The following is a 56,133-nucleotide window of genomic DNA, read 5'->3' on the forward strand; positions in this document are numbered from 1 at the left end:
GGCAGCCATTCCAGTGGCAGCCTGACCCAAACACAATAGCCTCCGCGATACCCGGGGCGGTTCATGGTGAGTTTCCTTGTGTTCAGTGGTAGTAGCCGGGGCCGCGCAGGTTGGCGTGGTCGTCCGGCAGCAGGGGCAGGTGCTGCTGGGCCAGCGGCAGGTTTTCCAGCCCCTGGCGCAGGATCGATTCGAGGCTCTTGTAACTGCACGCACCGAGGCTGATGGCGCGACGGCAGGCCAACTCCAAGCGCACTTCGCCATGGGTCTTGCCCAGGCGCAGGATGCCCAGGCAGGCCCGGTAGCCCTGCTGCGGATGGATGCGCCGTTCGAGGATGTGCCGGATCACGCCGGCGGTGTTCGGCCCGGTCTGCTCGGCCCAGCGGATCAGCCGTTGCGGCGTCCACTCGGCATGCTCGCGATGGCTCTTGGGCATGTGCTCGGCCTGCGTGCTGTGCCTGCCCTTGTGCATTGAGCGCAGGTGGCTGGCCACTCGCTGGTTGGCGTGGAAAAACTCGACGGTGCGCGCCGTCAGGCGCACCTCCAGCTGCTTCTTCACCAGTTGATACGGCACCGAGTAGTAATGCCCATCGACCTCGACGTGGTAGTCGATGTGCACCCGCGCCTTCTTCCACTCGGCGTAGACGTAGGGTTGCTCCGGCAGGGGGCGCAGCGCCGGACGATCCAGGCTGTCGAAGGCCGACTGCCGGGAGCCCGGCAGCTTCTTGAACGGGCGTTGGTTGAGCCGCTCCAGCAGCCCGGCGATGGCCGTGTTGAGTTCGTCCAAGGAGAAGAACTGCCGATTCCTCAGTGCGGCGAGGATCCAACGCTCGACCACCTGCACGCCGACTTCGGCCTTGGCCTTGTCGCGCGGTTTGCGTGCCCGCGCCGGCACCACCGCCACGCCATAGTGCTCGGCCAGATCGCGGTAGCTGGGGTTGATGTCCGGCTCGTAGCGGTGACTCTTGCTCACCGCGCTGCGCAGGTTGTCCGGCACCACGATCTCCGGCACGCCGCCGAGGAAGGCGAAGCAGCGGGCATGGGAGCCTAGCCAGTCCGGCAGCTGCTGCGACCAGGTGGCTTCGGCGAAGGTGTAGCTGGACGCGCCGAGCACCGCGACGAACACCTGCGCCTGGCGGATCTCGCCGCTGTGGCGATCGATAACCGGCACCGTCTGGCCGGCATAGTCGACGAACAGCTTCTCGCCGACGCGGTGCTCCTGACGCATCACCACGTCCAACTTGCCCTGCCAGGCTCGGTAGTGCTCACAGAACCAGCTGTACTGAAAGCCCTGAGGCTGGCTCAGGCGGTACTCCTGCCAGAGCAGCGCCAGGGTCACCCCGGGGCGGCGCAGTTCGGCATGCACCCATGCCCAATCGGGTAAAGGCCGCTTCTCACTGGCAACCGCCGGGGCCGGCGGGAACAGTTGCTGCTCCAACTCGGCATCGGACAACGAACAGGGCCAGGTGAGGCCGCTGGCGGCAAAACGGCAGAGGTAATCACCGGCACTGCTGTGGCCAATGCCCAGGCTGCGGGCGATCTTGCGCACGGACAGGCCGCAGTCGAACTTGAGGCGTAACACCTCTCGGATTTTACGCATGGATAAACGCTCCACAACGACCTCTCTGCTTCGAAAAAGAGATCGATGGTAGTGAATAAATCCTGCGTGGCTGCCTGCCTGGAAAGTGTCCGGATGACCGCGGAATCGGTGTCCGGATGCTCGTGGAATGAGTGTCCGGATCAGCGTGGAATCACTGTCCGGATGTGCGTGGAATGGGTGTCCGAGTCAGCGTGGAATCCGCAAGTAAGATGATTGCGGCGCCAGAACGTAAAGTATCCGATGCCAATGGCATTATCCTGACTCCAATCGATCTGGCTAAGGAAGATCCGGCACTGTTTGGGCATTTCCAGCTCCACGAGCAGGCCAGGGACGCAGAAGTCCAAGCCGTGAGTAGTTGGTATCGTAGCGGTTCCGGGCCAGCCCCAACTCAGGGGGGAGTATGGGTAGGTGGGAGCATTCTCGTGCCCCTGGCTGGGCAAAACCCGCCGGCCAACGCCATCATGAACAGCATCGATTACACATGGGATAACACCAACCTGCGCGGCTGGGACAGCCAGGTTAGTGTACGTCTGATCATCCAGGCTGGGTCGAATGCCTGGGAGGCGAATGTGACTGCGGCCAACGTCGGCTCAATCAGTGCAGCTGGGGCCAATATTCCTGCAAACGCGCAGCTACAGTTCCAGATGAGGGTTGGTACGCTGCAGGTGAGCCTGTTCAACCCACCCTATATTTCAACGAACTCGGTGCGGGTCCATTACACGTATTGATCCTCACACCATCACCAGCATCGAAAGATGCCGGTGATGGAATCTGGTTATCCCAGTCGTTTGAGAAAATCACTTACGGCTGATTGAGAAATCACCGGACTGCGTTCAGCCAGTCCAGCAATGTTCTTCTCTTTGTTGCCCTCCAAGTATTCTCGTGTCACCGCACCTTGCAAATGCCCATCAGCCCGATCCAATGCGATGAACAGGGCTGCCTGTTGAGCGGCAGGGTTATTGGTCGCAGGCCACCCCACCAGATTTTTGTCCTCAGGCGTCAGCACTTGGTTGAGGTCAATTCTTTTCCATTCATGACCATCTGGGCCGGTTGCATGGGCAATGCCTGCTGATGATGTTGTCCAGTTCCAGCCATCGTCACTGGTCGTGCTGCTGGCAGTTGATCGTTCCTGCTCATTCTGTGCGGCTAGTAGCGCTTCAGCAGACAGGGAAACGGTGTAGCTGCCGCTGCTTGCGGGACTCGGGTTCGCTGAGTCGCCATTGCTAACTGCCTGGGTCGTTCTACTCGAAGGCGTCGAATAGTTCGAGGGCAGGCCGGATGAGTAAAAACTACTGATTTGCATGTCTCAAATCCTTGTCAGAAAGGGAGTCAGTTCCCGCTTTCAAGCAGGTGGATGAAACGGGTTAATGGCACTGCATGCCTCATCCGGCGAGTCGTTCCAGTAACTCATCGACAACCCTGGAAGTGATGCCACCTTCCCCTTGGCTTCTTTCAGCCAAACCGACCATATTCAGTTCAGGATTGCCTACCAAGTAGTCTCTGGTGATCGGCCCCTGCAGGCTGCCATCTTTGCGATCTAGGGCAATGTAAATGGCAGCCCAGTTTGGCTGGGCATCTGGCCATCCGGTCAGGCGCTTATCTTCATCAGTGAGTAGATTTTCCAGATCAATCTTCTCAAGCGCGATAGCCGAGTTTCCGCTGGTCGCTGTAACAGCGCCTGTTGCATTAACGGCTTTGGTGGCGATGTTATCTGTCCCCATCTGGGCAGCCATCAGTGCGGCGAAAGACGAAGTCTGTGAGTCAAGATTCGGCGATGTGCCCTGTGCCGCAGCGCTTGAGTTATCAGTCGTCTGAGTATTCTTGTTCAAGGCGGAGTAAAGCCCAGAATAGGAGTTGTCGATTTGCATGTGTCATGTCCTCGTAGACGGCATGTTCCCGGCAGTGTCCGTCAAGTCGGTGAAATTCCCTGTATTTAAAGCAAGTTTCACTCCAAGTTGTTCTGATGAAAGAAACTGGACTTAACTCGTTGGGTTTTAACGGTTTTTTAATCGATGCTGCGATGCGGGAGGCAAAAATCGAGTTACCAGGCGGCAAAGAATTGCCGGAAGATAGGTAGGCAGTTCCAACGCAAATTATAGGGCGTTCCCCGGGCAGGCCGGGGCGCGCTGTCGTGCATGGCATCGAGCCGCTACGCGTCTCGCCCCTTCGGGCTTCCATCGCTAACGCCTACGGCCCGGCTTCCAGCTTCGGGCCTGCGCGCTTCGCTTGCGTGCGGTCGGCACATGCCTGGTGGTTGTTGCCTGTCCAGCCATCTTTCCTGACCTCATCACCTTGTCCGCGACTGTAGCCCGTGGCCGCGTGCCGTCAAGGCGCGCCAGGCCGTGTCCTCGGCTGCGCCTGCGGGCCGCACCAACCTGGCGCTTCCTCCTTGACGGCCCACGTCCGTGGGCTCCTGACCGTCGCGGGCGATGAACTCAGGAAAGACGGTGGCAACAAGACCAACCGGGTTCTTCGTGCCAACCGCACCGAACAGCCGAAAGGTTGGGCTCCGAATCTAGGAATCCGGTGTGCGGTTTGAACAGCAAACCTTTTTTGTCAGGAGAAAGACCATGCTTGCATCCCGTTTCGCTTCCCGTTCCCCGGTGCTTCGCAGCGACTTCCCGCTGTCCGATGACCAGATCAGAGCCGTGGTGCCGTCCATCTATGCCGACACACCACACCAGAGCCGTTCAGAACGCTACAGCTATATCCCCACAGCTGCCGTGCTGACGGAACTGCGGAAAGAGGGATTTCAGCCCTTCATGGTGACGCAAACCCGCGTCCGTAACGAGGACCGCCGCGACTTCACCAAGCACATGATCCGCCTGCGCCATGCCAATCAAGTCAATGACAGCATCGCCAACGAAATTATTTTGCTGAACTCGCACGATGGCACCAGCAGCTATCAGATGCTGGCGGGAGCGTTCAGGTTTGTCTGCGCTAATGGTCTGGTATGCGGCGACACCGTGGCCGATGTGCGCATTCCGCATAAAGGTGATGTTACCGGGCAGGTCATTGAAGGCGCTTACGAGGTGTTGAGCGGCTTTGAACGGGCGCAGGAGTCCCGCGAAGCCATGCAGGCCATCACCTTGGATGCAGGCGAAGCAGAAATATTCGCACGCGCCGCGTTGGCCTTGAAGTACGACGACCCGGACAAGCCCGCGCCCATCACGGAAAGTCAGATTCTGATGCCGCGCCGGTATGACGATCGCCGCCCCGATCTGTGGATGGCCTTCAACCGCATACAGGAAAACCTGATCAAAGGCGGTTTGCGTGGCCGCAGCGCCAACGGTCGCCGCCAAAGCACCCGAGCGGTACAAGGCATTGACTCCGACATTCGCCTGAATCGCGCCCTGTGGCTGCTGGCTGAGGGTATGCGCCAGTTGAAAGCCTGACCCCTGCGCGGCAAGGGGCAGGCAGCACCCCTTGCCGCTTCTTTCACTGCTGCATTCCAGAACCGAAAGGAGTTTTCATCATGCACGCCATTACTCAAACCGAATCCAAAACCATCACCACACACGAAACTACAGCCCCAGCACAAAGCCTGATTCTGGTGCCGTTGTCACAGCTGCGCCGCTCGCGCCGTAACGTGCGCAAAACCGCAGGCCAGTCCATTGAGGCGCTGGCGTCGAGCATTGAGCGTGTTGGCTTGCTGCAAAATCTGACCGTGATTCTTGCTGTCGATGGCAAGCATTACGAAGTAGTAGCCGGTGGCCGCAGGCTCGCCGCATTGAAGCTGCTGGCAAAAAAACGTCGTTTGCCCAAGGATTGGGAGGTGCCTTGCCTAATCGTGGCCGATGGCAGCGCCCGCACAGCCAGCCTCACCGAGAACGTGCAGCGCGAAGCCATGCATCCGGCAGACCAGTTTGAAGCCTTCGCGGCGCTGGTGGTCGAAGGCCGCCCCGTTGAGGATATTGCGGCTGACTTCTCCGTTACGCCGCTTGTGGTGCAGCGCCGCTTGAAGCTGGCGAACGTCTCGCCGCGCCTGATGGCCGACTATCGGGCCGATGCCGTCACGCTCGATCAGTTGATGGCGCTTGCCATCACCGACGATCACACGGCACAGGAAGCCGCGTTCTACGATGCGCCAACGTGGCAGCGCAGTCCGCACAGCCTGCGCGAACGCCTGACCGAGCGCGAAATCGACGCTTATCGCCATCCGCTGGTGCGCTTCGTCGGGCTGGACAACTACGAAGCCGCAGGCGGCGGCATCCGCCGCGACTTGTTCGCGGAAGGCGATGCGGGCGTGTATCTGACCGATGCTGCGCTGCTGGAAAGGCTGGCGCAAGACAAACTGACAGATATTGCCGCCGCTGTCCGCGCCGAGGGTTGGGCGTGGGTGGATGCCACGCCGGGTGTGACCCATGCCGACCTGCACGCTTTCCAACGCGCCCCGAGGGAGCGCCGCGAACCGAACAAGCGCGAAGTCGCACGCATCGAGAAGTTGCAAGCCAAGATGCACGAACTGGCCGAGGCCGTGGATGGCGCGCTGGACGCTGACGACGAGGAAAAGGCCGATGCCTTGCAAGAGGAAGGCAAAGCCGTGGGCGAGCAGTTGCAGGCGCTGCAAGATGGCTTGCAGGGCTACAGCCCGAATGTGAAGGCCGCAGCCGGTGCCATCGTCACTATCGACCGCAACGGCGAGGCCGTTATTCATCGCGGCCTGATGCGCGAAGCTGAGGCCAAGGCGCTGCGCACGCCGGAACGGCTGCGACAGGGGCTCAGCGGTGAGGATGCCGAGAACGACGAAGGCGAGAGCGCAGACGAGACGCAAGCCCCCGCCATGTCTGACCGACTGGCGCAACGCTTGAGCGTGCATCGTACCGCCGCGCTGCAAATCGAAGTAGCCCGGCATCCGCAAGCTGCGCTGGCCGCCGTGGTGCATGGCATGGCGCAAACCATTTTGCAGCAACGTCAATACAGTCACGATCTGCCGCTGGGCGTACGCCTGACCGTGCAAGACCGGCTGGAGGGCATGGCCCCTGACTGGCCCGAGTCGCCCGCCGCCGTGGCCCTGCGCAAGTTGCAGCAGGTCGCGGGCGAAGTGCTGCCGCAGGACAGCGCCGAACTGTTCGCCGCGCTGCTGGCGATGGAGCAAGGCGAGCTGGTACGGCTACTGGCAGTTTGCGTGGCGGCTACTGTGGACGTGGTGACACCACGCGCTACGGCGCAGCAGCCGGGCGCGGAGCTGGCGCAGGCAGTGAGTCTCGACATGGCCGTATGGTGGCAGCCGACCGCAGAAGGTTACTTCATGCACGTTCCGAAGGCCGCGATCCTGCAAGCTGTGGGCGAGTATGCGCCGGAGCACGTCAACCGGCTGGCGAAATTGAAGAAGGCCGACATCGCGCGCGAGGCCGAGCGGCTGGCCGATGGCACCGGCTGGATGCCTGCCGTCTTCAAGGCCGAAGGTCCGCAGGAGGACATACAGGAAGAAGGCCCGGAGCAGGGTGCCCCGGACGGTACCGAATGCGTGGCGGATGAACCCGGCGAGGCGCTGGTCGCCTGAACCGCACCAAAGGTAAGCGCCCCGGCTACCGGGGCGCTTCGCTTGGAAGGAGAAGTTCCATGCCCCGCCCCCTATTCGGAACGCCCATGCAGGGCCAGCGCCATGAAGTAGTCGGGCGGTACGCCCGGCAGTTGCAGGCCCGCATGGGCCTGAAAGCCAAAGCGCCCGTAGTACGCGGGATCTCCCAACAGCACGCAACCTGCGGCCCGCATGGTCCGCAGTTCGGACAGCGCCTGTTCCATCAGGCGTGAACCGATGCCTTGCCCCTGCCGTTGCGGCAGGACGGAGATCGGCCCCAGTCCATACCAGCCCTCGGCCTGCTGGTGGTGGCCATCGGTGATTGTGACGGGGGACAGCGCAACGTGGCCGACGATCTGTCCGTGTTCTTCGGCCACGATGGAAAGCGTCAGTTCGTTGGCTGCGCGCAAGGCACGCACGATGAATTGCTCGGTATGGCTGGTGTGCGGTGCATCGGCGAAAGCCGCAACCGTGACGGCTTCGATGGCGGCAATGTCGTCCGGGGTTTCGTGTCGGAGCTGGAGGGTCATGGGCTTGTCTTCAATGGCTTCCTGAAAATATAGAACGGCCTGGGCGTGTCGGCGCATAGCGCCGCCGGGCTTTCGGGCTGCGCCCCGTGCCGACTTCGCTGTCACGGCCATTCGGCTTCAATCCCTCACGCCTTCGCGCCTGCGGCGCTGCGCGCTGCGTTTGCCTCCAGGGGAAAGCCCTGCGGCTATCCCCGCCGCGCACAGCTTGGCGCCCCTGAATGCTGCCGAACCGGCTACGCCGGATCGGCCCGAGCGACGCCCCGTCGCGATGGGCGGGGCGCGGGGCTACGCCCCGGCTTGCTGCGGCAGGTTGCACGCTCGCGTGCCGTCCTCGACGCTGGCGGTTCTTGCCCATCACGTCACGAAGGACAGTTCATCGCATAGGATTTGCGCAAGCCTCTTTCTTCGCAACGGCTACCGGCAATTATCCTGCCGTCAGACGGCAAACTTTTGCCGCATCGCTCGCTGTAATTCGGCCAAACCTAATCCCTGGATCGCCCAAAGCGCGATCGAGGCTCATAAAAAGCAGGCAAGGCAACTTGGCATGATATGTGCTTTAGCTCATATGTGTCATAGGATCGACGTGCGCTCTTGCCTGATTCAGATCAGGCCGTATCCACTTACGGAGCTTTGTTCATCCGGGCCTGAGGTTAGTAAGGATGAACACCCAAGATGGAGTTGTTGAAATGAAAAAACTGAACTGGAAGCAGAGCATCGCAGTGGTAGCACTTTGTGCTGCAGGCACCGTCGCACAGGCAGCGGGCGCTTATGTAAGTAATGCAGTTGGAGCGAATATAACCACTCCAAATACCTGGTTCCGTACGAACTTCCCGATTGTCGGTTCTCCACCTCCTGCCGGGTCAACCGTTAGCGCGGTAAGCTGGAATTACGGTATAGGGACTATTCCTTCGGGTGGTACTTTTGCCGCTCGGCTCTGCCACGGCACTACATTAAGCTGTATTGACGTTACTAATGTGAAAAGCGGGTCCTCCTCTGTCTTTGCTGGGCGCCCGGCAACATCAGCTTTTTTCTTGGAGTACAGGATTAATCGGACCACAGCGTTCCCGCAGGTATATGGGCAGTCTGCTCAGCTTATCGTGAACTGGAACTGAGCTAGCTAAGAGATTCTATCGAGTAGGAGGATTTAGAATTTCCTGCTCGATAGAATTTATCTTATACATGAGGCATATATGAACATATCTTCTATTCAGGGCTTTCTCAATCTGGCTTCTTATAATCAGGCCAATTCAGCGGCTAATGGTCGATCATTTTCCGAGCCAGGGACCTCGTTGAGCGCGGCTAGGGGGGCAGAGAAGCCCGGCATTCAGGTGACGCTTTCGGAGGGTGCCCGGCGGTCTGCCTCGGGAGAGCTGCCCGGCTGGGTCAAGGAGAAATCCGAGGACCTGCGCAATAACCCTGACCAAGCTGAAGCAATGAATTTTGTACAGTCCATGGCTACGATTCCGGGAGGGGCGTTACTATCCTACGGCCCTAATTCGGACGGCTTCAGCGATGTGTATTATGCTGCCACAGGCTTGCCTGTGACGCCGGAAAACAAAGCCCGGCATGAGGCACTGAGCCAGTCCATTACGGCCAACACCACCGCCATATTTGAGGCGGAGAGAGCGAAAGGGGCTTCAGCTGCAGATATTTTTGAAAAAATGCATGCGTATATGGCGACACAGCCAAGTGATTACCTGGAAGCCATTGAGTGGTATCGCTCCAGTTACGCACGCGGGTAGTTGATCGGGCGAGGCAATTATGAACATATCTTCTGTCCCAAGCTTGCTCAAGCTGGCTGCTTATAATCAAGTCAATTCAGCGGCTAATGGTCGATCTGTCTCCGAGCCTGGTACCTCGATGGGGGCGGGTTGGGGGGCGGAGAAACCCGGCATTCAGGTGACGCTTTCGGAGGGTGCCCGGCGGGCTGTCTCGGGAGAGCTACCCGGCTGGGTCAAGGAGAAAGCCGAAGACCTGCGCAATAACCCTGACCAAACCGAGGCGATGAATTTCGTTGAGTCCATGGCTACGATTGCAGGGGGACCGCTGATTTCAAACGGCCCTAATTCGGATGGCATAAATGATGTTTATTATGCTGCCACAGGGCTGCCTGTGACGCCGGCAAGCAAAGCCCGATATGAAGCGTTGAGCCAGTCCATTACGGCCAACACCACCGCCATATTTGAGGCGGAGCGGGCGAAAGGGGCATCAGCCGCAGATATTTTTGAAAAAATGCATGCATATATGGCGACCCAGCCAACTGACTATCTGGAAGCCGCAGAATGGTATCGCTCCAGTTACGCACGTGGTTAGCTGATTGATCAAAAGGGCGCCTAGGGCGTGCGTAGTTCTTGTCTTCCCTATGCCTTGTTGATCTGGTCAATATTTTACTGCTCGTTGTAACGTATTGATATCTCTCAATAGGGTGGCCAAATATTCATCCCGATTACTCATTGTTGAGTATGGGCATGCAGGGAGCGGCAGCGATGGATCGCATCGAACAACCTATCCAGGTAGGCCTGGCACGCAAGGTATGCCTGTCGCCGTTACAGCCCCGTCGTCACCCCACTGAAATTTCCCAAATACTCCCAGCCGCCTCGCGCGCCGGCGACTCACTGCGTGTCGCGCACGCCGTATTCCTTTCTTCTCGCAGCATCGGCTCGGCCCGTTTAGGGCCGACCGTGCGCCCCATGCAACACCCACCGAGACACACCCGTGTCGGAATGCAATGCCTGCATCCATCATTCATATGGAGATGTACAACATGAAAACACGCAAGTCACTGCTCGCTCTGCTCGCCGCCGCAGCTCTGTCCAGCGCAGGAGCGGCCTATGCCGGCCCGCCGGTAGCGATTACCTTCAAGCATGTTGGTGCTACTGGTACACCTGATGCGGTCTATACCATGCCGGCCGCGAAAACTGAGTGCAACACCTGACCTTTCCGGTACGGTGCTGCCCCTATGTCCTATTCCGAACTCAGCGCTGAAGAGCGCGCCATCATTCAACTCAGTCAAGCTCAAGGCTTTAGCCTGCGCGGCATTGCTCGCCTGATTGACAGGTCGCCCTCGACCATCAGCCGAGAGCTGAAGCGCAATCGAGGCAGCAGTGGTGCTTACTCGGCCCGCTGCGCCCAGCAACAGATGATCATTCGGCGCCAGGTTTGTCGCCCCAAGCGCAAGCTTGTGCCGGGCAGTGAGCGCTTCGAGCTGGTGGCCCACATGCTGCGTAAGCGTTTGTCTCCCGAGCAGATTGCCGGCAAGCTGCGCAGCATGACCATACCCAACCTCAGAGATGCCTACGTCTGTCGCGAGACGATCTATAACGCGATCTATGCCTTGCCGGTCGGCGAGTTGCGCAAGGAGCTGATCGTCTGCCTGCGCCAAGGCAAGACAACGCGCCGGCCGCGCTCTGGTGGCGTGGATCGGCGCGGCCAGATCCCTGAGATGGTCAGCATTCATGTGCGCCCGCCAGAGATCGAAGACCGACTGATGCCGGGGCATTGGGAAGGTGACTTGATCAAGGGTAAGGCTAACGCCTCGTCTGTAGGCACGTTGGTAGAGCGCACCAGTGGTTACCTGATGCTGGTGAAGATGAATGACGCGACGGCAACCTCGGCGATGGAGGGCTTCAGTGCAGCGCTCAATGGCATGCCGCTGGCGGTGCGCAAGAGCATGACCTACGACCAGGGCCGAGAAATGGCGCGACATGCGGAAATCACCCAGCAGACCGGGGTGGCCATTTACTTTTGCGACCCGCACAGCCCTTGGCAGCGCGGCAGCAACGAAAACATCAACGGCCTGATCCGCCAGTACCTGCCCAAGGGGACTGACTTGTCGGTACACAGCCAAGAGCAATTGAATGCCATCGCCTTGGAACTGAATATGCGCCCCCGCAAACGCTTCGATTTCAAGTGCCCGATCGAAGTCATGGGCGAGGTGATGCACGAAGCCATGGCTATGCGGCATGATGCTCCAGCTTCAATTCAATAACCGTGTTGCACTCAGCGTCTGCAACCGCCCATTATCACGGCCAACGAAACGAGCACTTATGCCAATGCTTCACCGAAGCCAGCCACTCCGATACAAGCGGGAACAAGTAACAGTTATCAAGTTCAGAGCTTGATATCTCCCGATGCGAACTTCGCCAACGTCCGTTACAAGATTGGCAGCAAGGAGTGTGTCTTTACCACCACCTACGTCAATATGTTGGTCGGTGGCGGAGTCAAGGTGCCTTCGTGGAACAAGACAGCCACGCCCAGTGGGGGTGCCGTTTGTACAGCGAATATTACCTCCACCAATATCGCTACCCATGCTTGGTCGGTTGAATTCACAATGAGATAACCAGCAAAGCCGCGAGCGTGTCCCGGTGATGCTTCGCATCACTGGGAACCTCTGCAGCATCGATAACTTTGGCAAAAACAAGGAAGACTCATGAAAAAGCTACTTGCACTCTTTCTCATTCTGGCCTCGTCGTACAGCTACGCAATCGATGCGACTATCACTAAGACGGTCAAGCCCGACAACATCATCGTGGTCAACAACGGCACCGGCCTGGCCCAGTTTGGCCTGCTCAGTACCGACTTCCCCAGTGGCACGGGGAGTTTGACCAAGACACTGCAGGGTATCGATTGGAGCACGACCAACTATCCAAACAATACGGGCGAAACCGTCGAGCTGTGCTACTACCGCCCCTATAACAGCACGCCTGTGAGTTGTACGGCTATATTGCCAAACTCCTCCGGCACGCTGACCACCTACAATGGCCAGAGTTTCGGCAATGGTGCCAAGGTTATAATCCGGCACCGGGTACAAGGTGGCCAGCAGCCGGGCTATCCTGCCGGAAACGACACAGTGACCTTCCGCTACAGTTACTGACAACAGGCTCGGGGCGCCTAAGGGTTTATTGCCCGTGCGGCGCCCATCTACCTCACGGGAAATATGATTTTTCTTGTGCTTAGAACTTTGCGCAGCATGCGGTGGCTAAAGCTTTTCGCTATGCAGCCGTTAACTTTGTAGAATATGAGTCTGAATGGAGCCAAGCCGCAGCTGCATGCGCGTGGAGAAACAGTCATGGTCGGTATCACTACCTACACATCCCTCCCCAGTAGCCGCCTGGCTGGCAGTGCCACTGGTGCTGCGGGCCAAACCCAGGATGTTTCCGCCGACGGCAAGACCAGTACCACGCCCCCCGCAGGCAGCACCAGCACGGTCTCCAACCTGGCTCGCCAATTGGGTGAGGCGGCTGCGCATGCTGAGGCTCGTGATGCCAGCCTCAGCCGTAAGGAGCTGGGCCAGAAGGCTACGGCACAGCTTGATCAGATCACTGGCTACGATTACTACCTGAATCAGGAGCGGCACGATGCTGAGGTGCCCAATACCGACGACCCTGAGCTGCTGGCCCGTGCCAAACAAGCTACCAGCTTCGTCAACGGTTCAGGTAGCAATCCCTTCAAGGGGATGTCCCGCGATCAATTGGCACTGATTGCCTATGATGACAGCGGCAGCTTCACTGTTAACGAGCGGCGGGCCGCATGGTCAGAGGCATACAGCCAAGAGGAAGCATGGCGTCAGAAGGTTGTAGCCCAGGCGATGGACGAGTACAACCGAACCGGCAAGATGACCAATTTCTTCAAAGAAGTGCTTGCCTACTACAATGAGCTGCCCGCCATCGAGCAGGCGCAGTACCCGGACGACTATGCTTCTCGTCTGCAAGAGCTGATCGACCTCGACTTCAACTACATGACTCATCGGGCCGAGGGCAAGGGCAGTAGTCCTGCCAATCTGATCGACCAGTTGTTCGCGTCAGCGCCTCACGCTGGCAAAGAGGAGGTTAGCGCCTCTTCATCCACGGCATCGCAATCCATCTCCGCTGCGCAGTCCGCCAGCGCGGCCAACACCACGGCATCGACAGCCGGCCCCGCCAGTAATGGCTACGATCTCATGGTTTCCCGCCTGTTCGGCGGGAAAGAGCCTGCGGTAGCCAACGGCGCCCAAGGCATGAGTGCCAACAACATCGGTCGCAGCGCTTACGACTTCCTCACCTACGAAGATCGTGCCTTGCTGTCGGACATGTACGCTTATGCGCAGGACGAAGGCGCCGATCTGACCTATGTGGATCGCCTGGCCGAAGAGCTTGGCGACTACCGTCAGCACGACAATGGGCGGTTGCGCTCGAACTTCAATAACGGTCACAACTACGACGCCCAAGGGCACCAACTCACGGTCAGCTTCAACGATAAGGACACTGCCACCGCTTCAAGCATCCTGAATGGATCGGCGATCGGCAGTACTCGTATTGATCAGGGCTTCTTGCGCCATATCCTCGATCCAGGCTATGGCGCGTTGAGCAATACCAGCGACCTGGGTTTCCTCGAACAGATGGTGACGAAGTTTTCCGCCGAAGGCGCGACACACTCTTCGCTCGGTAGCCAATACGCTACCTATACCCCGGTCATCAGCATCAAGGACAACATCGTCCTGAACGCCTCCGAGGACGTGAAGCTCAAGCCCTTCGAGCCGGATATTACCAATGTCAACGGCGTCTGGACGGTAACCGAGAAGGGGGCTGCGGCGGGTATCACACTGGACGACGTGATCGGCAAGTCTGGGCGCATGGCTACTGCTTCAACTGGCCAGGAGCAGAATCGCTACGTCCTGGATGCTTTTTTCAAGAAAGATAATGTAAGTGGGACGGCAATACTGCTTTCTCGCCTTTTTAATTCGGATGGCTCTGTGGAGCCAAGAGTTGAAACCACGACGACCACAAGCAACACTTCAGCCAGTGTCTATAGCTTTCTTACGAAAAGCGATAGAGAAATGTTGGCAACCGTTTATGAATATGCAAGTGCTAACGGACTAGATCCGCTCAAGGTCGATGGCTTAGCTTTTGACTTGGGGGTCTACCGAAGGGCTGGCCCTGGAGGGCCGCTGGACAATGTGGGAAAGGCATATGATCTTCAGGGCAACCCCTTCATTGCTGAGTTCAATGCAGAGGATGAGGCCGTTGCGCAGAGAGTACTGACCAGCAAGGCAATGGGCGATACCTTGATTGACCGTGGCTTTTTGGAAGCTGTATTCACGCCAACCCGGATGTCTGTACACGCATCGGATTTCTCGTTTCTGGAAGACGTCGTCTACGCCTTCTCGGCATCAGGCTCTGATGGCGCTACGAACCCTGATGCCAAACCGGTAGTCCGATACAGAGCAGAGGATTTTCCACCTCTCAACCTGGATGATCAGACTGTAGACTCAGGCAGCAAGATAATGCTGTCCCGGCTATTGGAGAAAGACCTTGCAGGCACTATTGATGCTCTGGGCATGTTATCCGGCAATGAGCATATAACCAGGCTTCTGGACTTGCTAAGCGATAATGATAAAGACATGCTTAGTAAATTTTATGCGAGCGCGCAGATTAGGAATGAAGATCTCTCGAAGATCGATGATATGGCGATTATGCTTGGAAGCTATCGAATTATTGGTCAGCGTATATAAGCACGATGAGGCAAAGGCATAGGGCCTCGTGTTGGCGGGCGGATTTGGCATCGCGCAAGAAACCTGTACCGGTTGCAGCCGCGTGGTCGCCAAGGCAGGAAGCAGGCCAAAAAAAAACAGGCGCTCCGCTCTTATTGTCGTGGGTTATTCGCTGCGAGTGGCATCGTCCGATAATGGCGAGAGATAAGGGTTGTTCGGAGGCATTTCCGAAAACAACAGGCGAGCGTCATCGAGAAGGTAGCCATGCAGGCGTCGCGATTTGCGCGGCCCGGTGACTTCGCAGGTCCAGATGTTCAGACCGCTGGCCTGCTTGCGATGCAGTTGCAGCTTCTCGAAGCGCTTCTGTATCCACTGCCAGTCCTGCACCTTGTCCTGCTTGGCGAGCGCCGAGATACCGGGGTATTCCTGGGCGTAGCGCTGGAACAAACCAGGGCTGACCAGATAAACCGTGTCCGCCACGGTATGCACGAGCGCCTTGGCATCGTTGATGATGAGGCGACGGGACTGGATGCCGTCGCGAAGCCAGGCGATGAAATGCTCGCTGGACGGTTCCGCACAGTCAGGGATTTCGGCTACCTTCTTCAGCGAGCTGACGGCGGCATTCATGGGTGGCTCGGTGAAAGACGTCGATCCGCCGCTGCCGTCCTGAACAGGCTGCTCTCGCTCCCCACTGCTTTCCTGCGCAGTCTCCTCGAACAGGGACAGCAGCTCGTCCATCGCATTTGCGGTGGTTTCTCCCGTGGGCTGGTGTAAAGCACTGTCGGTTGATACGAGCTTGGACGGTAGCTGTCCGGCGACATCGGAAGCGTTGCCGGCGTTAGTTGTAATGCTGTCTGCGACTTCATCCGTGCTGGTTGCTGGCTGTTCCGTGGCGTCGGTCTCGGAGGCCATCTCCACCGTCACAGTTCCGGCGAAGGGCTCGGGGCGCTCGTCCGGCTGCCAGATCAGTGCAGGCGACATCCGCAGCAGCGTAAAGCTGTGCGACCAGCCGCCCTCACTGCTGACCGTTGCGCGCCAGATGGCCTTGCCGTCCGGCGTCGGCTGCAGCATGCCGTGATCCTGCAACACGTTGAAGACGGCCGTGTTGTTCGAGGGGATGCCGTCGATACCCTGCGACAGAAGGTGTGCGCGCAGCTTGTCCGAGACGGTCTTGCTCACCAGCCACAAGGCATCCTGTGTCAGCCAGCCATCCGATGCCTGGGGCTGGTTCAGCTTCAACTCTTCCTTCAGAAGATAGCGAAGGCCATTGATGAGCTTGCGTTGCAGAGCATGCTTGGGCGCAGCCATGGCGCGGCTAGGATCGCCCCCCAGCTCCTGGGCCACCGATGCGCGGTCGGCCTGGACGACGAGTTCGCCCAGCACGCCGGCGTGCTCGTACTGGCCAGCCAGTACATAGAGCAGTGCTGCCCAAAGCGCGGGGTAGCCACTGAGCCAGTCGAGGATGCCGGCATCGAGCAACCGATGGTAGAGCAAGCCGGTGGCTGCGCCATGCAGGCGATACTCGCGATCATCGCGGTAGCGGAAGCGATAGGGATGCCTCAGCGGGCCGTGCCAGGGGTGCCAGACGCTGCCATCCTCATGCTCGACATGCAGGTCGACGGCGATCTTGCCAATGTCATGCAGCAATGCGGCATAGGCCGTCGCGGCCGTCCAGGCCTCTGCCTGCGCGGCCTGGTCTTCCGGTGTTGCGCCGGCCGGCAGCAGATGCGACTGCCGCAATTTGAGCGCGAAGGCGACGATCTCCAGCCCATGGTCGAGCATGCCACCGAGGTAAGCGTGGTGGTGGCTTTCCGATGCCGGGAACTGCTGTACCAGCTCGGCATAACGCTCCAGCGGCGCGCGGTACAACGCCGCGAACTGCTTGCGCGAGAGTGAGGTGCGCTGCCAGATGTGTTCCAGTAGTTTCTGCCGACGGGGCGTGGCAAGCAAGGACGCGGCCGGTTCCGGCCGCGTCAGCCCTTTGGAAAGACCGGCAGATACTGGTGACGGCGCAGCAGGAACCAAGATCCGTTTTCGCTGGAATAAAGAAAGCATGCGAGTGTCCTGGTGATGAGATGGTCAGGGCCTTTTCGCCTTTTCAGGTAGGGCCTTTCCCCTTGCACCCCATTCCCTTCCCGCCTTTCAGCCCTTCGGCCTTTAACAGCCTTTTGGTATAGAGCGGCGGATATTGATCGTCCATCGTCAATGCGGGGTGTGGCGAAGCCGGTTTGATACGAGAAGGCTGGCTGTTCTCGCTCTACGATGGGCCACCATTGGATTCGGAGGGACACCATGAACCCTTACATTGACAACGTAAGGATAATTCCTTACAATGACGGCATCTCTATTGGGAGAGTTGCCATGCCTGCCATACATGAAGTCGCCACACTAACCTCCAAAGGCCAGATCACGCTGCCTAAGTCCATCCGGCAAGCCCTCGGCGTGGACACCGGCGGCAAGGTTGCGTTTGACCTGCGTGATGGCGAAGTCGTCGTGACCCGCGCCGACGCCGAACACGAAGACCCAGCCATTGCAGCGTTCTTGAGCCTGCTGGCCCGCGATATTGAAGCTGGCCGGAATGTTCGTGGGCTGCCGGAGGATCTGGCTCGCACGATGCTGGAGCATGCGGGCCACAACGTGGTCTTGGGCGATGATTTCGATGAAGACGTGGAAATCTGATGCAACAGCATGGCTGGACGCTGCTGTTTCATGACAACCTGATCGAACAGTTGATGAAGCTGCGAGCGGCTGTACTGCGCGCGCAAGAGAACGACCCGGAGGGTTTCGCGTCCAATGCCAACGTCAAGTTCTTCCGGGCTTTGATTCATTTGATGCAAGACGTGGTGCCGGGTGATCCAGCGCGCGACGAGTACCGTCAGGGCAACACCATGGGGCCGGCTTATCGTCACTGGCGGCGGGCCAAGATCGGAAGACGGTATCGGCTGTTCTTCCGGTACGACTCGAAGGCAAAAGTCATCGTGTATGCCTGGGTCAACGACGGCCAGACCTTACGGTCATCGGGAAGCAAGTCAGACCCGTACGCCGTATTTGAGAAGATGCTCGGACGCGGAAACCCGCCAGACGAATGGAACGCATTGGTAAGGGCAAGCAAGCCGGATTGGAGCAAACGGGAATAGCCATCTCACATGCAGCAGGTGACGACCATGAACACGACAACCCGTAGCAGTACCGCAGAACGCCTTGGCCGCTGGCTTGGCCGTGGATGGCGGGGCTACGTGCGTCGTGAGCGGCGGGTGGCCGCGTGGCTGGTGTCGGCTGGTGCGCCGAACGGTGTTGCGACCGCGCTGGTGTGGATCGTCAAGCTCGCTGTGCTGGGAGTGCTGCTCTATACCGCCTTCTGGTTGGCGCTGCTGCTGGTGTGCCTGCTGCTCGTGGCTCGTAGTTTTGGCAAGGGTAGCGACGACCTCTCGCAACCGAGCACGGAGTTGCGCCACGGCGAGGCGGGGTTCGGCCTGTATTCGTCGGATGGGCACCGTCTCGATCCGCACGACCCCAACAATCCATACGACGATTAAACCTGTCAGACACTGGCAGCGCCGGATCAGCGCGTCGCCCTGTTCACGCCTGATGCGGTGCTGTCCTTCGCGTCCTTGGAACCCGTCGCGAGATTCTGCGCGACCACACCGGCCTTCACGCCGGCCCACCCCAACGCGGCGACCCAGAACGTCGGCAGCACCAGAAACATGGTGCCCATGACGAGCATCAGCAGCATGTCGCCAAAGGTATTGTTCAATCCGATCAACGGATCGAAATTGCTGTGTGGCCGATTCCAGCCCCAGCCCCACCCGTAGAGCGCGTCAAGGATCGTGCTGTCGATCCAGCGGGCCAGTTGAAACCAGAAGTCCACAAAGAACAACGCGAACTGGACCGTGCTGATGGTGATGACGGTCTTCAGATCGTAGGTGCCCACCACGAGCACAATCGGAATGCAGATCACCAGAGACATCTTCAGCAGAGAGAGCACCATGGGCAGTGCCTGGCGCATCACATCGAGGGCTGGAAAGGCGGCGATTGCGCCCAAGGTCATGCCGACGTCGCTGGTGGCACGATTGACGATGTTGGGTAGCGTCTTGTCGATCTGCCCGCCGTAGTCGGTATAGACGCTGCCCTGGTTAAGCTTCTGCTGGCGCGGCGAGGCGATGGTGCGGATCACCGAGTCATCAACCTCGGCGCGGCTCAGGAAACCGGCCCAGCCGGCGAGGCGGTTGAGCAGGCTGGGATCGACCTGTTCGAGCAGGCGGGTGCGCAGGCCGTTGCCGCTGTCGCTCCACCATTGGCGGCAGGTCGGATAACCGGCGCCGCTCGGCACCTGCGCCAGGCCGGCATCCCGGTTGCTGTCGTAGGCCCAGCCGTCGCGCGGCGTCCTGGCCCGGTAGGTGTCGTAGTAGCCCGCATTGTCGAGGAAGAACCGAGACCCGATCCAGGTGACGTCGTGCATCTGCGCCTCATCGAGATCCGGCCGGCTCATGAACAGCTTGGCGCGTGCAGGGCCATAACAGTCGTGGGTGAAGTCCGAGACTTCCTGTGCCAATACGGGGTCGTCGATGCGCGTGGCATTGACCTCCATGCGGATCTGCCGCAGGTCGGTCCCGCATGGAATGGCGGCGACCGAGGCGCCGGTGATCGCGCGCGACAGCGCGTGCATGAAGGCCCACCACACCGGTACGCGCGCGCTCTGGTTGTTGAGTGTGCTGAACGACTGCGACCAGCCGGTTTCGGTGGGCTGAGGAACGTTCACCTGGCACTGCGCCGAGCGCGCCTGGTCATAGTGAATGGTGTTGAGGTCGACGTCGATGAAGGGGATGCCAGCGAACATCACCACGACGATCGCTACCCAGACGCGGTTCTCGATGCGCACCGAAGACAGTGCGCCCTTGTTGCCTTCGTCCGCACCCTCGGCACGCGCCTTGAGCCATTCCTGGATGATGATCGCCACGAAGGGAATGGCGAACACGCCGCTGGAAACGAGAACCGCCCAGATGCCGTTATGGATGATCCAGCCCAGCAGGGTCAGGTAGTACTCAAGGTAGTCCGTGGTGAACAACGTCATGTCCGGCCTCCCACTACGCCGCTTGCATCAGCAGGCTGGCCTCAAGCGCGACAATCCCCGCCACGCCGGCGATTTCGGCGCGCAGGAGGCGGCGCTTGGCTTCCGTGCCGGTTTCGCGCGCCAGCAGGCGCCGGCGCATCCATACCCACCCGTAGCCCGTCGCGCCGTATAGGCACAGCCGCCACAGCAGGAAGTAGCCGGATGCCTCCGCCAGCCAGCGTTCCCAGCCGACGACGCTGCCGAGGTAGTGGATACCCGCGATGTTGGCTGCCACCGCCGCCGCAAGCAGCAGCATCGTCCACAGCAGCGTCTTCGCCACGCGCCGGTTGAACAGCCAGCGCGGGCGCAGCCAGGTCGGACTCATGGCGTACCTCCTGGGTTGGGCCGCTGCAGCTGGTCGAGGCGGTCGGGCACGGGGTCGCCCTCGTAGATGCCTCGCGAACCGGCGGCCCGGGTGCTATGGCGCTGGATGATCGCCATCGGCGAGTTGTTGGCGAGCGTACGGCGCAACTCCAATTCGGTCTTGAGGTTTGAAATTTCCCGGTCGAGCGCGCCGCTCTCCTGATCGACGGCAGCCACCGCCAACTGGTTGGCGGCGACGTTGGGTTCCTTCCTGCCGGTCAGCAAGGTGCGTTGCAGCAGCAAGGCTTTCTCCAGCACCGATGCCAGTGCCACTTCCGAGGCCAAGCGCTGTGCCAGGATGTGCTGATCCGGCTCGTCGCGCAGCGCTTCGATGACGCCACGGGTGATCGGCAGTGACACGCTGCCGGCGTCGCGCAGGTTCTCGAAGGTGGTGTTGCGTGTGCCGTCGATCAGCTCCTGCAGCGTCTGCAGCTTGGTGTCGTACTCTTCCTGGATGAGGGGTGTCAGGCCCACACCCGGAACGGTTTCGGTTTTGGTGCAGGCGTCGCAGGTGCGCTGCTCCTGTTCGCCGAGCACGCGGGTGGCCCAGTCGATCGCTTCTTGCGGGGAGGTCCAGGTCTGGCAGGCCAGGCTGTTGCAGCTCGCCGCATCGATGGCCGAGGCGTCGGTCACGCTGCGGCCATTGACGAGGTTGTAGCCGGCCCTGGTAACGTCGCTCACCACCCTGATCGCCGGCTGACCGGCGCCGCCGGCGTTGTTGCCCCCGACCCACGGCACGCCGTCGTTGCCCCGGCGCGTCTCAGCCTGCTCAATGGCCGACACCGCATCCGTGCTCGACACGGCATCGCGCAGCGCCATGCCTTCCGCCATCTGGCTCCAGCCAAGCTGGCCGCCGGCCATGTCGGCCATGCGTTCAGCCATCGACCTGCAGGTCAACTTGGAGCGATCGAAATCCAGCCTTGCCTGGAGGACGCCATTGGTCAGCAGGTTATACAAACCTGGGTCGGCCCTCTGGATGATCAGAGCCGGAAGCGACGCAACGGCGCTGGTAGCGCTCTGGATCACGTTGCTCATGATGTTTTGAAATCCGTTGGTCAGCCCGTTGAGCTGGTTCTGGATCGTGGTGCTGATGCTCATGTCGCCGCAGATCAGGTTGCTGTTCCAGCCGGCCCCGACCCCGATCGAGCGCATGCCCGCAGCGCCGCTCATGGAAACCGCGTTACCGCCACCGATCGAGTACATGACTTCGTCGCCGATCACGCTGCCGCTGGTCTGGAAGCCGCCGCTCTGAGCCCATGCCCAGCCACTGGCCAACGCGAGCGCGCCGGCCAGTATGGCCGGCCGCCACAAGTGATCTGCAAGCATGGAATGACGGCGACGGTCAGGGCGCTTCATCGTGGTGTCCTCAGTTGAAATCCACACTGCCAAGGAAGGTCTGCCCGCGGCGCTGGCAGCAGCTGTACGGGCGCCACAGCGCCCAGGCGTAGTCGCCCCGTTGTGCCTGGGGCAGCGACCCGGCATGGGGAAACACGGTGCAGCTGTTGGAAAGGCGTGGGGTCAGTTGCTGCCACTTGCCCGTGCTGGCGTCGCTTTCGATCAACGCGCCGGCCGGCCAGTAGCCGTCGCGCGCGTTCGCCAGCAGCGGCTGGTACACATGCAGTTGGCCGCGGCGGGTCACGATGTCGCCAGCACGCTGGGCGACGACCGCCCCGGCCTTGTAGTCGTCGGTCTGGTGCAAGAACCCGCCACGCGGGTACACGGCGCCCCAAAGATTCAGTCCGCTGCGTGTGCCGATCTCGCGCATACCGGGGATCAGCGCCTCGGGGTACACCGCCTCCGGGACGTTGTAGCGCCAGGCCAGGGTGTCGAGCGTGCTGAGCAGGTACGGCATGAAGGCAGTACCGGCGCCTGCGCAGATGTAGCCGGACGCCGAAGCGAACTGGCTGAATACCTCGCCGCCCGGGTGGCCGATGACGTCGGCGTTCTTGAACTTTGCAAGATTGTTTTCGTGATCCTCGTTGGTGGTTCCGTCACCACCGGCCTGCGCCGTGGCATTGGGCTGGCTCATTGCCCGCGCCTCGACCCAGGGATTCTCCCCGGTGTTGCTGTAGCTCGATACCACCGAGTCGGGAACGTAGTGGCGTACCTTGATCGACGTGCGCACGGTGCAGCCCGTCCAGGTGCAATACTGCCAGTAGCAGATCCCGGTGACCCGGTATTCGAGGCAGTCCGGCGACAAGGTCGAGGAGATGATGGTGGCGGTGTTGAGGGCGAAGCTCGACGTGGCACTGCACAGCAGCGCGACGGCGGCCCCGAGCCGCAGGCGACGGGAAATCATGGCTGTCCCTCCCGGTAACGCTCGATGCGGACCAGCGCCTGGCCGAGGTCGCTTTCCCCATACACGACGTAGCGCTGATCGACGATCACCGCCGGAATGCTGGTGATGCCTAAGCTCCAGGCATCGGTCATGCCCTGGTAAGCCTCACGCATGCGCTGTTGCAGCGCTTGGCCACCTTCGTTCAGCCGCCGCTGGACGAGCGCCGCGGCCCGCTGCGGATCGTCCGGCAACCGGGCCGACAGTTCCGCTTCGATGGCCTGCGCCGCGTCGAGCTGGATGATGCGATCCGCCGCCTGGGCACCGGCCACCGGGTGGCGGACGTCCGCCACGATCCAGATCTCCGCTGCGGTCACGTTGCCGGCGACCAGCAGCAGTGCCGGAAGGGCCAGCGTCCGGCTGAGGTGGGCAAGAAAGGTGTGCATGGACTTCGCGTCTCGGGGTGAATGACCCCTGGTAGTCGAACCCATGGTGCAGATGCCCACCACGAACAATGCGCACTGTGACAATCCCTGTTTCTTGGGGATCGGATAGCTGTCCCGTGGAGCGGAGAGGCCTTTCAGGGAAGCGAAAAAAAGCATGGACCTGGGCAGGTCCATGCGTTGGATGGGGCTTGGCAGACACGATCAGGTGCTGCTACAGCAAGCCGCTCTCGGCAAAGGAGTACGGTTCGCCCTGGCCGATGATGAAATGATCCAGCACACGGATGTCGATCAGATCCAAGGCATCCCTGAGCCGGCGGGTGATCATGCGATCGGCGGCACTGGGCTCTGAGTTCCCCGAAGGGTGCTGGTGCGCGAAGATGACGGCGGCGGCATTGGCCGCCAGCGCACGCTGGACGACTACCCGGGGATAGACTGATGTCTGGTTGATCGTGCCGCGGAACAACGGCTCGTAGGCCAGCACCTGGTGGCGCGTGTCGAGGAACAGTGCGGCGAAGATTTCATTGGGTTCGCCGACGAGCATCAGACGCAGAAAGTCACACGCGTCGTTCGGCTTCTTCAAGGCGTTGCCGGCTCTGAAGATGCGTTGCTCCAGCAGCGCGATGGCCTGTTGAATGATCCGGTCTTCGTGCTCGTCGACGGCGACGGGATCGCGCTCCAACTCGATACAGGAGTCTTCGGGGGAAAGTACAGCAGTCATGGAAACCTCCAATGGAAGAGCGGAGGCACCCCATGGAGGCGGAACCTCCATGGGAATGACGGAAGGAAGAACACACATCCACCAGCGCGGGAACGCTGGCCGTTCGCCTCGGGATGCGTTGCGAACGAAGGTCAACGCAGCAGTACTGCGCCGTAGCCTTGAAGACCTCGGCTACCTGGGCATGTCGCCATCGTCGATGGCGGACAAACCTGCAGCGCGAGCCGGAGCGGCATCCGGCGCGTCGCCCATCAGCAGAAGATCCATGGCGGACAGCAGCGCATCGCCTTCGACCGGCCCTTGCAGGAGCAACGATCGCCCGGTCTGGCGATCCTCCAGGCGCAGGCTGGGGGTGGCGGTGATGCCGCCGTGCGCGCCTTGCTCGGCCTGATCGCGCACGATGAGCTGGGGACGTTCGCTATCCAGGCAGCGCTGGAGCGCCGGTGTCAGCCCTGGATAGCGAAGCCCCCCGGGCAGCCCCTGGCCGCCGCCGCGCGTGTGCTGGTACAGCCAGCCGACGGCATCGAAGAAGGCCCCGTGCCCGCCGGTCTCGCCCGCACACTCGGCCACACGTGCCAGTTCCGAGGCGGCCGGCTCGGGTAGTAGGCCTTGCAGAACGGGCATTCCAGGTCCGCGTAGAACGTCAGCACGAAACGGGCGTCGGCCTGGCCGTGGCGCCACGGCGGACCGTCCGGGTGGTCCTGAGTGGTCGGGGCCGGTGTGGCGCTGGGGCTTTCGCGCAGCACCACGGCGAGCAGCGCGAACAGCAGCACCGCAAGCAGGCCGACGGCACATAGCAACAGACGCAGACAACGCCGACGACGTACGGCCGGTGGCGGGTTCGTTGAGCGATGGAGAGGCATGGCGTGCTCCGGCCGTCAGGAGAGCAGATCGGCGTATGGCAACGGCTCGATGCCGCGCGCCCGGTCGATGTTCTCGGATACCTTGAGCGCGGCTTCCAGCTCGTTGATGCCGAACTGCTGCATGAGCCGGTATCGTTCGGCTTTCTCTTCGGGTTCGGTCTGGGCCAGTGCGAGATACAAGCTCGGCGGTACGGCCCTGAACAGCACCTCCATGCTCTTGGAGAGAATGACGCCCTCGCTGAACTTCCCGGATTCCTTCCTGGCCGAGAGCATCAGTGCCTTCTGCGCTGGCGACAACTCGCGGAACCTGGCAATTTTTTCGACTTCGTCCGGTGGCATCGACAGGCACAACCACCACTCGATCATATTGAGCATCGGCTCCGCCGCCCTGGGCAGATCGTCGATGTTCTGCGTTGCCAACCAATACCAGGCGCCCAATTTTCTCCACATCTTGGTGATCTTCACCACGTACGGAGACAGCAAGGGATTGCGCGTGATGATGTGGCCTTCATCGGTCACGTTGAGGATTGGCCGACCGAGAAACTGGTCGCGTTCCGCAATGTTGTTGACGGTATTGATCAGGGAGATGTAGGCGATCGAGAGCTGGGCGTTGTAGCCCTCCCTGGCATAGGTGGCGAGATCGACGACCGTGATGTCGGCTTCCTGCCAGGGCGTGCCGGGACGGTCGAACATTTCGCCGTCTGAGCCTTGCGTGAAGATGTCCATAGCGTCAGCCATCTCCAACAACCGCGTGCGACGGGTTTCGGGCAGGGTCGAATCGCGGCCGCGCTCGCGCAGCGCGTCGCGCACGTCGCGCGTGAGCACATCCCGGTCTTGCGCGACGCAGTGGCGGGCGGCGTCCAGGATGCACTGGCGGATCAGCGAACGATCGGCACGCGTCATACGTGCCTCTTCCTTGTCCTCACCGCCCGTGATCATCAAGCGCGCGGTGATCTCAAGCTCGCCGAGCACATCGCGCTGCTCGTCCGCATCCACGGCGGCCGGGTCGGTAGGCTGTTCCTCATCCAGCGCATCGGCGTCCAGCGTCTGCACATCACTGGGGGATTCAATCAACCGGCGGGCATCGGCGAACGGCGCGAGGCTCACGCCCGAACCGGGCGCGAGCTTGACCCGGTTCACCGACAGGCCCAGCCGTGCGGCGAAATCAGCCAGCAAGCCAAAGGAATTACCGGCCTCCACGATGAACATGCGTGGGCGATAGATCGCGGCGACCTGGTTGAGGATGTTGTTGAGCGTGGCCGACTTGCCCGAACCCGTTGGCCCAAACAAAAACAAATGGGCATTCATTTGCCGATCCAATCTGCTGAACGGATCGAACGTCAATACTCCGCCACCGCGATTGAACAGCGTGATGCCGGGCCTGCCCGTACCCTGGCTGCGTCCCCATGCCGGTGACAGATTGGCGGCATGCTGAGCGAACATCAGTTGCGTGTACCACTGCTTGCGGTCCGCGCCGGGGTTGTAGACGCAAGGCAGCCAGCGCAGATAGCTGTTGAGCGGCGCGACTTCGTCTTCTTCACGGACTGGCTGCAGCCCGGCGTTGAGCATCACGTTGGCGAGCTGCAGGCCGCGCCGGTCCAGTTCGTCTTCGTCGTCGCCGGAGAGGTAGAACGCCAGCGAGCCGCGATACAGCTTGTGAGAGCTGCCGATCAGCGAACGCGCCTCCTGCACGTCCTGGAGCGCCTGCTCGGACGCCAGGGTTTCTCCGACTGACTTCTTCGCCAGTTGGTTGAGGTGCGCTTCCAGGATGTCCTGCGGCGTCGCAACCAGCGTCAGGCACATCACGGTGCCTTCGGGCAGCTGGTCGAACAGCGTGTTGATCGCGTCGCCCTTACGCGTTTCGCCGGTGAGATGGCCGGTGGCCGGCGGCATGCGCAGGCGGTCGGTGACCATGACCCGGTGCGGCAGGCTATCGAAGTACCACAACCCCAGCTCGGCGTCGGAGCGCGGCTGGCCGAAGAACAACCTCTGCGAGAAATCCTTGCCGCTGGCGAGTTCGATCTCGTCAGATTCCGGCGCGTCCGGATAGGCTGCCAGCCGGTAGAAGCGTTCGCGATCCTGAGCCGTCGGCCCGAGCATGGTGGGCCGGGGATTGAACCAACGCAGCAGCCAGTCATGGATTTGCGGCGCATCCAGTCGGCGCGTTTGGATACCTGCGTTGGACAGGCCGCCAATCAGGCGGTCGCACACGACGTTCAGCGCCTGCTCGGGTGTCTGGCCGCGGCGGCCGGTCTGGCCCGCAGCGCGGCGATAGACCACCATCCGCACGCGCCGGCTCTGACCGCGCCACGGCAGGCGTGTGACAGCCGTGTCCTCGAACAGTCCGCCGGATTTGGCAACGGCGCGGAGATGGTGGGCGAACGAGGTCAGGTAGAACTCCGTGAAGCGGCTACCCTCGGCACGCGGCTGAACGTAGCCGCGCAGCGTGTCCAGGTACTGGTCAAAGTTGGCCTCGTCCTGGGCGTAGAGCTGGAGCACCCATGGATTCGCATCGAGCTCGTCGAAGCTGTCCTGCAAGGCGTTTTCCAACGCATCGCGTGCCCGTGCCAGCCAGGCGGCCTCGCGACCTTCAGTGCCCAGCGGCGTCAGCTCGAAAAAGGCGGCAACCGAGACGCCATCCTCAAGCAGAATGCACTGCGAATCCGGCAGGTACTCAACCCACGGCAGCAGCGCGACGAATGACGGTGCCGCATCGTACAGTGCCTGCTCATCGGCCACCGTGGCCGGGCGGCTGGGCGCGACCGCCTCGCCGGGTTCGGGAATGCCGGCCTCGCGCAGCGCGCGTACATGGCGCGTCCAGCCATCCTGCCGGTCATCGATCTGCGCCGCATCGTTAGGTGCCCGCCGGCGCCAGGGCAACGACCAGGCCATCAGTACGCCTCCGTGCGTTCGCCCGGCATCGCGTACTGGACGCGCTGATACAAGGGGAAAACAGTCGAATAGCCTGGCACCGGCACGGGATCGGTGCCGGCCAGATGCGGATACACATACATCACCAGGTCTGGATTCGGCAGCCTCGGGAACTGGTGATGGATTTCGTTCGCGGCCGTACGCGTGTAGCGCATCTGCTCGGCGGGCGCGGCCTGTACATCCGCATCCGTCAGCGGCCGGCGCAGGCTCTGGCGCGCGTCCAGCAGTTGGCGGCGAGCCACCTGACCGCTGCCGCCATCGCCGGCCGCCTGGTGCCAGATGTCCTGCATCGTGCGGCCGCCATGCGGCATCAATTCTTCCTTGCTGGTGGCGCAGCCGGCCAGCGCCGCCACGGCCGCCGCCAGCAGCAGCGGTTTAATCCAGTTCGAGTGCATGAGCTTCTCCTGCGCGATGGTCGACGCGGCGGCCTTCGGGGTCGTAGTCAATCTCAAGGGGTTTTTCGAGATGAACGGCGACCTGTGCGCCGGGCTGGACATAGACCGCCGCGAAGGCTTGGCCGTAGAGCCGGTTCACCCACTGCGACATGTCCTGCACGCCGCCGGCGAGGATGCGTCCGACCGCCTCGTTGGTGCTGATGCCGACCGTGCCGATCGAGCCATCGGCACCGACATAGGACATCTGGCCGCTGTCGGAGTCGATCAGCGAAGCGACGCCCGCGCCCGAGGCGGTGATCAAGGCCTGGGTACCGAGATACTGCTGCGCATTACTGCGGCGTTCGCCACTGACACAAGGAATCCCATACGGATCGCTGATCCAGCCCAGGCCATCCTGCTGGTTGTTCTGCTGGCTGCTGCGCTCGCTGTCTTCGGGAATCGTGCGCACAGTCCCGTCATGGAACACGAACGTGATGCTACGTACCTGCCCCCTGACGCAGGACAAGGTCCAGTCGCCGCTGGCAGTGCCACTGAACACCGCGCCAGCCACATCCGGGATGTCGATGCCGTTGGCGGTCAAATTGTCCGGCCCGACGAGGACTTTGAACGGGAACGGGTCGTTGACGGTGCCATCGACCGGGACACGGCCGATCAATGCGGTCATCGCGACCGATCCCATCAGGGTGGAGTTCGTCGGTACGGTGTAGACCGCCTGGGCCGTCTTGACGCCGGCAGCCCTGGCACCGGCATCGGCAACATGCCCGACGGTGGCCTCCAGCGTTTTCTGTGCCGGTCCGAAGCTGGTCGGGAAGCTCAGGCTTGTACCCGCGCCGCCGCGTCCGTCGGTTTGCCTGGCGTCATCCGGTTCCACCCAGCGGATACCGCCTTCGCCAGCGAAACCATCGCCGTCACCTTCGCGCAAACCCAATCCGACCGGCAGATCGGCATGACCGCCGCCACCGATGTTCTCCAACCGGCGCTGCAGATCCTGCAACAGGCCTTCGGTCTGCCGGCGCTCGCCGGCCAGTTGCTCCTGGTCGCGACGCAATGCGGTGCGCTCGGCTTCCAGCGCCGTGCCGATACGCTGGTCGATCGCGCTTTCGCGCTGGCGCAGGCGTTGGTTTTCCTCGCGCTGGGTGCGGTTGTCCGCCGTGGCCGTCTGCAATTCGGTGCGCAACTGCCGCACCTGCGCCACCAGGGTGGCGACCGTATCGCGGGGCGTATCGCCCTCGATGCCGAGCGCCTGCATTTCTTCGGCGGTGAGCTGCGGTTCGGCATCGACGCTGGTGGGGGGCTGGTCGCCGCCGCCGGAGAACAGGCGGATGCCAAAGAACAGCACCAGCAAGGCGACCGGAAGCACTAGCCATTTGAGCAAGCCGTTACTGCGCATCGCCGGACTCCTTGAGGTCGTGACCAGGAGCGACCTGGGGCAACAGTGCGGCCGGGTCGAAGCGGTGGATGGCCGGCAGCAGCGACTGCGGCAGGCCGCGACCGCGCGTGACCAGATACAGCACCGTGGTGTCCTCCGGCGTGCCGCGCGGACCGAGCGTCGGATGCTGGAAGGTGGCGGTGAGAAAGTCCCCTTGCAGCGCGCGCGGATCGAGATCGATCCAGCCGCCGCCGGTATGGGTCAGCCGCACGGCGGTCACCCACTGATCCTCCAGCCGCCATGCCGCCAGCGCCTCGGCGCGTACAGGCAGGGTCGGCAGCAAGGTATCGAGCGGCAGGTCGCGGCGCAGATTCACGCGCATGACGCCGGGCACGGGCTCCACGGTGCGAAGCGGCGCGTACAGGTTCTGGGCCGCATAGCGGGTCAGCACCACTGCCACCGGGGTTTCGCGCCGGGGCGGACGGGCTTGATCTGGGGATGGTGCAGCGGTGCCGGATTCCTGTGCCTGGCCGTAGCGCTGCGGCGTGGCGTTGCCCTCAACGATGCGCACTGGCTCCAACGGCGGCTCGCCGTCCTTGGCCGGCTCGGCAGCGATGTCCAGCAGGATCAGCGCGCCGCTGTCAGCATCCTGCAATTGCAGTCGCGTGGGCTCGATCGGTTCGCTGGCGCGCAGATAGACCGCGCCGCCGGCACTCTGCACGCGCAGCCGGTCGCCGACGCTGGCCGGAACGCCGACGCGTACATTGCGATCCACGAACACGATGCGTTCCTCTCCGACCTGCAGCGGCACGGCCAGAGGCAGGCGCTCCCAGCGCAGGATTTCCACGGCATGGGCCATGGGCACGAGCGCGCAGGCCAGCATGCCCAGCCAGACGAGAAGGCGGGTCTTCATGGGGAGTCTCCTTGCTGGCCCAGGCCGCCGCGAGCAGGTGGCTCCGGTTCGGGCGTGGCGATGCGCTGCGGCGCACCGTCGTAGCAGTCGAGAACCAGGCCGAAGGGGTTGCGCGCGGGATCAACGTCCGACCGCGCGACTTTGAGCGGGTAGCGCACCAGCGCGCGCTTGACCTGCTCCGGCCCGTGGTACTCGTCCGCGCTGAGATCGAGCGTCACCACCCAGTTGCGATCGGAGACCGTGCGCACGCGCGCGGTCGGGTTGTCGCCGTAGCCGCGCCCGGGGATCTCATACACGCCACGCACCCGCTGGCGCAGCTCTCCCGTAGAACGGCGGTAGTCATAGTCGGCCTGCAGAAAGGCGCGGCAGGCGGGGGTGAAGTACGGCGATAGCGCATGCAGGTTGCGCGCGTAGTCCTCTTCGCCATTCGTGGGCCAGCGGTGCAGTTGCTGCCACACATAAAAAGTGAATGAATAGACGCTTTCCGGCGGCACGTCCCACCAGGGCCGGGTGCTGCCTGAGCGCAGATCGGGCGGAACGTGAATGGTCAGGTCGCGGGGCGCGCTCCACCAGCCGCCGCCCATCACCAGCGCGATCAGCAGCAGCGCAACAGCACCCAGGCGCAGGGTCTTGATGTGCGCCTGCAAGTGCGCGACTTCGTTCCGGAAGCGGCTCATCGCGCTACCCTCCGGTTCGACCAGCGGCCCGAACGCGTGATCAGTGCATGCCCGCCGATCCAGCCGGCTACCAAGGGATAGCGGGTCGCGATGCGCCATTGCAGTTGGCGGTACAACCAGGTGTCGGGTCTGCCGCGTTTCTGACGGCGCAGGATGCCTCCGCCGATGAACACGCCGAAGGCGATACCCAGCACGATGAAGGTGGGCGCGATCGCGATGGTCGAGAACAGCCAGGACAGGGGCGCGCCGACCAGCAATCCGGCTGCGCCGGACAGGCCGCAGCAGATCCACAGCTCGTCCGCCGTCAGGCCGCGCACCACCACGGGATGCCGGTTGAGCCGGTGCGGAAGGAACATCACGGTGCCGTCCGCACGGATGTGCTGATGCTCGGACATGGGCGCGGCCTCAGAGAATCCCGGTCGCTTCGGTGAGCAGCCAGATACCGATGACCAACAGCACCGCGCCGATGGCTACCGTGAGTCCGAACTGGCCCCAGGTCTTCCTGCCCGTGTGGATTTCCGCGTAGGTGCCGTAGGCGTGGTAGCACACGCCAATGAACATCGACGCCACGACCAGCAGTGCGACCAGGAGCACGATGTCGTAGCCGTAGTTGCGAATGGTCTCCATGATCCCGCCGCCGGTGCCGCGCGACGGATTCTCCAGTTGCGGCAGGCCCTGTGCGAACGACAGCGCGGGCAGCGTGGTGAGGCTCAGTGCCAGCGCGGCGCGCCGGGCGAGACAGATGCGGGGGAAATGAGCGGTTTTCATGGTCTGACCCTTGTGGTTAGGAGAGGAGGAAAAAAGTCAGCACCAGGTACATCGCGAGAAAACGCACGACGACGCCGAGGAACTGACGCTGGTTGAGCTGGTTTTCCGCCCAGCCGACGTAGGCGGTGCGAATGGCCCAGGCCCCCCACAGCAGCAGCACCGCGAACACGAGGCCGACGATCACCGTCGCCATCGCGGCGGGTGCGATGCTGCTGTTGGCCTGGAAGGCGCTGATCTGCGCGGAGGTCATGGCTGGGCCTCCGGTGCCGAGAAAACGTCGGGGGCGGACTCGTTGCGGTAATCGCCGCTCAGTACGGCGGGGTCGCGTGGCTGGGCGCGAGACGGCGCGAGGTGGAACTGGATGCCGGCGCGCACGCGCGCGAGGTCATCGAGTAGACGTGGGTAGTCGAAGTGGTAGCGCTCGCCCGCTGTGATCGGGGTATTCGCCGCACTCTGTGCGACGAAGCGTTCCAGCGCGTCGAGCTGGCGCAGGGCCGCAGCCAGCTCCTGGCGTTGGGCTGGCGTGCCGGCATGGGCCGCCAGCGGCGGGCTCGCCGTCAGCGCCATCAGCAGCAGGGCGGCCACGCCGCGATGCGCGGCGTGGCGTGGAAACGAAAACACCATCGCGCCATTCCTCGGTTCGATCAGCAATGGCTCGATCGTGGCGAGGCAGGCGCTTCAAGACCGCAAACAATGGGTACTGCGAACTGACCGGATTGATGGATGCCAATACCGTTGGTGCCAGCTTGCGATATCCTGCGATCAGCATTAGATCAAGGGAAAATGTATGGGGTTAAAGGCCGAGCTGAAAGCTCTCGTAGATGAGTTAGATCAAATACACAAGGGGGCCACGCCATGGTCCGAAGAACCTGGAATTCCTGATTTCGTCACTGCCGAGAATGGTATGCAGCGGTTCTTCACAAGGAAGGCAAGAGAGGCACTTGGGCAATTCTCCAGCACCCTCCATCAGAATCGGCCCCAGAAGTCAGTGAAGATTGAGTCTGAGGCCTATCAAAAGGTAGTCCGTCAGACCGTTGCCGACTTGCATGCTGCGGGTGAGCTCTTAGGATTTGATGAATGCGATCAGGGCGGGCTTCTTCCAAAACTGAAGTTACTCATTGAGGAACGACTCGCAAGCATCGCCAACGAGCACACGCACTATTTTCCTGCCTGGACCCTGGGCATGGAGAGGGTTTCTCCTTTCTCCCTCGGCCCGGTGACATTCTTGAATAGATCCGACTGGATAGATTCGGTCGACTTCCCTCAGTACGGAAAGGATCACTATCTGAACCAACCAGAGGCGAACCACCGCTGGAAGGAAATTCTCAAGGATGCCTTGCAGAATCCCAATGATGGCTCCTCCATCGAAGGGCTGGCCAACGCCGTCTACAGTGCGATCGTCGGATGTCCGGCCTTGGTCAAGGTAACAGTCCGTGGCTATGAGCGTGAATTCTCACGCAAGTTGGCGAGGTTGGTTGCCAAGACAGCGCTTGACGCTATCTCTCTTGGCTTTGGGGCCCCCGAGTGCTTCTTGCAACAGGCGCTTCAAGACGAGCGTCTACCGCCTGCCGGTAGCGATCGCCTGGTCGAAACCAAAGGATTTCTGTGGTTGCCCGGAAGCTCGCTTGGGAAGCGTATTACTTCGCAACCTCCCGAGCGAGTAAGGCAAGCGTTGGATGACATGACGTCTATTATTCCGGCATTCGCGGCGATCCTTGATGGGTTGCTTGATCCATCGAGTCACCCGCATCCCAAGCTTGCCAATCGATGGGCTACTGCGCTGGATTGGTTCGGCGAAGGCAATCGTGAATCAAGTGATGCCATAGCGCTGGCGAAGCTCGGAACCTGCCTAGATGTACTGTGCTGCGGTGGCAAGAACGATGGTATCCGTGAAATGGTCATCCATTTAACTGGTACGAGTAGCGAAACTCAGGTAGTACGGGGCAACCGTCCTCGCACACTGAAGCAGTTGGTCAAGGACATCTATGACCACGGTCGATCGCAGATACTGCATGGCACACACTACGACAGGCTGGAATCATTCGCCGCAGAGCGCCAGTATGCCACCTACCTCGCACGGATCGTGTTGATTGAGTGCGCAGTGCGGTTACAGCACTATGGTGGTTCAGATGAAGACAAGGCGTTCAGAACAATATAGCTACAGGTACTTTTTGAAGCTCCCCGCAGTCAGAGATACAGCCAGTCCCAGTAAGGCGGCGCTGGGTAACAGAATCAGCAGTGGATGCACCGAGACCGGCATCGCCAAGTAGATCACCCAGGGCAGTATCGCCAGTGGCAGTAGCGAGGCTTTCGCGCGATGGTAGACGAAGCCCGATTCCCGGCCGGCGCCGAACTTGCGCACGTCGCGGCGCACCAGTCCATCGACCAGACCGACGAACACTGCCGTGAGCACCAGCGGCAGTGTCAATACCAGAACCAGCAGGCGCACCATAAAGGTCAAGGTGATGAAAGCGGCGGCAATCAGATAGCGCTCGGCCCAGACATAGACTTGGCTGATGAAGTAGCGGAAATCACGGGATTGTCCTTGGCCCGGCGCGCGGGCGCGTTCTGCGGTATCGTTCATCTTGTCGAGCAGCCCGGTCTTGACGAACACCCACTCGTAACCCGTCTCCACCAGGCGGTGCGCGGTGCGCCCTGGCTCCTGCACGATGGCGCTGCGCGTGAAGTGATTCGACAGATGCCCCAGCTCGTACTGCAGCATCGATTGCGCATGGCGCCAGCCCTGGTCCTTCCAGAACAGGTGCATGCCCACGCACTCGATCAGGATCGACAGCATCAGCGAGGCGATCAGTACCCCGAACAGGCGCAGCGGCAAGGAGATCGCAGTGGCGATCAGGCCCTGCCGGCGCTGTTGCTGCCGCTGCGCAGTGGATGCCGGGTCGCTCATGGCGTGTGCTCATCCAGGCCCGTGTCGCCCGTGACGTTCGCGGGAGGGTCGCTCGCAATGGGCGCTTCGTCGAGCAAGTCGTCGGGCAAGGGGCCATCCTGCAGCATCGGCGACCCCAGGTTCTCCCACCAGTGCGCAGCCTCGGTGTAGTGCTGGCGCATGTACCCCGCGAGCTGCTGCAGATCCTCCGGCATGGCCTCATCAGGGTCGGCCGCCGGCAGCGGCATCCTGACCTTCCACAGCTGTCCGCCCTGCATCAGGGCGAAGCATTGACCCTTCGGCAACGCTACGACATGAGAGGGCTCGATCATCGGCACGCTGGACATGCTGATGCGGTCTTGCGTGTTGCTGGTGAAATCGGTTGAACCGCGGATCTCCGAACTATCGGTCGCACCGCTGACGATGGTCGTGGTGTAGACCTCCACCTTCGGCAACTGCCTGGTCAGCAGTTCGGCGGTGGCGGTTTCGCGCACCCTCAACATGAACACATTGTTGAAATTCCCGACGACCTGACCGGCTTTGGCCCTATTGCCGATGCGCGCCTCGATGTCGCTCAGGGTCTGCGTGTAAGCGGTGATCTGGAGCCCGGCGCCGCCCCCCTTGTTGATCATCGGAATGAACTCGTCGCCCATCAACTCATTGAATTCATCCGCGTGAACATTGATCGGCACCTTGGTGTTCGCGGAGGCCCACGGCAGACCATCGTCGATACCGTGTTTATAAATGTGGCCTGCGACGGAAACCAAGTCACTGAACATCGAATTGCCGACCGCCGCAGCGACTTCGGCATCAGAAAGCGCATCCAGGCCGACATAGACAATGGCGCGCTTCCGGATCACCTGCATCCAATCGAAAATAGGACGGGGATCACCGAGGTCCGAGTAGTTCGGGGCCAGCAACTGGGCGACCTTGCCGCTGGTGAGCTTTTCCAACAGAGGCAGCAGCGAGGCGACGATCTTGTCGAAATACGTCTTGTCGTACCGGACCGCCGAGCGCAGGCCGTCGAGCACCGGATCGTAGTTGCGCGCCTGGCTGAGGTACTGCTCCAGGGCCACGACACGCTTCTCGCGTCCGATCATGTTCCTGGGGATGTTCTTCTCGTTGAGCTTGGCCTCGATCTGGACGATGACTTCCCAGGCCTTCGGCTCGGTGCGGGCGAAGAAATGCGCGGCGTACTCGATGAACAGCGCATCGATGTTGATCACATGACGCTGGATCAACAGATAGTCCGGACGTTGCCCCAGCTCGATCAGCGCCCTGGCAATGACATTGACGAATCTCCAGGCAAATTCGCGAAAGGCCGCGCTGTTGCCTTCGCCAGAAAGCTGGCCGGCGATGCGCGTTGCGACCTCGCTGATGCGGCCGAACCGTCCCACGGCGTTATAGCGCGCGCTGATATCGGGCCAGCCGAGATGAAAGATATACAGCTCGTTCTCGCGGCCGGCGCGCTTGGCCTCGACGTACACCCGCTTCAGGAGATCGGCATCACCCTTGGGGTCGATGACGATGACGACTTCATGCTCGCCCGCAGCGTTTTGCCGCCGGATGTCCTGGGTCACGAACAACTCGGCGAGCCGCGTCTTGCCCACGCGTGTCGTGCCCAGCACCAGAGAGTGTCCGACGCGTTCGCCCAGCGGCAGGCTGACGTCGACTTCCTCGGGTTCGATGCCGTGCAGGCGCGGCAGGCCGCCTACTGGCGGCAAGGGGCGCACGGGGTTGAGCGGCATGTCCCAGCTGGTGAGGCTCGACAGGCGCGAAAGTGGAAACGGCGCGAACTCCAACCGTTCCTCCAGGCGTCGCGCCAGCTGGTAGGCCGGTGTCGGTTCGACGTAGCGCCGGAACTCGGGCCGGTACGTCTGCATCAGCCTGTGCGTGTGCTTCTGTTCCCAGCGAAAGCCTTTGCCGATGAACAACCGCTGCTGGCTGACCGGCACGTCGCGGCTTGTCATGACGTAGCGCGGCAACCTGCGGATGTTGCGGCGATAGCGCAGAGTCACCTGCGCGTCGCGCCAGCGGATCGCACCGAAGGTGGCGAACGCCAGCGCACTGCCGATACCCATGGCCGGGCTCAGCGCGAGCGACCACGGTGCCACCAGGCACAGAAACGCGGCGCCGGCGCAGACCGCCACGGTGTACAGCTCCACCGCGGGGCGCAGCAGAACTTCGACGGGCTGCGTCTGCGACATGGCGTCATTGCTCGATGCCGGTGGCCGTGACCAGCACCGGGTAATGCCGCAGGCCCAGGCGTTCGGCCAGATCGTCGGCGGACATCGGCGACAGATTCAGGCCGGGCGCGATTGCACGCAGTTGTGCCAGCGCCTGGGCCGTCTCGACATTGACCACCAGGCCCCAGGCGTTGCGTTGGCGCAGCGTGTCGGCGTGCTGACGCAACCAGGCTTGAGAGGTCGCATCGTCACCGACCAGGAAGAATGGTTGCAGTCCGGGGGCCTCGATGACGCGGCGGGCAACCGTTCCCGGCGTGAGCCTGGCACTGCGCACCGGCAGCATGGCCGTCTCATCGACAGCGGCGGTTGGTGCCTCGGGAATGACGATGGAGGGGAGTGGCTGACTCGTGGCGCGCGGCTGCAGGTCGAGCGCTTCGTAGTACGGCAGCGCGGAAGCGCCGCCCCGGTCTTCCACCACGATCAGGGGCGGCGTGGCACGCACCGCGCTCATCGGCACGGTGGCGAGCATTACGACAAGAAGGCCGTGCGTGGCCCGGATGGATGAGGTCATCGGCTGTTCTCCTGGCGGGGCGCGTGTGCGGCGGTCTGTTGCGGGCCGAGCACGCGCTGGAGGTATTGTGAAACGCTGCGCCGGTAACGCGCCGCGGGCGCGCCGCCAGCCGGTCGGTGGTAACGCCCGACCGCCAGCAGCCAGTCTTCGCCGGGGGTGTGCTGCTCTTTCAGGATGTCGGCGGCGATGCGCAGGTTGTCGTAGGGGTCGAGCAGATCGCAGGGCTGGCGGTAGCGGTGCTGCTGGTAGCCGAGGTTGATCTGGCCCAAGCCCACGTCGATGCGCGTGGGGGGCACCTCGCGCAGCGCCTGGCGCACGCCCGCACAAGCCTGCGCGCGCGTGGCGTAGCGGCGCGACTGGCCGGCGACATTGAGCGACCAGGGCCACGGCACGATGCGATCGTCCCGGCGCACGCCGCTTTCCTGCAGCGCCACGGCATAGAGCACCGTCGAAGGAATGCCGGCGCGCTGGGCCGCCAACTGGTAGGCGGGCGGCGGAATTTCCTGGGCCTGGACTGGCCCGGTCGCCAGCGCGGCGGCCAGCAGCACGCGCAGCGGCCACGTCGGCATCAGGGCTGGCGCTGCCATTGGCCGTTCACCTGACGCACCACCGCGGGCAGTTCACCGGGCAAACCCAGCGCCAGCCAGCGGCCACCGTCGTGGTTGAGCGTGATCGAGCCGCTGCGCACGCGCGCCGGATCGATCTGCGCGCGCTGGGCCCACTCGCGGATGCGCGCGTCGTCCTGGCGGCTGCCGACCATGTACAGGTCGAACTCGGCGTTCGCCGTCTGCAGACGCTGCACGACCTGGGCACACGGCGCGCAGCCGTCCCGGACGAACACGGCGGTACGACCGCTGCCGGTCATCGCACTGCCGCCCGGCAGCGCATCGGGCAGATTCACCCGCTGGGCGTCGGGATGCAGGCGTTGCCAGGCTTCGTCGTAGGCTCGTTGATACGCCAGCAACTTTTCCACGCGGCGCGCTTCGACCTGCACTTGCAGTTCGGCATAGCGCCGTCGCTCCTCGTCGGAGCGGGCTTCGATGCCGAGTGCGGTCAGCGGGTCGAGGTTGGGTGAATGGATGCCCAGCGGCCCTTCCATCAGTTCGCGGTAGCGTCCCCATTCGTCGCCGCGCAGCCCCCAGTCCCGCGCCAGGCGTTCATCGCGTGCCTGATCGATCTGGCTCGGCGTGACACGGGAAGACTGTGCGGGTGTGCTCTGGGTGGCGGGCTGCTGCGCGAAGGCCGGTGCGTTCAGCGCGGCCAACAGGAACAGCATGGAAAGTGCGCGACGTTGCATGGCGCCTCCCGATCAAGGAATCGCCAGCCGGCGCGTCTGGTCGCCGGCCTGGAACACGGCGGTGTTGCCGTCGATGGTCTGCAACTGCCAGCGCCCGGCATGCTCGCCGGGAAGCAGCACCTGGATCTGCCCGGCCGAGAGCGGGTCGGTGGCGGGGGCGATGGAAACGGCGCGCTGCCCGGCGCGCAGTTCCGCACCGATCAAGCGGAAGGGAAACGGCACCTGTGCCGGTGCCGTCGTCGTCGCCCTGGCGGGACGCGGCGCTGCGGGCGTGCGCGCGGCGGTCTGGCGCTGTGCCTTGAGCTGCTCGACCTCGCTGTGCAGTGTCTGCAGGGCCGCCTCGGTGGCGTAGCCGGCCAGCGACTGTTCGAGACGGGCGATGTCGGCTTCGAGGCGCTGGCGGGTGTCCTGCAAAGCTTCCTGCAAAGCTGCCGTGGTCGCCGCTTCGGGGCGGGCTTGCAGCGTCTGTACGTCGTCGGCGAATTCGGCGAGCCGGCCTTCGAGCACCTGCAGTTGGCGTAAGGCCGAATCAACTTGACTCTGACCGGCCAGGTCGCCCGCAACGCGGAAGTTGACGAGCACCAGTGCGCTGAGTCCGACCATCCAGGCCCACAGCAGCAGGTACAGCACGAAGGCCGCGCGCGAACGCGACGCATGGGCCACTGCGCTCATGGCTGGCCTCCGTCGACGATGGGAAAGGTCTGCACCGGCGCGGCCAGTGGCGTGTCGGTCTCGGGATCTGCGGAGGGCTCGCCGGCAGGAACGAAGCAGATCTGGCGCGCCCTGTCATCGACCTGTACATCCCAGGCCGGCCCGGCGAGCGTGAGCAGTGCGTCGCGCAGCGTCATCGGCCCCAGATACAGGTGCGCCGCCGGCAGCGGCAGCGAATACAGCTCGATCACCGCATGGGCGTTCTCGCAAAGCTGGTAGCCGCTGCGCTGGAGTGCGTGGCGCAGGCCGTCGCCCACCGTCGCTCTGGCATCCGCTGGCATCGCCACGTCGATGACCTGCAGCAGCAGGTCACGCTGGGCCGCGGTGGGAACAAGCTCCACGAGCGTGTAGCGGCCATAGCGCACCACCGGAATCAGTTCAGGTGACTGCGGCGCTGTGTCGGCTTCCTCGACAAGAGGATCAACGGGCGGTGCGGCGGTGGTGGCGCAGCCGCCGCTCAACACAGCGGTGATCAGCAGGCCGCTGCCGGTCAGGCGCCGTAGAAGTTGGGTTGCTGGCATGGTTCGGCTCTCGATGGCGATGAGCCGATACCTTCGCCGGGCAGACCGAATCGTTCAGCAAAGAATACGAAAGAGTCTTGGATCGCTTTGTTCGCGGGTGTAGGTTGGAAGTATGAGTCTTCGGAGGTTGAGTCAGCGCAGGCTTGTAGGGAAGGCGGTGAATAACTAACGGTGTTGCCGACGATGGGCTGATATTATTCGTAAGACATATTGCAGGGGGTGTGCATGCGGATCTCACGCGTTAGGCTGATCAATTTCGCCAATTTTTCGGATGTTGATATAAAGACTGGCGATAGCATCGTTATCGTTGGTGAGAATAAAGTCGGAAAAAGTAACTTCATTCGTGGATTACAGCTGATTCTCGACCCAGGATTGTCCGAGCGTGACCGGCAATTGAGCATAGAGCACTTCTGGGATGGCCTGGTTGAAGACAAGATCGGTAAAATCATCGAAGTCTCGGTGGACTTGACCGACTTCACTGATAACCCGCGGTTGATGGCTCATCTCAACGATTGTGTGATTGATCCAGGCCCACCCATGACGGCCCGTCTCACCTATCGCTTCCAGCCCAAAGCCGGACTGGGACGCGCTCCGGAATCGTTGAAAGACTATGAGTATGTGATCTTTGGTGGTAACGACCCCGAAATGCACGTCGGTAGTGCGTTTCGCCGCATGTTGCCAATAGACGTCCAGGTGGCACTGCGTGATGCTGAGAAGGATCTCGCGAGTTGGCGCAATTCACCATTGAGACCCCTCATCGAAGATCTTGCCGAGTCGTTGGACGAAGACGCCCGTGAGGAGATTCAAAATCAGGTTGACGACGCACAGCGGGAACTAGCTGGCCACGCCCAAGTGGTTGCGACGGCGAACCGGATCAGCGAGCGGTTGATCTCCATTGCTGGTGAGCAGCATGCTGTGCCTGTGTCGCTTGGACTCGCTCCAACTCGGGTGGATGCGCTGCTTCGCAGCTTGCGATTGTTAATTGACAATGGAATTCGCGGCGTCGGTGACGCTAGTCTGGGAACCGCGAACCTGATCTTCCTGGCATTGAAGAGCCTCGAACTCGACCGCCTCGTGTCTGACGGAGAACGTGACCATACATTCTTTGTGGTTGAGGAGCCCGAAGCGCACCTGCACCCGCACGTTCAGCGCCTTGTCTATCGTTATTTCCTTGGCACCGGAGGGGATGAAAACGAGGAAGATGCTCCGCTAACAACGATCCTTACAACTCACTCCCCACACATTGCAAGCGTTACGCCGATTAGATCCATCGTTCTGCTACGTCATGACGTGGGGGCAGGCAAGACTGTCGCCGTTTCAACTGCGAATGCGCCGTTCACACAGAGGGATGAAGAAGATCTACAGCGCTACATTGATGTCACGCGTGGCGAGATTTTCTTTTCTCGGGGGGTCATTCTGGTCGAAGGCGACGCAGAGCGTTTCCTGGTCCCCGCGTTCGCTGAGGCGCTTGATATCCACCTCGATATGCTTGGGATTACCGTGTGCTCGGTTGGCGGAACTAACTTCACGCCGTATGTGAAGCTCCTAGGCCCTGAAGGACTGGATATTCCTCATGTCATCCTGACGGACTATGATCCGGTCAATGGCAAGGCTCCGCTGGTTCGCCGGCGACTGATCAATCTTCTTGACGTGGTTGAAGACGAGTACGACCACTCGGAGATGGAGACAGATGACGTAATTGAGCTTGCCGAGGAGTTCGGATACTTCGTGAACGAGAACACACTGGAAACGGAGTTGTTCGCCGGTGGGTTGGCTGAGTCGATGCGGGATGTAATTCAGCAGGAATTGCCGCAACTGAGGCAAGCAACCCGAGAAGCATTGCAGCAGTGGGTGGATGACTTAGACCAGGTCGATGAAGAACGGCTGCTGAAGCTTATCGAAAGAATCGGAAAGGGACGATTCGCTCAGGCCCTTGCACGCTCAGTGTCCGAGGATACTTGCCCGCACTACATCCGTTCCGCGCTGGAGCATATCCGCAATGCCGTCGCGTAGTTTCAGCACAGCCTACCTGGCCCAGGCTGCCGAGCTGGCCGGAAATCCTGGTCAGTTGGCGGCGTACAACTCCCAGGGACATTGCGTGGTGCTCGCCGGCCCTGGAAGCGGAAAAACCAAGACGCTTGTGCTGAAGCTGGCTCGCATCTTGGCCGAAGACGTGCAGGCACCGCGTGGTGCTGCGTGCATCACCTACAGTCAAGAGTGCGCACGCGAATTAACCCGTCGGCTTGAAATGTTGGGGCTGCGGGAGGCGCCAAACCTGTTCATCGGCACCGTCCACGGATTCTGCCTACGCCATCTGTTGATGCCATATGGACGCTTAGCTGATCTACCGATTCAGTTTCCCCTCTCAGTGGCATCCCAGCGAGTGAGTGATCGTTTGATCAGGCAGTCCGGAGACGAGCTCTTTGGGGCCAACCATCCTTACAAAGCTATCGATCTTGGACGGCATCGCCGATCCGTACTGAACCGAAACAGCGTTGCCTGGCGTAGCGAGGAAGAACTTGCCGCCTGGGCCGAAGCCTACGAGGCGGCACTGCGCCAAGGGGGGCTGATCGACTACGACGACATGGTGGTCTATGGCCAGCGCCTGATCGCTGAGCATGATTGGGTACTGCCTCTGGTGCAGGCGAAATTTCCGGTGCTGGCGGTAGATGAATATCAGGATTTGGGGGTTGCACTCCATCGCATCGTCAAGCGCCTGGCTTTTGATGGTGGCGTGCGCTTGTTCGCAGTCGGTGATGCAGACCAGTCGATCTACGGTTTCACAGGGGCCGATGGCGCGTTGCTCATGGAGCTAGCTGAGCGTGAAGACATCGAGCCGGTCAGACTTCAATTGAATTATCGCTCAGGGGCAGGCATTGTCAGCGCTTCAGAAATGGCGTTGGGTGAGGATCGTGGCTATCGGGCGAACGACCCGACCCGTCAGGCGACTATCGAGTTTGTGCTGTGCCCTGATGGGCTCGCAGATCAGGCCGCACACGCCGTCGCGCAGATCATTCCGGTGGCCTTGGACTCCAAGCCAGGACGAACGCTGGGCGATATCGCAATCTTGTATACGGACTATCGCGCAGGCGATATTGTGGCCAAGGCCGTGGCAGCCGGCGGTTTCGATTATATCCGCGTGGACACCGCCGCGCCTTACCGTAAAGTTGCCTTGACGAGTTGGGTAGAAGACTGCGCCGCATGGTGTGCGGGTGGCTGGCGTATCGCGCGTCCGCAACTGCGTGGATTGATCGACCGTTATCTCGCATTTCATCGAGCGAACTTGGACGATGCGCAGGCTCGACGCGAGGGGCAGGAGCTAACCGCTCTGTTGTGGGCGTTGCGCGCCGATCAGCAGTCCGCACGTGATTTTGTCGCATCACTGCGCAACGGCATCTTGGATCGTCTGTTGGTTGCTGAATCGTCGCTTGCCGATCAGAAGGAACAACTGGATCGCATGACGGCGGCGCTTGCCGAAGGTGGCGCGCTGGCTACGCTGGACATTGCGAGTCTGGGCGGACGTGATGGTTCGCCGGATCACCTGAACCTGCTGACACTTCATTCCGCTAAGGGATGCGAGTACGACGTGGTCATTATGGTCGGTCTCGACTATGGGAGTTTGCCATGGCGAAAACTGAGTCCAGAGAAGTTGCGCGAGAGTCGCCGGCTGTTCTATGTGGGACTCACACGCGCCCGCGACGAGGTTCACATGCTGTACTCGGGATTCGTTGAAGGGCGCTATGGTCCGATGCGCCATGGGCGCTCACCATTCCTGGATGAATTAGAGGCACGAATGCGTGCTGCGAACCTCTGAGCGACTATATAAGGGTTGGGGCTGTATCCGAATCGCATGGGCTCCGGATGAGTTAATACCGGTTCTTAACTAAATATCTGCCGCGCGCTGGGCTGCGGCACGTTCGCGCGCAAGTTGGGCGGCACGAGACATCGCATCTAGGTTGTCGATGCACCAAAGACCATCTACGCAAAGAAAGCGATCACTAAGCACTGCTTCGAGTAAATCCGGAAGACTGGCGGTGAAAAATCCAGCACCTGTGATCGTGGTGGTCGGCTCCAACTCGAGCATTGCTATAGGCACATCTGCGAGACATGGGCCGAAGTGCCCGGCTGGAGGGAATTTTCCTCCGAACTCGGTCCGCAGTCGCTCCTTGCTCATGCTCCTCGTGAGAGTGCTGTATCTCTCTTGTCTTAGCAACCAAAGCGCCTTGATGCCCTCGGCCCGATATTTCTTTTGCCGGGTACGGTAGTCACGCAGCGACTGATATGACCTTTGGATCTCGATAGCCAACTTGGCCTCGCCACGCTCGCCCCAGACATCGGCTTTCCAGCGGCTGGTTTCGCTGCTCCCTGGAACCTCAACCGAGGCTCGGCAACCAAGATCCTCCAAAACGCTGCGCACCAGTATCTTGGCCGCGAGGTGCCACTGGCTTTCTTCGGAAGTGCTGCAGGCACCGCTTAGATGCGCGAAGAAAGGATGGCCATTGGCACTGATCTTGGGGACGGCTGGAGCATTGCAGCATGGCATTAGCAGATCGCCGACGTGATAGTTCCGTTGCAGCCCCAGCCACTGGGCCTGCGACATGCGCAGTGCATTCGCGACGCCAGTGCCATTCGCGTAGGCTGCTTCGATCACCATGACCATCATGCCCCTCGAGATCTGCGTATGTCCGCCCAGTTTAACGACCCCGACGCTGGGCGTCATGGCGACGATTGAAGGTACTGTGCAGGAATAAAAAAAGCCGGCGCCCAGAGGGACGCCGGCATGAACGAGAGTATCAGGCCGCGACGAGTTGCCGGGCCAGGGCGACCTCGATCGAATCGCCGTCCTGGTTGAGCACATCCAGCCCCGATTCCGGGACGTCGCCGGAGGTGCTCTGCGATACCAGGATCTTCTTCGCCATCAGGGCCAAGCACGTCATCTGCGACGTGGCCGCATACCCCAGGTAGATCACCTTCACATGCTGCTTCTGGCCGATCCGCCATGACCGGCGCGCGGCTTGTTGCAACGTGTAGATGTTCCACCCCGACTGCATGAACACAATCGTGGGGAACTCCAGCAAATCCAGGCCGGTTTTCACCAGTTCCGGATTCGTGATGAGGACGTCGATCCCGCGATCGAGCTGCTCGGCAATCCAGTCTTCGCGGCGAGAGGCATCCACGCTTGCGCGCAGTACCGCCACCCGAAAACCCTCTTGCTCCAGCAACATCTTCAAACGGCTGGTGGTATCGCGCGTGCCGGTGTAGACGGAGTACACCAGGGTCTTACGACCCGCGGCTTTCTCCTCGCGGCAGATGTCGATCAGCTCACGCTCTTTCGGCATGATCTCCAGCTCGTTGAACTGGGCCGGTGTGAAGGCCAGGACCTGGCGCGTACGCGGGTGGCGCACGGTTTCTGCCCGAAAGCAGCAGTCGGACCACGCCAACAGCACATTGAGGACTACGCCCAGCAAGGTGGTATCCCGCTTGCGCAGGGCCTCCTTGAGTTCCGCCGTCAGGCTGGCGGCCAGATTGCGGTAGGCGTCGGCCTGCCCGGCATCCATAGCGACCTCCCGGAACTCTTCGTCATACGGCGGCAGCACGCCGCCGATGTCTCTGAGCTTGAGGAAGATCGTGTACGGCAGCACGCAGCGCAGTACGCCTTTCGGCCCGAACCCGGGTGCCTTGACCGTTCTGACGGTGATCTTCGAGCCTTTGGCGGTCTTGTGGGCCGGCCCGTTGCTCTCGGAATAGATGTCCTTGAGGACACCATGGTCCCTCATAAACGCCATGGCAGCGGCATTCATGCTGCCGCTGGCGCTCGGGCGGTAACCATCTTCGATCATCCTCGCGGGCAAGGCCCGGAACAGCAAATGAAAGAGATCGTCTGCATAGCCCCCCATGAGGGTACCGGTTAGCAGTACGGTCTTGCGTGCCTTGGCTGCGATGACGCCCATCGCCTGGCCCTGCGCCGATCCACCCGTTTTGTATTCATGGGCTTCATCTGCGATGAGCAAGTCGAAGGTGCTTTGCGGCAGATACCGCTTCACATATTCCGAGGGCTGATAGCCGCCTTCTCCGAAGCCGAACTCCATTGAGGACATGGCGCGTTCCATGCGCTGCGCCTGCCGGTCGGAAAACACCAACTCCCCGCGCTCGTCCATCAGGTTGATGAAGTTGTGCAGGTTGTCGCCGAGCATCGACGCCAGGAACGAATCGCCGAAGGTCTTCATCAGCTTGTTGGCCGTGGCCTCGCCGATGGTCGGGATTCTCTTCAGCGCACGCAGCACCGCCGAGGACTGATCACTGCCCGACAGGCTACGTGGCCGCATCAGCGTCCAGAGTGCGCCGTCGCAGACATGGCACTTGCGGCGGGTTTCTTCCGCCTCCAGCTCCAGAGCACTGACCGGCTCGCCGTCGAGATCAGTGACCATCGTCCCGCAGTGCGGGCAGGCGCCGACCATGCCGTAACGGGTGCGTTTGCGGACGAAGGCGGGCTTCCAGTGGAATCCCATCCGCATTCTGACCCTGCCGATGATGAAGAACTCCTGCCCTTCGGCCGGCACGTTCAACTGCTCGCGCAGCTTGATCAACTTGAGCAATGTGTCCGGGCCGTTGAGCACCCAGACTTTCGCACCGGCGACGGTTTCGAGGATCTCGCGCCGCCATTTGTAGACTAGATGGGGCGGGCTGAGGACGAGCGTGCGGCGATAGCCTTCCGCGTTGAGCACCGCCCCTAGCGCGATGCCGACGGTGGTTTTTCCCGTCCCCATCTCGCCATTGACGATGGCCGCGCGCTCGCCCTGATTGACGAGCAGTTCGGCGGCCGCATGGACGACCTCGGCCTGGGCGGGGAACAGCTGCCGCTTGAGGCTGGCGAGGACGAGCTGGCGGTTGGCGCGCGGCACACCGTTGTAAACGGGCGGGTTGGCCCGGTTGAGGGAGTCGAGTAACTCATCCCCAAACTCGGTGACGAAATCCTGCAGGCTGAAAGACAGATCGCTTTCGCTGTCCGCAGGGTTGAACAGATCGCCCGTGGCGGGCATGGAAGGTGCGGCGGGGGCCGCTTCGAGTTGCATGGTCATGGTGATGCTCCAAAAAAATGGGGCATGCACCGCCCCCAGGGGCGATGTATGCCCCTGGGGGTGAAGGTGGGTGGACGGCGCGCAGCCGCCCGGAAATCAATACTCGCTGGGTAACAACAGCGTCGTGACGCTGCGGTCCCACTCAGTGATGATCCAGAGTTTCAGATCGGGATCGACCTGGTACGAAGAGAGCAACCGGGCCTCGCCCGATGCCCGCGCGGCATCGTTCGATCGCCGATCGTCCTCGTCGAGGTCGCCCCAGTCGCCGCTGAGGTGGCGGCGAAGGTACGGGCTCGGGTTGAGCCGTCCCTGTTCGACCAGATTGGCCACGCCGACGGTCATGACCGTCGCACCCGGCGAGAAGCGCAGATTGGGGGCCGCGCTGATGGACATTACAGTTGCCATGGTGATAGCTCCTTCGATGAAAGAAAGGGCCATGGCGTCCCCATCGGGGCGACATGACCCCGGTGGGTGGATGAAATGGGCTGGTGCTAGATCGAGGACTGCTCTTCGGGCAGTTGGACCACGGTGGTGCGGTGATCCTCGCTGGTCATCACGATCAGCAGCAGCTGCGGCGTGATCCTGTAGCGAGAGATCATGGGATTGTCCTGGTCGAGTGCCACATCATTGACCTGGCGGGTGGTCTCGTCGACATCGCCCCAATCGCCTCGCACATGGCGCTGCACATAAGGCAAGGGATCGATGAGGCCTTTGCTGGCCAACCAGTGCACCTTCTCGCTCAGCCTCAGCGAACCGAGGGCGAACAACGGACGGGCTTGCGGCTCGCGCCGCGCGAACAAACGCGAAAGCATGGGAGTTCTCCTTCTGGTGGATGAATGAAGCAAGGCGGCGAGCCGCCCGATGCGATCAGTGGATGGTGAGAATCCGGCCGAGGGTGGCCGAGTCCGGGGACAAGTCCCAGGCACGAATCACGGGGACAAACTTGTCGGTGAGGATGCGTGTCTCTGCGATTGAACCGTCATCGCGCTCGCGATATTCGGTGGTCGTCGCCTTCTGCTTGTAGGTGTCGCCTTTCACGGCCAGGGTGCGGCCGTTCTTCGACTGCACGACACCGGAGATCGCGCCGGCCGCGAGGGCCAGTGCCAGGTGCCACTGGGACAATGCGCGCGCCGGGCGGCGCAAGGACTGCTGGGCGGCGCCCAGATGGGTCTCGAACGACGGCCACAGGCCATGCAGGCGCTGCACTTCGTCGGCGAACTGCGCCGGCTCCATGCTCAGACGGTAGAAATGCTCCGGCTCGTGCTGGGCGACAGGGACGGCATACGGAAGCGATGGCCACGCGGGTGGCAGTTCCTCCGCTTCCAGGTCGCCTTGCCCGATCTGCAACAGGCGAGCACGGACGTTCTTGACCTCATCGCCCACCAGCTCGCGCTGGCGGACCCGGCGACCGAACACGACCACCTGCTTGAACTGCGTATCCACCGCTCGGTAGATGCGCAGATCGGCAAAGTGCCGCGTGAGCCAACCGACCAGTTCCTGGTCAAGCACGTAGTGCGGGACGATGAAAACCAAGATGCCGTCGTACTGCAGCAGTTGCAGCGTGCGCTGATAGAACAGCTTTTCCAGCCGTGCGCGGCCCTTGCCGTCGTAGCCGATGTTGCCGTTCGCATCCTTGGACAGATCCCCGTATGGCGGGTTGAGCCACAGCAAACCGAAGCTCTGGCGTGCGATCAAGGTGTCCATGAGGTCGCCCTGGATGCAGTGATCGACGAGCAGACGCGCATGGTTGGCGCGCTCCGGGTCGAACTCCACCGCATAGGCGGTGACCTGGTCACGCCCGAGGGCATGCGCAGCCTCCGCGATGGCGACGCCTTCGCCTGCACAAGGATCGAGAATGCACATCGGCCCGTCGCCGGGCGCCAGTGCGCTGAGCGCTCTTTCGAGCGTGGGCTCGTCGGTCGGAAAATATCCAGCCTTGATGAAGTTGCGGGCGAGCCGCGGGAACATGAGTGCCATAAGAAATCTCCTGTAGCGGGGATGAAGGAAAGCGGGTGCGTGTCGGTCACACGCACCTGCCGTGGGTCAGGCCACCGCTTCCAGCGACCGTTGGGTGGTCGCCGGCTGCGGGAGCGGATGGGCGGTCAGTACGCCCTGGCGGATCAGGCTGCCCAGCGCTTCGGTGAGCGCTGGCACGTCCAGCCCCAGACGAAATCCACGCAGCGGCCCGAGGGCCGTCGGCAGGTCGCGGAGCATGTCGCGGTCTCGCAGCAGTGCCAGCACCGTCCCTTGCCAGTGATCCAGCAAGGGCAGCGGGCACGTCTCCTTGACGAGCAGCCAGAGGCGCGACGTAGGATCGGCCGCCGCGCGCGGCAACAGTGCGAGCGCGCTGGTGGTGGCCTTGTCCGGCAGGATGCAGCGCCGATCGAACAGCCAGAGATTGACGAGCGACCCGAACAGGGTGCGGCGATAGCTGCGGGTCAAGCGCTTTTCCAGACGCTCGACCGAGGGAACGAACACGGGCACGGAGCCGCCCTGGTCGGTGATGAGATGGAACTGGTCCAGTCCATCCTCGTCGCGGCCCAAGGTGAGCCGGGCGAGAAACTGCTGGATCGCGGTGTCCCGCGCCCAGACCGACAGAAAGACCAGATCGCCGTCTTCGCCGCAGACGCAGGCATCGGCCATCACGTCGCCGCATTCGTCGATGCGGTACAGCAGCTGTGGGGATGAAGATGCAGACATGGTGGAGTCCTCAATGAGTGAGGGGCACCACCACCCGCAGGGGCAGTGAATGCCCCGTTAGGGATGAAAGAACGCGGACTACTCAGAGTTCACGTTCGGTGAACGAACCGTCGGCCTGATGCTTGACTACGCGGTTGCCGACATTCCTTTCAGCGTCGTGCTGGACCTCGATGAACAGGCTTTCCGGCACAAGGATCTGAAAATGACGCAAGACCTCACGGTAGTAGTCCAGGTCATGGTTGAACGGATCGCTCTCGTGCAGATTGCTGTACAAGAAGTCGTCGCTCTCGACCTTCATGGTGTCGTCGATCAACTCGGTTGGCTTCTCGATGACCAAGAAGAAGTAGTTCATCGGCCGATCCCAGCCGAGTAGTACGGTGACGGAAAATCCTTTGTGAAATGTGTCGAAGTAGTGCCGACTCATGGTGAAGCTCCTCGATTGAAATAGCCGGGAACCTCCCCATCGGGGCTGCCCCGGCGGGTGGATGAAATGCCGCGGATGCGGCAGGACGATCAGGCAGCCTGCGGTTCGAGTTGCAGGTTCCATTGCTGGGCCGTGGCGTCGAAGGCATAGCCCAACTGGTTGAGCCGCGCGATCTGCAGACGCAGGGTGCGGCGATCGATGGTCGAGTCAAGTTTCACCGACTCTTCCAACGGCCAGAGAATGCCGAACAGCGCCGCGTCGTCGCTCTCGGGACTATCCGAAGCGGCCACGGTGGCGGACGGCGTATCGACGCCGAATGGCGTGGTATCGACCAGCGGGTCCTTCGATGCCTGCACGGGCGCAGGCTCCGGCTTGGACCGGGACTTGGATTTCTCGGCTGTTGCCGGCGTTGTCGCCGGTGGCGTGCCCAGCTCTTCATCGAGCGGATCGACGTCCTGTGCGGCGAAGGCGCGAGCCTCGGCCTTGCTCAGCTTGTCGATGCCCGACAGGGTCATGCCGTCCAGGTTGGCGCGGATTTCAAAGCGCATGCCATCGCCAACCGGATAGGCCTTCGGATAGATGTAGCGGATGACGAACTCACCGTCGTACTTCCCTTCGGGGTACTGCTCCAGTTCCGGGTCTTTCACATGGAACAGTCCAAGGCGGGTCGTGAGGCGACCGACCGTGAACCGACCGTTGCGGCCCGGGATGGTGCGGATGGCGAGTTGGCCGCGGACGATGAGGGGCGGATCGGATTGAACGGCTGCTGTAGCCATGGCATATCTCCTTGTGATGAATGGAACCGTCTTGCGCGGCGCGCAACGGGTCAGGAAGAAAATGGACCCGCCCTGACGGGCGAGGTCCGAGTAGTGGCTCAGGACTTCAACTGGCGCATGCCTTCGGCGAGCATCCAGAGGGCGCGGTTCAGGCGCAGGTTCTGATCGATACCCTGTACAGGGCGGGTACGCTGGCGGCGGCCGTTCGCAGTGCGTCCGGTCAGCCCTCCCTTGACGAGGTTTTCCTGGACGCGGTTGAAGATCGACCAGAGGTCGCTCTTGCGATCGTCCCAGCGTCTGGGAACCAACAACTGACTCTCCGTGACAGGCGCGGGCTTGTCCGGATCGTCGTACTTGAGCGCCAGGGCCGAACGGGCGAAAACGTCGTCCTCCCCAGCCTCCAGCGTGATCGCGCGCATGCTCTCGCGCGCTTCCTGCACCCGCTCGAAGCCTTTCAGGACTTCGTAGGCACCTTCGATGACCTGGCCCGCGACATCGCCCTTGTGAGGCACGCGGATGTCCGCGAACGTGTCGCCGCAGACCAGCCCGTTCTGGCAGACGAATCGAAACTGACCTGCCAGCATCTGATAGCTGCTGGTGCCATCGTGCGAGTTCAACAAGATGATCTCGTTGGCTTCGTCGCCATTGATCTGGCTGGCGTGGCGAAGGCGGATCAGGTGTTTGGTGTACTCGCGGCGGTCCTCGTTGCGGACACGTGTTTGGCACACCATGAAGGGCAGGAATCCCTCCTGACGAAGTTCCGACAGCACGGTGGCCGTCGGGATGTAGCTGTACCGCTGGGAACGGCTTTCGTGCGGTGTTTCCGCAAAGATCGACGGCACCACGGCGCGAATCTGGTCGTCCAACAGAGGACGGTCCGAGCGCAGTACCGGTGAGCGCGGTGCGAAACGGGATGCGAGAGACATGGCATTCTCCTGGGATTGTTATGCAGCCGAATCCGCACGGTGCGGAACGGACTGCGGGGATGAAAAGACGAACGCCCACGCGCCACGTCAGTGGCCTGCAGGCAGGTTGGGGATAAGAAGCAAGACCCCGGAATGGGGCCTTGCGGGGGTGGATCAGAAGGAAGCCGCGAGTGCGGGTTCCTCGGCCTCGGGTGCCGGCACGGGTTCGTCCTGAACGGACTCGGCGGTCGGCGCCTCGACGGTGCCATCGGCGGTATCCGCATCCTCGGTCGCCGCAGCGTCCTCGGAAACGGGCGCCGGTGCGGCGGCCGGAAAGACCTGCTGGCCATCGATCTTGATCAGGCCGATGTGGATCAGCTTGGATTCCAGGCTCGCCGCCGGTTCGCCGGCACGCTCGCCCTTGGTGCGGAGGTACGCATCGGCCTTCATGTCGTTGAGACGGAAGGCGATCAGCACCTTGCGCTCGGCCTCGATGGCCTGTACGCAGCGGCGCACCAGATGCTGGGCGTCCGCAGTGGCGACGATGGTGTTGATGTACCGGTAATCCGGCTCATCGACCGGGCCGGCCAGCGCCCCGATGGAGCACGACAGGAACGGATCGCCATCCTTCGGCGTAACCTCGCGCGGACGGTTGAGATAACCGATACCCCGGGTGATCAGCTCGTACTGCTCGATCTGCGCCAGTTCGGCACGATCGATCAGTTCGGCTTTCAACAGTCGGCCCTTGAGACTGGCCGCCGGCTGATTCTTGCGGTCGCCGCTGGTGCGCATGAAGGCATCGCCCCAGAGATCGCCGATCCGGAACTTGACCAGCGGACGCTGCCTCGGGTCATCGACGCCGATGTAACTCTCGACCAATTTCTTGGCGTCGGCACCGGAGACTTTGACGTCGAAGTAGCGGGTGACGGGGTCTTTGGCGGACCCGACGAGTGCGGCGACAGTGCAAGCCAGGAACGGCTGCGCACGGCGGCCACCACGGACAGGAACCTCCCGGACACGCTGCAAGCGGGCGTAGCCCTCGGTGTGAAGATCGAAGTAGCTCTTCGCGTTGGAAGTCGTATTGGTCATGGTGAATCTCCAATGGGAATGAAGCGGAGACACACCGGACCCGACTGCGCGGGGGGTGCGTAACCCCGCGGTGGGTTGATAAGGCGAATGGACTAGGAAGGTGCATCCACCACCGGCAAGCCGATGGTCGTTCGCACGGAGGGATGCGTTGCGAACTGGCTCGGTCACGCGGCGGGTGCCGCGCCGCAACCTCGAAGACCGATGGTTGCCTGGCATGTCGCTGACAACGTCAGCAAGCATGGGGCAAGCCTCACACCGCGCGGCTTCGCACACCATCGGGAATGAGTACTGTCGCCTGACCGCATTCAATCGCCGCAATAGCAGCCGATGGTCTCTTCGGCAGGGTCGGACAGGTCGTCCTGGCGTTCGGTAAAACAGGCCAGCTAAGTGCGCACTCGCGGCGGAACCGGGGGGCTGAGGCAGGTTCAGTGTTCTGCCGACACGGTCATGAGATATTTCCCAGCAGATAGGCACAGCCCCGGAAGCTGGCGCGAGGCCAGTTTCCGGGGCAAGTGCCGTGGTGGATGAATGCTCCGACAAGGCGGTGCGGAAAGGACGAAATGCCGCCGACGGACTCAGCCGCTTCGCGCAGTCATGCGGATACCGCCCGCGGCTTGCGCCGTGCGGGCTTCTGCACGGTGCTGACGCGAATCTGGCGCCAACTGCCATCGTCGATCAGGCGTTCCAACGTGTTGCCGAGGTCATCGAAGAACACCTCATCCACGCGCTCCACCAGCTCACCGTCGCGGTGCAGTTCCACCGCATAGAGATCGTCGCCTCGTTCGTACAGCACGGTGACGCGCCCCTGGAACTTCGCCGTGACCACGTTGAAACTGATGGCCGGCGGCGTGGCGATGATGTCCTTGGGCAGTGGATCGACCCAAGTGAAGTCGCACGCGCCAGCATCGACCAACAGGTGCGTGATGCGCCGGTAGCCGTCGGGCGCCGGCAGCGTTTCCAACTGCTCGATGAGTTGCTGCAGTTCCAGGCAGCGCGGCTGCGGGACCGGCAGTTTCGCCGGAGCCGAACCGAGCACGAACGTCTGCAGCTTGTAGGGCTGGCCGTCGTGGGTGTACTCGGTGCGTTCCTCGGGGGTATCCGCTCGCAAGCCGTCGAAGCGGCGTCTGGCATAAGGCTCGACCTGTACCTTGGCACCTTCGTCGGGTTCCTCGGTCACGCGCGACCGGTCGAGCACCATGAACTGGGTGCGTCCGGTCTTGACGACAATGGCCTCGTCTGTGCTCGCGATGACCTTGCCTTCAAAAGGCTTGGGATCGATATGGAAGCCCATCGTCGATACCTTGGGCTCACCGTCGAAGATGACGAACTTGAAGCCGCGGGCATTGGACGGCACATGGCCGGAAACCAGCGTCGGGAGTTGTTGACGAATGAGTTGATGGTCCATGGGAAATCTCCAGAAAAAAGGGACTTCCCGGCCACAGGGGGCGGGTTGTCCCAAGTGGGTGGATTGGATGGACGCGGTGCGTCCAGAAGAGGATGAAAGCCAGCACGCGATCGGCATGCCGCGGTCTCGATGGCCTTGACCGCCTGGGATGTTGCCGGCTACGCCAGCGAACATGGCAGCAGGATGGCAGAGCCTGGCCGGCCCGGCCTGCGATAAACCGAACCGGCCTGCACCGCATTCCCGAGGCAGAAAAAAGCCCCTCATCGGAGGGGCTCGGGGGGACATGACTGGTCAGGTGTCCACAGAGGGGGTGTCGTCCTCTTCCTCGAAGACGGTCAGACCGTCCAGCTCGTTGGCATCAGCATCGAATACCAGCACCCTGACGTCAGCCTGTCCGGCCAGCGCCAGTACGTCGGCCAGATCCTCGGGCATGCCCTTGGACAGGTGCTCCCGGCGCAGTTGCTCGGCGGTGATGCCTTCGACGTGCATCAGGTTCTCATCCGTCCAGGGTGTGGCGATCAGCTTGACGCCGATGGCTGGGCTGTACGGGATGCGAAAGGCGACGAACAGGAACCCGCTCGGTGTGGCGATATCCGCCAGTTCGCACAGGTAGCGGCCCGATGCTTCGGTGATGTGGGCCGTGCTGATCTCCCAGGCACGGCTGTAGAAGCCCGTCTCGAACTGCAGATTGCGCACCACCGCTTGGGCATATTCCAGTGTGTAGCTGTCGCCCACATGGATGAAGCCTCTATCGAGGGTTCGGCCATAGATGCTGTGGTACACGGCCTGCACGGCGCCGCTGCCGCCGCACAAGGCATCGAGTTCGGCGGGCACCGTTTGGCCTTCGGTGATCAGCACGAAATCATCGTTGAAGATGCACGCTTGGTACGCCACCTTTTCATCGGGTAGATGAGCCTGCGATGGATGCAGCGGCAGAAAGGTTTGCGGGTGGCGCTCGTCGTAGCTGATGACGGCAAGGCGCCGAATCTCGAAACCGTAGTAGCCGCGGGCGAAAGGATTGGATGAATGGTCCATGGTTTGATTCTCCGGTGAGGGGTGACGCAGGGCCAACCCCCACCGGGGATCGACCCAGTGGGAAAGGAAGTGGTGCCGGCAGGCGGCACCGGTATGGATCAAGCGTCGTATCGCGGCCTGTCAGCTCAACAGCTCGGACAGGCGGTGTTGCAATTGCCGGCGCTGCGTTTCGTCGGTGATGCCGGCGAGCAGGCGTTGTGTTTCCCGGGCGAACAGATTGGCAGCAGCCTCCAGGTTCTGAATCAGAAGGGCTTGCCGGATACGGTTGCCGAGATCGAGCACCTGACCGGAGGCACCGAAGACCGAGAACTCGCGGCTGATGAAAGAACCGTCACCGCCGAAGTTGAAGAGGCGTGGTTTGCTGCAATACCAGCAACCCTCGAAGCGAATCTCCTTGAGGCCGTGACCATCGTCGAGTCGCGTGGCGATCAGGAACAGCGCGTCGAGATCCGAGTCATCCTCGAAACGATGGTGTTCGATCAGATGCTGCAGATCTTCGTCCTGGTCGGTGCCGAAATGCCTGGAAAGCACGGCCAGAACGTCGTCCATCGTGGGAGGGCCCTCGCTGGGCACGGACAGCCCCAGCGACTGGGCCAGTGCAAC

General features: G+C 61.9%; 56 protein-coding genes and 1 pseudogene (1 of these 57 only partly in view). 16 read left to right on the forward strand and 41 right to left on the reverse strand.

The features are described 5' to 3' along the window. Positions 1-82: 82 nt before the first annotated feature. Positions 83-1,597, reverse strand: a complete 1,515-nt coding sequence (gene istA, locus NA637_RS02800) for an IS21-like element ISPpu7 family transposase (RefSeq protein ID WP_256070949.1) — start codon at positions 1,595-1,597, stop codon at positions 83-85. 191 nt (positions 1,598-1,788) lie between these two features. Here istA and NA637_RS02805 point away from each other — a divergent pair, with 191 nt between their 5' ends. After that, positions 1,789-2,325, forward strand: coding sequence for a hypothetical protein (locus NA637_RS02805; protein ID WP_256070950.1), 537 nt, complete (start codon positions 1,789-1,791; stop codon positions 2,323-2,325). A 47-nt stretch (positions 2,326-2,372) separates the two neighbouring features. Here the strand turns inward: NA637_RS02805 and NA637_RS02810 are convergent, their stop codons facing one another. Together NA637_RS02810 and NA637_RS02815 are read right to left on the reverse strand one after the other, a co-directional pair. Next, complete coding sequence (locus NA637_RS02810; protein ID WP_105929257.1) at positions 2,373-2,900, reverse strand: hypothetical protein; 528 nt, start codon at positions 2,898-2,900, stop codon at positions 2,373-2,375. A 79-nt stretch (positions 2,901-2,979) separates the two neighbouring features. Further along, positions 2,980-3,465 carry a hypothetical protein gene (locus tag NA637_RS02815; protein ID WP_031641397.1) on the reverse strand — a complete coding sequence of 162 codons (486 nt, stop codon included), beginning with the start codon at positions 3,463-3,465 and terminating at the stop codon, positions 2,980-2,982. Positions 3,466-4,167: 702 nt separating this feature from the next. Between NA637_RS02815 and NA637_RS02820 the strand changes: the two genes are divergently transcribed. Both NA637_RS02820 and NA637_RS02825 read left to right on the forward strand, forming a co-directional pair. Further along, positions 4,168-4,992 (forward strand): DUF932 domain-containing protein, encoded by an 825-nt coding sequence (locus tag NA637_RS02820; protein ID WP_023112229.1) that lies wholly within the window; start codon positions 4,168-4,170, stop codon positions 4,990-4,992. 80 nt (positions 4,993-5,072) lie between these two features. Beyond that, a complete protein-coding gene (locus tag NA637_RS02825; protein WP_256070951.1) occupies positions 5,073-7,103 on the forward strand; it encodes a ParB/RepB/Spo0J family partition protein in 2,031 nt (676 codons plus the stop codon). A gap of 71 nt (positions 7,104-7,174) precedes the next feature. Here NA637_RS02825 and NA637_RS02830 read toward each other — a convergent pair whose 3' ends face one another. Beyond that, positions 7,175-7,651: a GNAT family N-acetyltransferase gene (locus NA637_RS02830; protein WP_042919383.1), complete on the reverse strand. Its 477-nt coding sequence runs from the start codon at positions 7,649-7,651 to the stop codon at positions 7,175-7,177. 659 nt (positions 7,652-8,310) lie between these two features. Here NA637_RS02830 and NA637_RS02835 point away from each other — a divergent pair. The 7 genes from NA637_RS02835 (at position 8,311) to NA637_RS02865 (ending at position 15,140) form a co-directional block, all read left to right on the forward strand. Next, positions 8,311-8,763, forward strand: a complete 453-nt coding sequence (locus NA637_RS02835; protein WP_256070952.1) for a flagellar protein FlhE — start codon at positions 8,311-8,313, stop codon at positions 8,761-8,763. 78 nt (positions 8,764-8,841) lie between these two features. Beyond that, on the forward strand, positions 8,842-9,393 hold the full coding sequence (locus tag NA637_RS02840; RefSeq protein ID WP_042919378.1) for a hypothetical protein: 552 nt from the start codon (positions 8,842-8,844) through the stop codon (positions 9,391-9,393). Positions 9,394-9,412: 19 nt separating this feature from the next. After that, a complete protein-coding gene (locus NA637_RS02845; RefSeq protein ID WP_181083866.1) occupies positions 9,413-9,964 on the forward strand; it encodes a hypothetical protein in 552 nt (183 codons plus the stop codon). Positions 9,965-10,415: 451 nt separating this feature from the next. Then, on the forward strand, positions 10,416-10,586 hold the full coding sequence (locus NA637_RS02850; RefSeq protein ID WP_256070954.1) for a hypothetical protein: 171 nt from the start codon (positions 10,416-10,418) through the stop codon (positions 10,584-10,586). A 24-nt stretch (positions 10,587-10,610) separates the two neighbouring features. Continuing rightward, complete coding sequence (locus NA637_RS02855) at positions 10,611-11,639, forward strand: IS30 family transposase (protein WP_256070956.1); 1,029 nt, start codon at positions 10,611-10,613, stop codon at positions 11,637-11,639. A gap of 441 nt (positions 11,640-12,080) precedes the next feature. Next, positions 12,081-12,524: a hypothetical protein gene (locus NA637_RS02860; RefSeq protein ID WP_256070957.1), complete on the forward strand. Its 444-nt coding sequence runs from the start codon at positions 12,081-12,083 to the stop codon at positions 12,522-12,524. 195 nt (positions 12,525-12,719) lie between these two features. After that, positions 12,720-15,140 (forward strand): hypothetical protein, encoded by a 2,421-nt coding sequence (locus NA637_RS02865; RefSeq protein WP_256070959.1) that lies wholly within the window; start codon positions 12,720-12,722, stop codon positions 15,138-15,140. 144 nt (positions 15,141-15,284) lie between these two features. Here NA637_RS02865 and mobH read toward each other — a convergent pair whose 3' ends face one another. Continuing rightward, on the reverse strand, positions 15,285-17,174 hold the full coding sequence (gene mobH / locus NA637_RS02870; RefSeq protein WP_033947706.1) for a MobH family relaxase: 1,890 nt from the start codon (positions 17,172-17,174) through the stop codon (positions 15,285-15,287). Positions 17,175-17,480: 306 nt separating this feature from the next. On the opposite strand from mobH, the gene NA637_RS02875 reads away from it, so the two are divergent. From NA637_RS02875 to NA637_RS02885, 3 genes are read left to right on the forward strand one after another with little or no spacing between them, the layout of a single operon-like run. Continuing rightward, on the forward strand, positions 17,481-17,798 hold the full coding sequence (locus tag NA637_RS02875; protein ID WP_033947861.1) for a type II toxin-antitoxin system PrlF family antitoxin: 318 nt from the start codon (positions 17,481-17,483) through the stop codon (positions 17,796-17,798). Next, on the forward strand, positions 17,798-18,256 hold the full coding sequence (locus NA637_RS02880) for a type II toxin-antitoxin system YhaV family toxin (RefSeq protein ID WP_256070961.1): 459 nt from the start codon (positions 17,798-17,800) through the stop codon (positions 18,254-18,256). Before NA637_RS02875 ends, NA637_RS02880 begins: the two co-directional genes overlap by 1 nt. Before the next feature lie 27 nt (positions 18,257-18,283). Then, entirely contained in the window at positions 18,284-18,655 is a 372-nt protein-coding gene (locus tag NA637_RS02885) for a DUF3742 family protein (protein WP_024161569.1), read from the forward strand. A 26-nt stretch (positions 18,656-18,681) separates the two neighbouring features. Here NA637_RS02885 and NA637_RS02890 read toward each other — a convergent pair whose 3' ends face one another. The 16 genes and pseudogenes from NA637_RS02890 to NA637_RS02965 form a co-directional block, all read right to left on the reverse strand. Continuing rightward, a complete protein-coding gene (locus NA637_RS02890; RefSeq protein WP_003296506.1) occupies positions 18,682-20,190 on the reverse strand; it encodes a conjugal transfer protein TraG N-terminal domain-containing protein in 1,509 nt (502 codons plus the stop codon). Positions 20,191-20,203: 13 nt separating this feature from the next. Beyond that, the gene (locus NA637_RS02895; RefSeq protein WP_003296505.1) at positions 20,204-20,554 is read right to left on the reverse strand and encodes a hypothetical protein; all 351 of its coding nucleotides are present in this window, start codon (positions 20,552-20,554) and stop codon (positions 20,204-20,206) included. Further along, a complete protein-coding gene (locus NA637_RS02900; RefSeq protein ID WP_024161568.1) occupies positions 20,551-21,948 on the reverse strand; it encodes an integrating conjugative element protein in 1,398 nt (465 codons plus the stop codon). Before NA637_RS02900 ends, NA637_RS02895 begins: the two co-directional genes overlap by 4 nt. A gap of 10 nt (positions 21,949-21,958) precedes the next feature. Continuing rightward, on the reverse strand, positions 21,959-22,891 hold the full coding sequence (locus NA637_RS02905) for a TIGR03756 family integrating conjugative element protein (RefSeq protein ID WP_256070963.1): 933 nt from the start codon (positions 22,889-22,891) through the stop codon (positions 21,959-21,961). After that, positions 22,888-23,313 (reverse strand): TIGR03757 family integrating conjugative element protein, encoded by a 426-nt coding sequence (locus NA637_RS02910; RefSeq protein ID WP_041609533.1) that lies wholly within the window; start codon positions 23,311-23,313, stop codon positions 22,888-22,890. Before NA637_RS02910 ends, NA637_RS02905 begins: the two co-directional genes overlap by 4 nt. A 211-nt stretch (positions 23,314-23,524) precedes the next feature. Then, complete coding sequence (gene radC / locus NA637_RS02915) at positions 23,525-24,031, reverse strand: RadC family protein (RefSeq protein WP_256070964.1); 507 nt, start codon at positions 24,029-24,031, stop codon at positions 23,525-23,527. 171 nt (positions 24,032-24,202) lie between these two features. Then, positions 24,203-24,891 (reverse strand): annotated as a pseudogene (locus tag NA637_RS02920) (DsbA family protein). A gap of 15 nt (positions 24,892-24,906) precedes the next feature. Then, a complete protein-coding gene (locus tag NA637_RS02925; protein ID WP_256070965.1) occupies positions 24,907-27,783 on the reverse strand; it encodes a conjugative transfer ATPase in 2,877 nt (958 codons plus the stop codon). After that, positions 27,783-28,217, reverse strand: coding sequence for a TIGR03751 family conjugal transfer lipoprotein (locus tag NA637_RS02930; protein WP_003296495.1), 435 nt, complete (start codon positions 28,215-28,217; stop codon positions 27,783-27,785). The genes NA637_RS02925 and NA637_RS02930 overlap by 1 nt, the downstream gene beginning before the upstream one ends. Next, positions 28,198-29,607, reverse strand: coding sequence for a TIGR03752 family integrating conjugative element protein (locus NA637_RS02935; protein WP_046482752.1), 1,410 nt, complete (start codon positions 29,605-29,607; stop codon positions 28,198-28,200). The genes NA637_RS02930 and NA637_RS02935 overlap by 20 nt, the downstream gene beginning before the upstream one ends. Further along, complete coding sequence (locus tag NA637_RS02940; protein ID WP_003296493.1) at positions 29,597-30,499, reverse strand: TIGR03749 family integrating conjugative element protein; 903 nt, start codon at positions 30,497-30,499, stop codon at positions 29,597-29,599. The genes NA637_RS02935 and NA637_RS02940 overlap by 11 nt, the downstream gene beginning before the upstream one ends. Next, the gene (locus NA637_RS02945; protein WP_015879492.1) at positions 30,496-31,176 is read right to left on the reverse strand and encodes a PFL_4703 family integrating conjugative element protein; all 681 of its coding nucleotides are present in this window, start codon (positions 31,174-31,176) and stop codon (positions 30,496-30,498) included. Before NA637_RS02945 ends, NA637_RS02940 begins: the two co-directional genes overlap by 4 nt. Continuing rightward, positions 31,173-31,571, reverse strand: coding sequence for a TIGR03750 family conjugal transfer protein (locus NA637_RS02950; protein ID WP_003296492.1), 399 nt, complete (start codon positions 31,569-31,571; stop codon positions 31,173-31,175). The genes NA637_RS02945 and NA637_RS02950 overlap by 4 nt, the downstream gene beginning before the upstream one ends. 10 nt (positions 31,572-31,581) lie before the next feature. Beyond that, complete coding sequence (locus NA637_RS02955; protein WP_015879490.1) at positions 31,582-31,944, reverse strand: TIGR03745 family integrating conjugative element membrane protein; 363 nt, start codon at positions 31,942-31,944, stop codon at positions 31,582-31,584. Between the two features lie 16 nt (positions 31,945-31,960). Beyond that, positions 31,961-32,194: a TIGR03758 family integrating conjugative element protein gene (locus tag NA637_RS02960; protein ID WP_003296490.1), complete on the reverse strand. Its 234-nt coding sequence runs from the start codon at positions 32,192-32,194 to the stop codon at positions 31,961-31,963. Then, positions 32,191-32,568: an RAQPRD family integrative conjugative element protein gene (locus NA637_RS02965; protein WP_015879489.1), complete on the reverse strand. Its 378-nt coding sequence runs from the start codon at positions 32,566-32,568 to the stop codon at positions 32,191-32,193. The genes NA637_RS02960 and NA637_RS02965 overlap by 4 nt, the downstream gene beginning before the upstream one ends. A 163-nt stretch (positions 32,569-32,731) precedes the next feature. Here NA637_RS02965 and NA637_RS02970 point away from each other — a divergent pair, with 163 nt between their 5' ends. Continuing rightward, positions 32,732-34,102, forward strand: a complete 1,371-nt coding sequence (locus NA637_RS02970) for a HEPN domain-containing protein (protein ID WP_015879488.1) — start codon at positions 32,732-32,734, stop codon at positions 34,100-34,102. Here NA637_RS02970 and NA637_RS02975 read toward each other — a convergent pair whose 3' ends face one another. From NA637_RS02975 to NA637_RS03005, 7 genes are read right to left on the reverse strand one after another with little or no spacing between them, the layout of a single operon-like run. Next, positions 34,103-34,852: a TIGR03747 family integrating conjugative element membrane protein gene (locus tag NA637_RS02975; RefSeq protein WP_015879487.1), complete on the reverse strand. Its 750-nt coding sequence runs from the start codon at positions 34,850-34,852 to the stop codon at positions 34,103-34,105. It lies immediately after the preceding gene. After that, positions 34,849-37,038 carry a type IV conjugative transfer system coupling protein TraD gene (gene traD / locus NA637_RS02980; RefSeq protein WP_106763512.1) on the reverse strand — a complete coding sequence of 730 codons (2,190 nt, stop codon included), beginning with the start codon at positions 37,036-37,038 and terminating at the stop codon, positions 34,849-34,851. Before traD ends, NA637_RS02975 begins: the two co-directional genes overlap by 4 nt. 4 nt (positions 37,039-37,042) lie before the next feature. Then, positions 37,043-37,588, reverse strand: a complete 546-nt coding sequence (locus NA637_RS02985; RefSeq protein ID WP_015879485.1) for an integrating conjugative element protein — start codon at positions 37,586-37,588, stop codon at positions 37,043-37,045. Continuing rightward, complete coding sequence (locus NA637_RS02990; RefSeq protein ID WP_015879484.1) at positions 37,585-38,175, reverse strand: transglycosylase SLT domain-containing protein; 591 nt, start codon at positions 38,173-38,175, stop codon at positions 37,585-37,587. The genes NA637_RS02985 and NA637_RS02990 overlap by 4 nt, the downstream gene beginning before the upstream one ends. After that, positions 38,157-38,885: a TIGR03759 family integrating conjugative element protein gene (locus NA637_RS02995; protein WP_015879483.1), complete on the reverse strand. Its 729-nt coding sequence runs from the start codon at positions 38,883-38,885 to the stop codon at positions 38,157-38,159. The genes NA637_RS02990 and NA637_RS02995 overlap by 19 nt, the downstream gene beginning before the upstream one ends. 12 nt (positions 38,886-38,897) lie before the next feature. Beyond that, positions 38,898-39,557, reverse strand: coding sequence for a hypothetical protein (locus tag NA637_RS03000; RefSeq protein ID WP_015879482.1), 660 nt, complete (start codon positions 39,555-39,557; stop codon positions 38,898-38,900). Further along, entirely contained in the window at positions 39,554-40,117 is a 564-nt protein-coding gene (locus NA637_RS03005) for a PilL N-terminal domain-containing protein (protein ID WP_015879481.1), read from the reverse strand. The genes NA637_RS03000 and NA637_RS03005 overlap by 4 nt, the downstream gene beginning before the upstream one ends. A gap of 225 nt (positions 40,118-40,342) precedes the next feature. On the opposite strand from NA637_RS03005, the gene NA637_RS03010 reads away from it, so the two are divergent. After that, positions 40,343-42,130: an ATP-dependent nuclease gene (locus NA637_RS03010; RefSeq protein ID WP_015879480.1), complete on the forward strand. Its 1,788-nt coding sequence runs from the start codon at positions 40,343-40,345 to the stop codon at positions 42,128-42,130. After that, the gene (locus NA637_RS03015) at positions 42,117-43,931 is read left to right on the forward strand and encodes an ATP-dependent helicase (RefSeq protein WP_015879479.1); all 1,815 of its coding nucleotides are present in this window, start codon (positions 42,117-42,119) and stop codon (positions 43,929-43,931) included. The genes NA637_RS03010 and NA637_RS03015 overlap by 14 nt, the downstream gene beginning before the upstream one ends. 69 nt (positions 43,932-44,000) lie before the next feature. Here the strand turns inward: NA637_RS03015 and NA637_RS03020 are convergent, their stop codons facing one another. The 13 genes from NA637_RS03020 to NA637_RS03080 form a co-directional block, all read right to left on the reverse strand. Further along, on the reverse strand, positions 44,001-44,777 hold the full coding sequence (locus tag NA637_RS03020; protein ID WP_015879478.1) for a competence protein CoiA: 777 nt from the start codon (positions 44,775-44,777) through the stop codon (positions 44,001-44,003). A gap of 133 nt (positions 44,778-44,910) precedes the next feature. Beyond that, positions 44,911-47,196: a helicase-related protein gene (locus NA637_RS03025; RefSeq protein ID WP_165794830.1), complete on the reverse strand. Its 2,286-nt coding sequence runs from the start codon at positions 47,194-47,196 to the stop codon at positions 44,911-44,913. A 96-nt stretch (positions 47,197-47,292) separates the two neighbouring features. After that, entirely contained in the window at positions 47,293-47,601 is a 309-nt protein-coding gene (locus NA637_RS03030; RefSeq protein WP_058167132.1) for a hypothetical protein, read from the reverse strand. Positions 47,602-47,687: 86 nt separating this feature from the next. After that, positions 47,688-48,008 carry a hypothetical protein gene (locus tag NA637_RS03035; protein ID WP_015879475.1) on the reverse strand — a complete coding sequence of 107 codons (321 nt, stop codon included), beginning with the start codon at positions 48,006-48,008 and terminating at the stop codon, positions 47,688-47,690. A 55-nt stretch (positions 48,009-48,063) separates the two neighbouring features. Next, on the reverse strand, positions 48,064-49,173 hold the full coding sequence (locus NA637_RS03040) for a DUF6094 domain-containing protein (protein WP_058167133.1): 1,110 nt from the start codon (positions 49,171-49,173) through the stop codon (positions 48,064-48,066). Positions 49,174-49,239: 66 nt separating this feature from the next. Further along, entirely contained in the window at positions 49,240-49,896 is a 657-nt protein-coding gene (locus tag NA637_RS03045; protein WP_058167134.1) for a hypothetical protein, read from the reverse strand. 82 nt (positions 49,897-49,978) lie between these two features. Next, complete coding sequence (locus tag NA637_RS03050) at positions 49,979-50,320, reverse strand: hypothetical protein (protein ID WP_106763501.1); 342 nt, start codon at positions 50,318-50,320, stop codon at positions 49,979-49,981. Positions 50,321-50,409: 89 nt separating this feature from the next. Next, positions 50,410-51,096, reverse strand: coding sequence for a DUF3275 family protein (locus NA637_RS03055; RefSeq protein ID WP_058167136.1), 687 nt, complete (start codon positions 51,094-51,096; stop codon positions 50,410-50,412). A 98-nt stretch (positions 51,097-51,194) separates the two neighbouring features. Continuing rightward, positions 51,195-52,022 carry a DUF932 domain-containing protein gene (locus NA637_RS03060; RefSeq protein WP_003296474.1) on the reverse strand — a complete coding sequence of 276 codons (828 nt, stop codon included), beginning with the start codon at positions 52,020-52,022 and terminating at the stop codon, positions 51,195-51,197. A gap of 153 nt (positions 52,023-52,175) precedes the next feature. Further along, entirely contained in the window at positions 52,176-53,090 is a 915-nt protein-coding gene (locus tag NA637_RS03065; RefSeq protein WP_033947817.1) for a DUF3577 domain-containing protein, read from the reverse strand. Positions 53,091-53,682: 592 nt separating this feature from the next. Next, a complete protein-coding gene (locus NA637_RS03070) occupies positions 53,683-54,495 on the reverse strand; it encodes a hypothetical protein (protein ID WP_003296462.1) in 813 nt (270 codons plus the stop codon). Between the two features lie 291 nt (positions 54,496-54,786). After that, positions 54,787-55,530 (reverse strand): hypothetical protein, encoded by a 744-nt coding sequence (locus NA637_RS03075; RefSeq protein ID WP_058167137.1) that lies wholly within the window; start codon positions 55,528-55,530, stop codon positions 54,787-54,789. A gap of 120 nt (positions 55,531-55,650) precedes the next feature. Further along, positions 55,651-56,133, reverse strand: partial view of a hypothetical protein gene (locus tag NA637_RS03080; RefSeq protein ID WP_058167138.1) — the 3' portion only. 180 nt of this gene lie beyond the right edge of the window; 483 of the gene's 663 nt are visible here — the last part of the coding sequence; its start codon lies beyond the right edge, outside the window; it ends in the stop codon at positions 55,651-55,653.

The organism is Stutzerimonas stutzeri (genome assembly GCF_024448935.1).
GTDB classification, from domain to species: Bacteria; Pseudomonadota; Gammaproteobacteria; order Pseudomonadales; family Pseudomonadaceae; genus Stutzerimonas; species Stutzerimonas stutzeri_AO.

Coding starts and splice junctions, on each gene's coding strand:
- istA (WP_256070949.1), bottom strand. CDS start 1,597: ATGCGTAAAATCCGAGAGGTGTTACGCCTCAAGTTCGACTGCGGCCTG.
- NA637_RS02810 (WP_105929257.1), bottom strand. CDS start 2,900: ATGCAAATCAGTAGTTTTTACTCATCCGGCCTGCCCTCGAACTATTCG.
- NA637_RS02815 (WP_031641397.1), bottom strand. CDS start 3,465: ATGCAAATCGACAACTCCTATTCTGGGCTTTACTCCGCCTTGAACAAG.
- NA637_RS02820 (WP_023112229.1), top strand. CDS start 4,168: ATGCTTGCATCCCGTTTCGCTTCCCGTTCCCCGGTGCTTCGCAGCGAC.
- NA637_RS02825 (WP_256070951.1), top strand. CDS start 5,073: ATGCACGCCATTACTCAAACCGAATCCAAAACCATCACCACACACGAA.
- NA637_RS02830 (WP_042919383.1), bottom strand. CDS start 7,651: ATGACCCTCCAGCTCCGACACGAAACCCCGGACGACATTGCCGCCATC.
- NA637_RS02835 (WP_256070952.1), top strand. CDS start 8,311: ATGAACACCCAAGATGGAGTTGTTGAAATGAAAAAACTGAACTGGAAG.
- NA637_RS02840 (WP_042919378.1), top strand. CDS start 8,842: ATGAACATATCTTCTATTCAGGGCTTTCTCAATCTGGCTTCTTATAAT.
- NA637_RS02845 (WP_181083866.1), top strand. CDS start 9,413: ATGAACATATCTTCTGTCCCAAGCTTGCTCAAGCTGGCTGCTTATAAT.
- NA637_RS02850 (WP_256070954.1), top strand. CDS start 10,416: ATGAAAACACGCAAGTCACTGCTCGCTCTGCTCGCCGCCGCAGCTCTG.
- NA637_RS02855 (WP_256070956.1), top strand. CDS start 10,611: ATGTCCTATTCCGAACTCAGCGCTGAAGAGCGCGCCATCATTCAACTC.
- NA637_RS02860 (WP_256070957.1), top strand. CDS start 12,081: ATGAAAAAGCTACTTGCACTCTTTCTCATTCTGGCCTCGTCGTACAGC.
- NA637_RS02865 (WP_256070959.1), top strand. CDS start 12,720: ATGGTCGGTATCACTACCTACACATCCCTCCCCAGTAGCCGCCTGGCT.
- mobH (WP_033947706.1), bottom strand. CDS start 17,174: ATGCTTTCTTTATTCCAGCGAAAACGGATCTTGGTTCCTGCTGCGCCG.
- NA637_RS02875 (WP_033947861.1), top strand. CDS start 17,481: ATGCCTGCCATACATGAAGTCGCCACACTAACCTCCAAAGGCCAGATC.
- NA637_RS02880 (WP_256070961.1), top strand. CDS start 17,798: ATGCAACAGCATGGCTGGACGCTGCTGTTTCATGACAACCTGATCGAA.
- NA637_RS02885 (WP_024161569.1), top strand. CDS start 18,284: ATGAACACGACAACCCGTAGCAGTACCGCAGAACGCCTTGGCCGCTGG.
- NA637_RS02890 (WP_003296506.1), bottom strand. CDS start 20,190: ATGACGTTGTTCACCACGGACTACCTTGAGTACTACCTGACCCTGCTG.
- NA637_RS02895 (WP_003296505.1), bottom strand. CDS start 20,554: ATGAGTCCGACCTGGCTGCGCCCGCGCTGGCTGTTCAACCGGCGCGTG.
- NA637_RS02900 (WP_024161568.1), bottom strand. CDS start 21,948: ATGAAGCGCCCTGACCGTCGCCGTCATTCCATGCTTGCAGATCACTTG.
- NA637_RS02905 (WP_256070963.1), bottom strand. CDS start 22,891: ATGATTTCCCGTCGCCTGCGGCTCGGGGCCGCCGTCGCGCTGCTGTGC.
- NA637_RS02910 (WP_041609533.1), bottom strand. CDS start 23,313: ATGCACACCTTTCTTGCCCACCTCAGCCGGACGCTGGCCCTTCCGGCA.
- radC (WP_256070964.1), bottom strand. CDS start 24,031: ATGACTGCTGTACTTTCCCCCGAAGACTCCTGTATCGAGTTGGAGCGC.
- NA637_RS02925 (WP_256070965.1), bottom strand. CDS start 27,783: ATGGCCTGGTCGTTGCCCTGGCGCCGGCGGGCACCTAACGATGCGGCG.
- NA637_RS02930 (WP_003296495.1), bottom strand. CDS start 28,217: ATGCACTCGAACTGGATTAAACCGCTGCTGCTGGCGGCGGCCGTGGCG.
- NA637_RS02935 (WP_046482752.1), bottom strand. CDS start 29,607: ATGCGCAGTAACGGCTTGCTCAAATGGCTAGTGCTTCCGGTCGCCTTG.
- NA637_RS02940 (WP_003296493.1), bottom strand. CDS start 30,499: ATGAAGACCCGCCTTCTCGTCTGGCTGGGCATGCTGGCCTGCGCGCTC.
- NA637_RS02945 (WP_015879492.1), bottom strand. CDS start 31,176: ATGAGCCGCTTCCGGAACGAAGTCGCGCACTTGCAGGCGCACATCAAG.
- NA637_RS02950 (WP_003296492.1), bottom strand. CDS start 31,571: ATGTCCGAGCATCAGCACATCCGTGCGGACGGCACCGTGATGTTCCTT.
- NA637_RS02955 (WP_015879490.1), bottom strand. CDS start 31,944: ATGAAAACCGCTCATTTCCCCCGCATCTGTCTCGCCCGGCGCGCCGCG.
- NA637_RS02960 (WP_003296490.1), bottom strand. CDS start 32,194: ATGACCTCCGCGCAGATCAGCGCCTTCCAGGCCAACAGCAGCATCGCA.
- NA637_RS02965 (WP_015879489.1), bottom strand. CDS start 32,568: ATGGTGTTTTCGTTTCCACGCCACGCCGCGCATCGCGGCGTGGCCGCC.
- NA637_RS02970 (WP_015879488.1), top strand. CDS start 32,732: ATGGGGTTAAAGGCCGAGCTGAAAGCTCTCGTAGATGAGTTAGATCAA.
- NA637_RS02975 (WP_015879487.1), bottom strand. CDS start 34,852: ATGAGCGACCCGGCATCCACTGCGCAGCGGCAGCAACAGCGCCGGCAG.
- traD (WP_106763512.1), bottom strand. CDS start 37,038: ATGTCGCAGACGCAGCCCGTCGAAGTTCTGCTGCGCCCCGCGGTGGAG.
- NA637_RS02985 (WP_015879485.1), bottom strand. CDS start 37,588: ATGACCTCATCCATCCGGGCCACGCACGGCCTTCTTGTCGTAATGCTC.
- NA637_RS02990 (WP_015879484.1), bottom strand. CDS start 38,175: ATGGCAGCGCCAGCCCTGATGCCGACGTGGCCGCTGCGCGTGCTGCTG.
- NA637_RS02995 (WP_015879483.1), bottom strand. CDS start 38,885: ATGCAACGTCGCGCACTTTCCATGCTGTTCCTGTTGGCCGCGCTGAAC.
- NA637_RS03000 (WP_015879482.1), bottom strand. CDS start 39,557: ATGAGCGCAGTGGCCCATGCGTCGCGTTCGCGCGCGGCCTTCGTGCTG.
- NA637_RS03005 (WP_015879481.1), bottom strand. CDS start 40,117: ATGCCAGCAACCCAACTTCTACGGCGCCTGACCGGCAGCGGCCTGCTG.
- NA637_RS03010 (WP_015879480.1), top strand. CDS start 40,343: ATGCGGATCTCACGCGTTAGGCTGATCAATTTCGCCAATTTTTCGGAT.
- NA637_RS03015 (WP_015879479.1), top strand. CDS start 42,117: ATGCCGTCGCGTAGTTTCAGCACAGCCTACCTGGCCCAGGCTGCCGAG.
- NA637_RS03020 (WP_015879478.1), bottom strand. CDS start 44,777: ATGGTCATGGTGATCGAAGCAGCCTACGCGAATGGCACTGGCGTCGCG.
- NA637_RS03025 (WP_165794830.1), bottom strand. CDS start 47,196: ATGACCATGCAACTCGAAGCGGCCCCCGCCGCACCTTCCATGCCCGCC.
- NA637_RS03030 (WP_058167132.1), bottom strand. CDS start 47,601: ATGGCAACTGTAATGTCCATCAGCGCGGCCCCCAATCTGCGCTTCTCG.
- NA637_RS03035 (WP_015879475.1), bottom strand. CDS start 48,008: ATGCTTTCGCGTTTGTTCGCGCGGCGCGAGCCGCAAGCCCGTCCGTTG.
- NA637_RS03040 (WP_058167133.1), bottom strand. CDS start 49,173: ATGGCACTCATGTTCCCGCGGCTCGCCCGCAACTTCATCAAGGCTGGA.
- NA637_RS03045 (WP_058167134.1), bottom strand. CDS start 49,896: ATGTCTGCATCTTCATCCCCACAGCTGCTGTACCGCATCGACGAATGC.
- NA637_RS03050 (WP_106763501.1), bottom strand. CDS start 50,320: ATGAGTCGGCACTACTTCGACACATTTCACAAAGGATTTTCCGTCACC.
- NA637_RS03055 (WP_058167136.1), bottom strand. CDS start 51,096: ATGGCTACAGCAGCCGTTCAATCCGATCCGCCCCTCATCGTCCGCGGC.
- NA637_RS03060 (WP_003296474.1), bottom strand. CDS start 52,022: ATGTCTCTCGCATCCCGTTTCGCACCGCGCTCACCGGTACTGCGCTCG.
- NA637_RS03065 (WP_033947817.1), bottom strand. CDS start 53,090: ATGACCAATACGACTTCCAACGCGAAGAGCTACTTCGATCTTCACACC.
- NA637_RS03070 (WP_003296462.1), bottom strand. CDS start 54,495: ATGGACCATCAACTCATTCGTCAACAACTCCCGACGCTGGTTTCCGGC.
- NA637_RS03075 (WP_058167137.1), bottom strand. CDS start 55,530: ATGGACCATTCATCCAATCCTTTCGCCCGCGGCTACTACGGTTTCGAG.